The sequence below is a fragment of the Burkholderia sp. B10 genome (assembly GCF_004368385.1).
Lineage (GTDB): Bacteria > Pseudomonadota > Gammaproteobacteria > Burkholderiales > Burkholderiaceae > Burkholderia > Burkholderia vietnamiensis.
In genome coordinates, this window is record NZ_PQMX01000056.1 from 1 (window position 1) to 41,208 (window position 41,208).

The 41,208-nt window shown below is 69.8% G+C and carries 36 protein-coding genes; 15 read left to right on the forward strand and 21 right to left on the reverse strand.

What is annotated here, in order from left to right; genetic code table 11:
• Positions 1-39: 39 nt before the first annotated feature.
• From C3Y15_RS23440 to C3Y15_RS23450, 3 genes are all read right to left on the reverse strand, one after another.
• Positions 40-1,107, reverse strand: coding sequence for an ABC transporter ATP-binding protein (locus C3Y15_RS23440; RefSeq protein WP_059734502.1), 1,068 nt, complete (start codon positions 1,105-1,107; stop codon positions 40-42).
• On the reverse strand, positions 1,100-2,872 hold the full coding sequence (locus C3Y15_RS23445) for an iron ABC transporter permease (protein ID WP_014724978.1): 1,773 nt from the start codon (positions 2,870-2,872) through the stop codon (positions 1,100-1,102). The genes C3Y15_RS23440 and C3Y15_RS23445 overlap by 8 nt, the downstream gene beginning before the upstream one ends.
• 117 nt (positions 2,873-2,989) lie before the next feature.
• Positions 2,990-4,078 (reverse strand): ABC transporter substrate-binding protein, encoded by a 1,089-nt coding sequence (locus C3Y15_RS23450; protein ID WP_011882099.1) that lies wholly within the window; start codon positions 4,076-4,078, stop codon positions 2,990-2,992.
• Positions 4,079-4,309: 231 nt separating this feature from the next.
• Here C3Y15_RS23450 and C3Y15_RS23455 point away from each other — a divergent pair, with 231 nt between their 5' ends.
• Both C3Y15_RS23455 and C3Y15_RS23460 read left to right on the forward strand, forming a co-directional pair.
• Positions 4,310-4,984 (forward strand): response regulator, encoded by a 675-nt coding sequence (locus C3Y15_RS23455; RefSeq protein ID WP_011882100.1) that lies wholly within the window; start codon positions 4,310-4,312, stop codon positions 4,982-4,984.
• Between the two features lie 31 nt (positions 4,985-5,015).
• The gene (locus tag C3Y15_RS23460) at positions 5,016-6,419 is read left to right on the forward strand and encodes a sensor histidine kinase (protein WP_059461081.1); all 1,404 of its coding nucleotides are present in this window, start codon (positions 5,016-5,018) and stop codon (positions 6,417-6,419) included.
• Between the two features lie 144 nt (positions 6,420-6,563).
• Here C3Y15_RS23460 and C3Y15_RS23465 read toward each other — a convergent pair whose 3' ends face one another.
• The 8 genes from C3Y15_RS23465 to C3Y15_RS23500 all read right to left on the reverse strand — a co-directional run bounded on the left by C3Y15_RS23465 (position 6,564) and on the right by C3Y15_RS23500 (position 14,741).
• The gene (locus C3Y15_RS23465; RefSeq protein ID WP_124259683.1) at positions 6,564-7,430 is read right to left on the reverse strand and encodes an MOSC N-terminal beta barrel domain-containing protein; all 867 of its coding nucleotides are present in this window, start codon (positions 7,428-7,430) and stop codon (positions 6,564-6,566) included.
• A gap of 130 nt (positions 7,431-7,560) precedes the next feature.
• The gene (locus C3Y15_RS23470) at positions 7,561-8,517 is read right to left on the reverse strand and encodes an ABC transporter substrate-binding protein (RefSeq protein WP_124259682.1); all 957 of its coding nucleotides are present in this window, start codon (positions 8,515-8,517) and stop codon (positions 7,561-7,563) included.
• Between the two features lie 42 nt (positions 8,518-8,559).
• Positions 8,560-9,753: a cytochrome c gene (locus C3Y15_RS23475; protein WP_124259681.1), complete on the reverse strand. Its 1,194-nt coding sequence runs from the start codon at positions 9,751-9,753 to the stop codon at positions 8,560-8,562.
• 53 nt (positions 9,754-9,806) lie between these two features.
• Positions 9,807-10,631: an ABC transporter ATP-binding protein gene (locus tag C3Y15_RS23480; protein ID WP_034193495.1), complete on the reverse strand. Its 825-nt coding sequence runs from the start codon at positions 10,629-10,631 to the stop codon at positions 9,807-9,809.
• Positions 10,625-11,713, reverse strand: a complete 1,089-nt coding sequence (locus C3Y15_RS23485) for an ABC transporter permease subunit (protein WP_059734493.1) — start codon at positions 11,711-11,713, stop codon at positions 10,625-10,627. The genes C3Y15_RS23480 and C3Y15_RS23485 overlap by 7 nt, the downstream gene beginning before the upstream one ends.
• Positions 11,714-11,717: 4 nt before the next feature.
• Positions 11,718-12,752: an ABC transporter substrate-binding protein gene (locus C3Y15_RS23490; RefSeq protein WP_011882107.1), complete on the reverse strand. Its 1,035-nt coding sequence runs from the start codon at positions 12,750-12,752 to the stop codon at positions 11,718-11,720.
• A gap of 37 nt (positions 12,753-12,789) precedes the next feature.
• A complete protein-coding gene (locus C3Y15_RS23495) occupies positions 12,790-13,635 on the reverse strand; it encodes a class II aldolase/adducin family protein (protein WP_011882108.1) in 846 nt (281 codons plus the stop codon).
• Positions 13,636-13,655: 20 nt separating this feature from the next.
• Complete coding sequence (locus C3Y15_RS23500; RefSeq protein WP_011882109.1) at positions 13,656-14,741, reverse strand: LLM class flavin-dependent oxidoreductase; 1,086 nt, start codon at positions 14,739-14,741, stop codon at positions 13,656-13,658.
• Between the two features lie 353 nt (positions 14,742-15,094).
• Between C3Y15_RS23500 and C3Y15_RS23505 the strand changes: the two genes are divergently transcribed.
• The 5 genes from C3Y15_RS23505 (at position 15,095) to C3Y15_RS23530 (ending at position 22,022) form a co-directional block, all read left to right on the forward strand.
• Positions 15,095-16,429, forward strand: a complete 1,335-nt coding sequence (locus C3Y15_RS23505; protein WP_069246499.1) for an acyl-CoA dehydrogenase family protein — start codon at positions 15,095-15,097, stop codon at positions 16,427-16,429.
• Between the two features lie 309 nt (positions 16,430-16,738).
• Positions 16,739-17,305, forward strand: coding sequence for a cysteine dioxygenase (locus C3Y15_RS23510; RefSeq protein WP_014724967.1), 567 nt, complete (start codon positions 16,739-16,741; stop codon positions 17,303-17,305).
• 94 nt (positions 17,306-17,399) lie between these two features.
• Positions 17,400-19,025 (forward strand): rhodanese-related sulfurtransferase, encoded by a 1,626-nt coding sequence (locus C3Y15_RS23515; protein WP_069246498.1) that lies wholly within the window; start codon positions 17,400-17,402, stop codon positions 19,023-19,025.
• 229 nt (positions 19,026-19,254) lie between these two features.
• Positions 19,255-20,322, forward strand: coding sequence for a phytoene/squalene synthase family protein (locus C3Y15_RS23520; RefSeq protein ID WP_059461074.1), 1,068 nt, complete (start codon positions 19,255-19,257; stop codon positions 20,320-20,322).
• A gap of 503 nt (positions 20,323-20,825) precedes the next feature.
• On the forward strand, positions 20,826-22,022 hold the full coding sequence (locus C3Y15_RS23530) for a porin (protein ID WP_011882114.1): 1,197 nt from the start codon (positions 20,826-20,828) through the stop codon (positions 22,020-22,022).
• A 100-nt stretch (positions 22,023-22,122) separates the two neighbouring features.
• Here the strand turns inward: C3Y15_RS23530 and C3Y15_RS23535 are convergent, their stop codons facing one another.
• From C3Y15_RS23535 to C3Y15_RS23545, 3 genes are all read right to left on the reverse strand, one after another.
• On the reverse strand, positions 22,123-22,548 hold the full coding sequence (locus tag C3Y15_RS23535; RefSeq protein WP_011882115.1) for a cupin domain-containing protein: 426 nt from the start codon (positions 22,546-22,548) through the stop codon (positions 22,123-22,125).
• 10 nt (positions 22,549-22,558) lie between these two features.
• Positions 22,559-22,996, reverse strand: a complete 438-nt coding sequence (locus C3Y15_RS23540; protein WP_045578043.1) for a carboxymuconolactone decarboxylase family protein — start codon at positions 22,994-22,996, stop codon at positions 22,559-22,561.
• A gap of 94 nt (positions 22,997-23,090) precedes the next feature.
• Positions 23,091-24,572: a PLP-dependent aminotransferase family protein gene (locus C3Y15_RS23545; protein WP_060081355.1), complete on the reverse strand. Its 1,482-nt coding sequence runs from the start codon at positions 24,570-24,572 to the stop codon at positions 23,091-23,093.
• Positions 24,573-24,809: 237 nt separating this feature from the next.
• Here C3Y15_RS23545 and C3Y15_RS23550 point away from each other — a divergent pair, with 237 nt between their 5' ends.
• Together C3Y15_RS23550 and C3Y15_RS23555 are read left to right on the forward strand one after the other, a co-directional pair.
• Positions 24,810-25,727: a LysR family transcriptional regulator gene (locus C3Y15_RS23550; protein ID WP_011882118.1), complete on the forward strand. Its 918-nt coding sequence runs from the start codon at positions 24,810-24,812 to the stop codon at positions 25,725-25,727.
• Positions 25,728-25,870: 143 nt separating this feature from the next.
• Complete coding sequence (locus tag C3Y15_RS23555; protein WP_041494144.1) at positions 25,871-26,620, forward strand: SDR family oxidoreductase; 750 nt, start codon at positions 25,871-25,873, stop codon at positions 26,618-26,620.
• A gap of 56 nt (positions 26,621-26,676) precedes the next feature.
• Here C3Y15_RS23555 and C3Y15_RS23560 read toward each other — a convergent pair whose 3' ends face one another.
• Positions 26,677-28,323 carry a glycoside hydrolase family 32 protein gene (locus C3Y15_RS23560; RefSeq protein ID WP_014724962.1) on the reverse strand — a complete coding sequence of 549 codons (1,647 nt, stop codon included), beginning with the start codon at positions 28,321-28,323 and terminating at the stop codon, positions 26,677-26,679.
• A 154-nt stretch (positions 28,324-28,477) separates the two neighbouring features.
• On the reverse strand, positions 28,478-30,058 hold the full coding sequence (locus C3Y15_RS23565; RefSeq protein WP_045578040.1) for a glycoside hydrolase family 68 protein: 1,581 nt from the start codon (positions 30,056-30,058) through the stop codon (positions 28,478-28,480).
• A 182-nt stretch (positions 30,059-30,240) separates the two neighbouring features.
• Here C3Y15_RS23565 and C3Y15_RS23570 point away from each other — a divergent pair, with 182 nt between their 5' ends.
• From C3Y15_RS23570 to C3Y15_RS23590, 5 genes are all read left to right on the forward strand, one after another.
• Positions 30,241-31,254, forward strand: a complete 1,014-nt coding sequence (locus C3Y15_RS23570) for a substrate-binding domain-containing protein (RefSeq protein WP_059463798.1) — start codon at positions 30,241-30,243, stop codon at positions 31,252-31,254.
• 423 nt (positions 31,255-31,677) lie between these two features.
• Positions 31,678-32,364, forward strand: a complete 687-nt coding sequence (locus C3Y15_RS23575; protein ID WP_011882123.1) for a type 1 glutamine amidotransferase domain-containing protein — start codon at positions 31,678-31,680, stop codon at positions 32,362-32,364.
• A 148-nt stretch (positions 32,365-32,512) separates the two neighbouring features.
• Positions 32,513-33,622 carry an NADH:flavin oxidoreductase/NADH oxidase gene (locus C3Y15_RS23580; RefSeq protein WP_124259680.1) on the forward strand — a complete coding sequence of 370 codons (1,110 nt, stop codon included), beginning with the start codon at positions 32,513-32,515 and terminating at the stop codon, positions 33,620-33,622.
• Between the two features lie 139 nt (positions 33,623-33,761).
• Positions 33,762-34,832, forward strand: a complete 1,071-nt coding sequence (locus C3Y15_RS23585; RefSeq protein WP_014724958.1) for an AI-2E family transporter — start codon at positions 33,762-33,764, stop codon at positions 34,830-34,832.
• Between the two features lie 221 nt (positions 34,833-35,053).
• Positions 35,054-35,428, forward strand: a complete 375-nt coding sequence (locus C3Y15_RS23590; RefSeq protein WP_011882126.1) for a hypothetical protein — start codon at positions 35,054-35,056, stop codon at positions 35,426-35,428.
• Positions 35,429-35,488: 60 nt separating this feature from the next.
• Here the strand turns inward: C3Y15_RS23590 and C3Y15_RS23595 are convergent, their stop codons facing one another.
• On the reverse strand, positions 35,489-36,283 hold the full coding sequence (locus C3Y15_RS23595; RefSeq protein ID WP_014724956.1) for an SDR family NAD(P)-dependent oxidoreductase: 795 nt from the start codon (positions 36,281-36,283) through the stop codon (positions 35,489-35,491).
• Between the two features lie 159 nt (positions 36,284-36,442).
• Here C3Y15_RS23595 and C3Y15_RS23600 point away from each other — a divergent pair, with 159 nt between their 5' ends.
• The gene (locus C3Y15_RS23600) at positions 36,443-37,291 is read left to right on the forward strand and encodes an AraC family transcriptional regulator (RefSeq protein WP_011882128.1); all 849 of its coding nucleotides are present in this window, start codon (positions 36,443-36,445) and stop codon (positions 37,289-37,291) included.
• Between the two features lie 81 nt (positions 37,292-37,372).
• Here the strand turns inward: C3Y15_RS23600 and C3Y15_RS23605 are convergent, their stop codons facing one another.
• The 4 genes from C3Y15_RS23605 to C3Y15_RS23620 form a co-directional block, all read right to left on the reverse strand.
• Complete coding sequence (locus C3Y15_RS23605; RefSeq protein ID WP_011882129.1) at positions 37,373-37,969, reverse strand: LysE family translocator; 597 nt, start codon at positions 37,967-37,969, stop codon at positions 37,373-37,375.
• A 94-nt stretch (positions 37,970-38,063) separates the two neighbouring features.
• The gene (locus C3Y15_RS23610) at positions 38,064-39,506 is read right to left on the reverse strand and encodes a heavy metal sensor histidine kinase (RefSeq protein WP_069246497.1); all 1,443 of its coding nucleotides are present in this window, start codon (positions 39,504-39,506) and stop codon (positions 38,064-38,066) included.
• Entirely contained in the window at positions 39,503-40,198 is a 696-nt protein-coding gene (locus tag C3Y15_RS23615; RefSeq protein ID WP_014724953.1) for a heavy metal response regulator transcription factor, read from the reverse strand. The genes C3Y15_RS23610 and C3Y15_RS23615 overlap by 4 nt, the downstream gene beginning before the upstream one ends.
• A gap of 326 nt (positions 40,199-40,524) precedes the next feature.
• A partial coding sequence (locus C3Y15_RS23620; RefSeq protein WP_134206872.1) for a Crp/Fnr family transcriptional regulator occupies positions 40,525-41,208 on the reverse strand: 684 nt, incomplete at its 5' end.

The window sequence follows — 41,208 nt, forward strand, 5'->3', positions numbered from 1 at the left end:
GGTGGGGGATGCGGCGGCGCGCGGGCCGCCGCAGGCGGCTCAGCCCGCCTTCGCGAACGCCCAGCAGTCGTTGGCCGGGAATTCGATCCAGTGCGCGCCCGCCGCGCGCGGTGCGTGGCCGAACGCGCGCAGCCGCATGTCGCCGCGATGGAACAGGTATTCCCAGCGATCGCCGAGATACATCGACGTGACGAGATCGGCCTGCAGCCGGTTCGCGCCGGGGCCGTCGACGACCTGCACGCGTTCGAGCCGGATCACGGCCTGCGCGGGCTGGCCGGGCGCGAACGTGTCGCGCGCGAGCGCCTGCAGCTGCCAGCCGTCGCCGGCCAGCGTCACGCTCTCGCCGTCGACGGCCGCGACGCGCGCATCGATCCGGTTGTTGCTGCCCATGAATTCGGCCGTGTACAGCGAGCGCGGTGCGCCGTACAGCTCGGCCGGCGTGCCTTCCTGCTCGATGCGGCCGTTGCGCAGCAGCAGGATGCGGTCGGACATCGCCATCGCCTCGGTCTGGTCGTGCGTCACGCACAGCGCCGACAGCCCGAGCGACACGATCAGTTCGCGCAGCCACGCCCGCGCTTCCTCGCGCAGCTTCGCGTCGAGGTTCGACAGCGGCTCGTCGAGCAGGATCACCGGCGGGTTGTAGACGAGCGCGCGCGCGATCGCGACGCGCTGCTGCTGGCCGCCCGACAGTTGATGCGGGAAGCGTTCGGCCAGATGACCGAGGCCGAGCTGGTCGAGCGCGGCCTGCACGCGGCGCTTCTGTTCGGCAGCCGCCACGCGGCGCAGCGTGAGCCCGTAGCCGACGTTGTCGGCGACGGTGCGGTGCGGCCACAGCGCGTACGACTGGAACACGAGGCCGAGCGAGCGCTGTTCGACGGGCAGGTCGATGCGCTGTGCGCCGTCGAAGAACACGCGGCCGTCGAGCTGGATGCGCCCGCCGGACGGCTGTTCGAGGCCGGCCACCGCGCGCAGCAGCGTGGTCTTGCCGCTGCCCGACGCGCCGAGCAGGCACACGACTTCGCCGGCCTTCAGTTCGAACGACACGCCGTTGAGGATCGGGTTGGCGCCGTAGCTGAGATGCAGGTCGTCGACGATGAGCTTATCCATGAAGTTTCACTCCGAAGCGCAGGGCCACGCCGAGTCCGGCGCCGACCATCGCGATGTTGATGACAGACAGTGCGGCGACCTGGTCGACGGCGCCGGTCGCCCACAGCGACACGAGCAGCGCGCCGATCACTTCGGTGCCGGGCGACAGCAGGTAGACGGCCGTCGAGTATTCGCGCTCGAAGATCATGAAGATCAGCAGCCACGCGGCGAGCAGCCCGAAGCGCACGAGCGGCAGCGTCACGTCGAGCGACACGCGGCTGCGCGTCGCGCCGACGCTGCGGCCGGCTTCCTCGAGTTCCGGGCCGACCTGCAGCAGCGCGCTCTGGATCAGCCGCATCCCGTACGCGAGCCACACGACGGTGTACGCGATCCAGATGCTCCACATCGAGTTCTTCAGCTCGCGCAGGCCCGGCACGAACAGGAAGATCCACAGGAACGCGAGGCCGGCGAGCAGGCCCGGCACCGCGCGCGGCAGCAGCACGAGGTAGTCGAGCAGCCGGGTCGCCCAGTCGTGGCGGCGATGACCCGCGAACGCGACCAGCGAGTAGAAGCCGACCGCGAGCGCGCCGCCGATCACGCCGATGCCGAGCGTGTTGACGATCGCGCGCACGAGGTTGTCCTGCTCGAACAGTTCGACGAAGTTCGCCAGCGTCAGCACGTCGGCGAGCGGCACGCCTTCGCCCCAGTTGGTCACGAACGCGCGCAGCACGATGCCGGAGATCGGCACGATGACGGTCAGCGCGAGCCACAGCGCGACGATCGCGAGCGCGACCCAGCGCCATGCGCCGAGCGGCAGCACGGTCGAGCGGCCGGCCTTGCCCTTGACGGTGACGAAGCGGTTCGCCGTCTTCAGCAGCCGGCGCTGCAGCAGCACCAGCGGAAACGTGATCGCGACGATGCACACCGCGACCGCGGCCATCAGGTGATACGACGGCACGCCGAGCTTGTTGGTCAGCTTGTACAGGTAGGTCGCGAGCACGAGGTGGCCTTCGGGGTCGCCGAGCACGAGCGGCAGCCCGAACACCTCGAAGCCGAGGAAGAACACCAGCACGCCGGCGAACAGCAGCGCGGGCATCGTCATCGGCAGGCTCACGTCGAGCGCGACGCGGAACGGACGTGCGCCCGTCACGCGTGCGGCTTCCTCGACGTCCGAGCCGAGATTGCGCAGCGCCGCCGACGAGTACAGGTACACGTGCGGCACGTGCGTGAGGCCGACGATCACCGTGATTGCGAGGATCGAGTACACGTTCCACGGCACGTCCTGCACGCCGAACAGCTGCCGGAACCAGACCGAGTAGAAACCGACCGGGCCGGCCGCGACGACGTAGCCGAACGCGAGCACCATCGGCGACACGAACACCGGCGTGAGCAGCAGCGGCTCGAGCCAGCGGCGGCCGGGCAGGTCGGTGCGCACCATCACGAACGCCAGGATGCCGCCGAGCGGGATCGAGATGAACAGCATCCCGCCGGCGATGATGAACGAGTTCTTCACGGCCGACCAGAAATCGGGATCGGCGAAGATGAAGCGGAAGCCCTCGACGCCGAGCGTCTTGTTCGCGTCGAAGAACGGCGCGGTGAGCAGGCTCTGGAACAGGATGAAGCCGAGCGGCAGCGCGACCGCGATGGTCAGCACCGCGACGACGATCCAGCGCAGCATGCCGGCGAGCGGCTGCAGGCCGTTGGCCGGGAGCGCGGGGATCGCGTCGCCGGGGCCGGTGGTGCGCGCAACGGCCGGCGTCGTTGCCCGTGTGCTGGTTGAAAGCATGAGTACACCCCTGCGGCCATCCGGATGGCCGCCTACGGAAAGTCGGTAACGGGAAGCGGCCGGCCCGCGGCATTTTCGGCGGGCGGCCGGGGCTCGGCGGGTCAGCGCATCAGCGGATCAGCGCTTGATCGCCTGCTGCCATTGCTTCAGGAATGCGAGCCGCTTCGACTGGTCGAGATACACGAGCAGGCCGGTGCCGATCTGGATCGGCTTCAGCGAGTCGCCGAGCTCTTTCGTGAGGCTCGCGGCCGACGTTTCGCCGGCGACGTCCGTGCGGATCGCATACAGGTTCGCCTGGTTCGCGATCAGCGTCTGGCCGCGCTTCGACAGCAGATAGTCGACCCACAGCTTCGCGGCGTTCGGGTTCTTCGCCTTCTTCGAGATCGTCGCGAGGCGGCTCACGACCTGCGTGTAGTCCTTCGGAAACACGTAGCCGATCGACTTGTCCTTCTTCGCCTTCGCGTATGCATACGAGCCGATGATGTTGTAGCCGATCAGGTTCTCGCCGGACGAGATGCGCTCCATCATCGCGCCCGTGCTCGACTGCAGTTTCGGGCCGGTCGCGCCGATCGCCTTCACCAGCTCCCACGTGACCTTTTCGTTCACGTGCGCGTCCTGCGTCAGGTAGTTGAAGCCGACGCCGGACTTCTCGATGTCGTAGGTCGTGACCTTGCCCTTGAACTTGTCGGCCTGCGTCGTGAGCAGCCGGATCAGGTCGGCGCGCGTCTTCGGCACTTCGTTCTCGGGGATCAGGCGCTTGTTGTAGACGATCGCGAGCGGCTCGAACGTCGTGCCGTACGCCTGCTTCTGGTATTGCGCCCATTGCGGCACGTGCTGGCTTTCGGGCGAATCGTACGACGCCATCAGGCCGTCGTTGACGAGCTTCACCTGCAGGTCCATCGCGGAGCTCCACAGCACGTCGGCGCTCGTGCTGCTGGCGGCGTTCTCGCTGATGTAGCGGTTGTACAGCTCGGTGCTGTTCATATCGTTGTATTCGACCTTCACGCCGTACAGGCTTTCGAAGTCCTTGATCAGCGGGCGCACGAGGCCCGTGTCGGTGGTCGAGTAGACGATCAGCTTGCCTTCCTTCTTCGCGGCGTCCACGACGCCCTGATAGCTGCCCGGATATCCGGCGGGAACCTGTGCGACGGCGGTGCCCGCGACGAGTGCCAGCGCGGCGGCGAGCGGCTTCGGTGCAAACGGCATGTCTTCCTCCAGTGATGCGTGTGTGGTTCGAGTGACGCGGATGTTAATTGCGCGGCACTTTCATCCTGCTTTCATTTTCTTGAGCGATCGCGTCCGGCGGGTCATGGATTTCCCGGAGACGATGGGGCTGCGGGCGCGGCTGCGCGGGCGCGCAACCGGTATTTGCGCGAAGCGTCGGCGTGGAAAGGATCATGTAATGTAGCGGCCTGTCGCTGACCTTACGGAATCCGAATGCGTGTGCTGCTCGTCGAAGACAACCCGAACCTCGCGCAGTCGCTGCACGACGCGCTGAGCGCCGCGCGCTTCGCGGTCGATCACATGGCGGACGGCGAAGCCGCCGATCACGTGCTGCGCACGCAGGACTACGCGCTGGTGATCCTCGATCTCGGGCTGCCGAAGCTCGACGGGCTCGAGGTGCTGCGCCGCTTGCGCGCGCGTCGCAATCCGGTGCCGGTGCTGATTCTCACGGCGCACGGTTCGGTCGAGGACCGCGTGAAGGGGCTCGATCTCGGCGCCGACGATTATCTGGCCAAGCCGTTCGAACTGACGGAGCTGGAGGCGCGCGCCCGCGCGCTGATCCGGCGCAGCCTCGGCCACGAGCACTCGCGGATCGAATGCGGGCCGCTCGCGTACGACAGCGTCGACCGCAGCTTCCAGCTCGCCGGCGCTGCGCTGTCGCTCACGCCGCGCGAACGCTCGGTGCTGGAGGTGCTGATCCTGCGCAACGGCCGCGCGATCAACAAGGAGACGCTGTCGGAGAAGATCTTCGGGCTCGACGAGTCGGTGAACGCGGACGCGATCGAGATCTACGTGTACCGGCTGCGGAAAAAGCTGGAGAACACCGGCGTCGCGATCGTCACGCTGCGCGGGCTCGGCTACCTGCTCGAAGCGAAGGCCGCCGCATGAGGCGCGCGCCGACGCATCCGCGGGCGGCGGCGTGACGATCCGCCCGAACCTGCGCACGCAGGTCGCGCTGTGGCTGCTGCTGCCGCTGCTCGGCCTGCTCGCGCTCGACTCGTGGCTCACCTACCAGCGCGCGATGAGCGCCGCGCACGTCGCGTTCGACCGCACGCTGTCGTCGTCGCTGAAGTCGATCCGGGAAGGCGTGCGGCTCAACGACGGCGAGATCGAGGTCGACCTGCCGTATCTCGCGCTCGAGATGTTCGAGTCCGGGGACGGCGGCAAGATCTACTACCTGATCCGCGACGATCGCGGCCGCACGATCACCGGCTACCCCGACCTGCCGCTGCCGCCGCGCGGCGGCGCGCTGTTCGTCACGCAGTACTACGACGTCGTGTATCGCGGCGAGCAGTTGCGGATGGCCGCACTGCGCGTGCCCGTCCACGACGTGCCGAGCGCGCAGACGCGCATCGTGTGGGTGATGGTCGGCGAGACGATCGAGGCGCGCCAGGCGCTCGCGCGCGAGATCCTGACCGGGTCGCTGCTGCAGGAAGGGCTGCTGGTCGTGCTGGCGCTCGGGATCGTGTGGCTCGGCGTCGGGCGCGGGCTGCGACCGCTGAACCGGCTGTCGGCGACGGTCGCCGCGCGCAGCGACGGCGATCCGACGCCGCTCGACACGGCCGGCATGCCGAGCGAACTCGCGCCGCTGGTCGAGTCGATCAATCTGTACATCGCGCGCACGCAGCGGATGCAACTGGCGCGGCGGCGTTTCTTCGCGGATGCCGCCCATCAGCTGAAGACGCCGCTCGCCGCCGTGCAGGCGGGTGTCGAACTGGCGCTGCGGCCCGACGAGCAGCCGCGCGCGACTGCGCATCTGCGGCGCGCGAACGGCGCCGTGCGGCAGGCGGCGAAGATCGTCCAGCAATTGCTGTCGCTGTCGCGGCTCGATTCGGACAGCGGCCACGCGGTCGCGCATCAGCCGGTCGCGCTGCACCGGATCGCCCGCAGCGCGACGCTCGACTGGTCGCCGGTCGCGCGTGCGCGCGACATCGACCTCGGCTTCGAGCACGACGCCGACGTCGACGTCGACGTACTCGGTCAGCCGGACCTGCTCGGCGAACTGATCGGCAACCTGATCGACAACGCGATCCGCTACGCGGGCGACCGCGCGGTGATCACCGTGCGCGTGTCGCGCGACGGCGCGCACGCGCGCCTCGACGTGATCGACGACGGGCCGGGCATTCCGGCCGGCGAGCGCGATGCGGTGTTCGAACGTTTTCATCGCGGCAGCACCACGCAGACGATCGAGGGCACCGGGCTCGGGCTGTCGATCGTGCGCGAGATCGCGCGCGTGCATCGAGGCAGCGTGACGCTCGCCGATGCGGACGGCGGGGGATTGATCGTGACGGTGTGGCTGCCGGTGTTGCCGGAGGCGGGGTAGGGACTGGTGGTGGAGGCCGAGCGGCTGAGGCGGCCGGTACGAACGAGCCTCGGAACCGGCGCGTCAGAAGGCGGCGCTACGAACGAACGTTGGCGCCGAGCAGCAGCAAAACCGACGCGCCGCGAGCGACGCGTCCACTTCCCCTCAGTCCCCGAACCCCAGCTGCGCGTCGAGCGCCTGCCCGACTTCGAGCCATGCGCCCGCGCCCGCGACGACGATCGCGTTGATGCCGAACGTCAGCGCACCGTCGAAGTTCGGATTCGCGCGATACGTCTGCATCGTGTCGGTCGGCTCGTGCGGCCATTGCGGGTTCGGCTTGCCGCTCGCCTGGTCGATCGTCGGGATCGGGCAGCGCGTGCACAGCTTCACGAGGCGCAGCCGCACGGGCGTCGCGCCGGCCGCGTCGAGATGCTCGACGAAGTCTTCCTCGTACGCATCGAGGTCCGACACGACGAGGTTCGGGCGGAAGCGGTTCATCGGAATCGCGGGCGCGCCTTTCGCGGCGAGCCGCGCGTTCAGGTCGTCGAGCGACGACTGGCCGATCACGAGCAGCGGATAGCCGTCGGCGAACTGCGTGTGGGTATCGACGTCGCCGGTCCATTTGCGGTTGCAGCCGCGGCGCGCGCCGTCGCCGAAGCGGGCGAGCTTCAACGGCGTACCGACGAATTGCGTGAGCCATGCGGCCGTCTCGGCGCCCGTGTCGATCGCGTCGACGGTGTCGCGCCACACGGTCGCCGCCATCGCGGGCGTGGCGGGCGTCGCATCGCCGTCGAGCGGCGTGCGGATCTCGGGCATGCCCGGCGCGTTCAGCACCAGCGCGTCGTGCTCGAGCGCGGTGCGGATCAGCGCGAGCCGCGGATGCGTGCGCTGCGTGATCATCATCCCGTCGGGTGTGGTGATCAGCCAGTGGCGATCGTACGCGAGGCCCGTCTCCAGCAATTGCGCGCGCGGCAGCGCGATGCCGGCGCAGGATTTGATCGGGTAGACGAACAGTTCTGAAATGGCTGGCATGACGCTGGCTGGCAAACACGGGATGGGCGAATCGCGATTGTGCCAGATCGTGCGCCGGCCGTTTGGACGGTTGCTCGCGTGTTTGCCTGCGCCTGCCTGCCTGCCTGCCTGCGCGCGCGGCGCCGGCCGGTCACGCGAGCGGGAAGCCGCGGTCGAACGTCGCGCGCACGTCGAGCGACTCGCGCAGCAGCCCGGCCTTCAGATAGAAATCGGCGGTGCGCTGCTGCTGCGCGATCACCGCCGCGTCGATCGGTTGCCAGCGCGTGTTGCGCCGCTCGAACTGCAGCTTTGCCGCCGCCGGCGGGATGCCGATGATGCGCGCGAGCGTCGCGGAATACGCGTCGACGTGCCGGTACGACCATGCCTGCGCACGCACCACGCGTTGCACGAAGTCGCGCAGCACGTCGCGCTTCGCCGCGATCGCGGCATCGGTGGCCGCGATGTAGCTGAGGCCCGACCACAGCCCGCGGCCGTTGACGAGCACGCGCGCGCGGCCGCTCGTTTCGGCGAGCGCGGTGTACGGTTCCCACGTCGCCCATGCGTCGATCGATCCGGTGGCGAGCGCAAGCATCGTGTCGGCCGGCGGCAGGAAGCGGAACGACACGGCGTCGGGCGGCAGGCCGGCCGCATCGAGCGCCTTCAGCGTGACGAAATGGCCGATCGAGCCGCGCGTGGTGCCGATGCGCTTGCCCTTCAGATCGGCCGTGTCTTTCAGCGCTGCGTCGGGCCGCACGAGCACCGCGGTGCCGTATGGGTCCGAGCGGTTCGCGCCGATCACCTTGAGGCGCGCGCCCGACGCGAGCGCGAAGATCACCGGCGCGTCGCCGATCGGCCCGCAGTCGACGGCCGCTGCGTTCAGCGCTTCGGCGAGCGGCGCGGCGGCCGGAAACTCGGTCCACGCGATGTCGTAGGCGACGCCGTTCAGCTCGCCGGCCGCTTCGAGCAGCGCGCGCAGCCCGCCTTTCTGGTCGCCGGCGCGCAGCAGCGGCCGCGTGCCCGATTGCGCATGGAGGATGGCCGGCGTGGTGCCGAAGGTGGCGGCGAGTGCGCTGGCCTGCGCGAGGAAGTGGCGTCGGTTCGGATTCATCGTCGGGTCGGTTCGGTTCGGGCGGAGAAACGGTTCGGGGTGTCAATGCGGCAGCCCGGCCTGCACGTCCTGCACGGGCTCGCTGTCCACGCGCAGCAGCAGCGCGGTCAGCGGATCGGCGTTTGCGGCGGCGTCGGACGGGCGCGTGCTCGTCTGCGCGCGGCATAGCAGGTCGTCGGCGGACCAGCCGGCGCTGCCCGGCAATGCGCGGGCGCGTAGCCAGCCGCGCCGGTCGGCGAGCAGCTGCGTGCCGCCGAACGCATCGGGCGGCACGCCCGCGATCGTCGCGAACGCCTGCCATGCGCCGGCCGTCGTCGCGACGCAGTTCGCGCGTGCGCCGGCCGGCGCGTCCGGTGCGGCCGACATACGAGCGTCGTCCCCGGTCAAGATCAGCGTCTGCCAGCGCGGATCCTCGCGAGGCGGCGTGGCGCCCGCGGCGAGCGCGACGATCCGCACGCGCTGGCCATCGCGCCAGCGCGCGAGCGGCTGCGGCGCCGCATCGCCGCAGCGCACGTCGAGCGCCGGCAGCGGGACGGGCACGGGCCACGCGCCCTCGGCGCGCGCACCGCTGCCGGCCGACAGCGCTTTCAGGTAATCGAGCACGGCCCACGTGTCGGCCGGCCCGAGCGTCGCCGCAAAGCCCGGCATCGAGGTCGCGCCGTGCGCGTCGCGGGTGCCGTGGCGCACGCGCCAGTACAGTTCGCCGTCCAGCCGCCGCGCGAGCAGCGCGCCCGCGAAGGTCGGCGGCCAATGCGCGAGCGTCGCCGCGAGCGGTCCCTCGCCGCGGCCGTCCGCACCATGACAGGCCGCGCAATGCTGCCCATACAGGCGCGCGCCGTGCATCACGTTCGCGACGGAAAACGGTTCGGGATTGCGCTGGAAGCTGGTCGGCACGGCGGGCGCGAGCCACAGCGAAGCCGGCGGCCACGGCGCGAAGCAAGCGCCGGCGAGCCCGGCGATCGACGCGGCCGCACGGTACTTGCGGCTCGCGATCGCGACGCAGCCGAGCGCCGCGGCGAACACGGTCGCCGCGACGGCGAACGCAAGCTGCCGCGTGAGGCCGGCGTCGATGCGCAGCGTTTCGAGCGCGACCCGCTGCGCCCACGGCCACGCGGCCTGGCCGTCGGCGTCGCCGGTCAGGCCCAGCGCATGGAGCGTTTGCGCACACGCGAGCTGCGCGCGATACAGCAGTTGCAGGAACCGCAGCGCCCAATCGGCAAACGGCAGCGCGTTCATCCGCGCCGCGCGTGTCGAGGCAAAGCGCCGGTTCGGCGAGCGACGCCGTGCATCTACCAGCTCGCATCGAGTCCGAGATGCCGCAGCGCCTCGTGGCGCAGCTCGGCGAGCCGCGGATCGCCGCGATGGCGCGGATAGGGCAGGTCGACGCGCAGCTCCGCGACGATGCGCGCCGGCCGCGGCCCGAACACGATCACGCGCTGGGCGAGAAACAGCGCCTCCTCGACATCGTGCGTGACGAGCAGCGCCGAGAAGCCGTCGCGTTGCCACAGCGCGGTGAGCTCGGCCTGCATGGTCAGGCGCGTCAGCGAATCGAGCTTGCCGAGCGGCTCGTCGAGGATCAGCAGGCGCGGGTCATTGACGAGCGCGCGCGCCAGCGCGACGCGTTGCGCCATCCCGCCCGACAGCTGATGCGGAAACGCGTTCGAGAATTCCTGCAGCCCGACGCGCGCCAGCGCATCGTCGACGCGATGCTGGGCGCGGCGCGCGACGCCGCGCGCTTCGAGGCCGAGCGCGACGTTGGCGCGCACGCGACGCCACGGGTAGAGCGTCGGGTCCTGGAACACGACGATCCGCGACGGGTCGGGCTGCTCGATCGGCACGCCGTCCTGCGCGATCGTGCCTTGCCGCGCGGCATCGAGCCCGGCGACGAGCCGCAGCAGCGTCGATTTCCCGCAGCCGCTCGGCCCGAGCAGCGCGACGAACTCGCCGGCGGCGACCGACAGCGTGACGTCGTCGAGCACCGGCAGCGGGCCGCCGGGGCCGTCGAACGCATGACTGACGCGGCGGACGTCGATACGTGCACCGCGCGGCGGCGTGGCGTTTCCGGCGACGGGCGCGGTCGCGGCGAGCGGTTCCACAGCGGCGGCGCTTACCATTTGACGGTTCCTTTCTGCCAGGCGAGCACGCGGTCGCGCACGGCGAACAGCAGCGCGATCAGCCCGGAAAACAGCAGCGCCATCACGATCAGCGCCGCATACATGTTCACGTACGATGCCCAGCCCTGCGCCCAGCTCAGATACCAGCCGAGCCCCGACTTGACGCCCATCATCTCGGCCACGACGAGCACCGTGAACGATGCGCTGAGCCCCATGAAGATGCCGACGAACACGTGCGGGAGCGCGGCCGGAATCGCGACCCGCAACACCAGGAAGCGGGCGTTCGCGCCGAGCGTGCGGGCGACGTCGTAGTACTGCCGGTTCACGCTCGCGACGCCCGACCACGTCAGCACCGCGACCGGGAAGCCGGTGGCCAGCGCGATCAGGAACGCGGCGGCCGAATAGCTGGTCGGGAAGAAGTAGAACGTGAGCGGCAGCAGCGCGGTGGCCGGCACCGGCCCGAGCACACGCAGCACCGGATGCACCCAGTAGCCGATGCGGCGCGACCAGCCGATCGACACGCCGACCGCGAACCCGACCGCGACGCCGTACGCGAAGCCGATCGACAGCAGCTTCAGCGTGTTGGCGGCGCTGCCGGCGAGGCGCGGCCAGTCGTCGACGTAGACCTCGATGAGCGCCTGCGGCGGCGCGAAGAACGGCGTCGGCAGCCAGGCGGTTTTCGCGGTCGCGACCTCCCACGCGGCGAGCACGAGCGGCAGCGCGACGAGCCACGGGCCGGCCGGCCGCACGCGGGCGAGCTGCGCGCGCGTGGCCGGCACGCGCTGGCCGAGCGTCGCGGCGAGCAGCAGCAGCGCGGCGATCGCCCATGCGGCGGCGCCGAACGCGTCGGTATACGCCCAGTCGCTGAAACCGGCGATGCGGTTGGGCCACAGCCGCGTCAGCGCGCCGAGCGCGCTCCACGCGAGCGCGGCGGCGACGCCGGTCGGCCAGTTGCGCGCGCGGCGCGCTTCGGCGGCGAGCGTCGCGTCGCAGGCCGTGCAGCCGGCCGCGGACGCGGCGGCCGCGGATGCGCCCGCGATGGACGCGCGGCGTGCGGCGGAGGCGGGTTCGATCGTCGACATCGGCTCACCCCAGCACGTTCGCATAGACCTGCTGCGCGAAGCGCTGCGGGTCGGTGCTTTTCTTCAGCACGTTGATGCGGCGGAAATCGTCCGCATAGAACGCGATTTCCTGCTGCAGGTCGACGTTGGTCGGATGGTGCGTGTAGGTCAGCGTCGCGTACAGCTTGCGCAGGTCGTCGGGGCTGATCTTCGGCGAATACTTCGCGAACACCTTCGCGGCTTCGTTCGGGTTGTCGTGCGTGTATTCGGTGGCCTGCACGATCGAGCGCGCGAGCGCGGCCGCGGCCGGCCGATCGTTGCGCACCAGTTCGCCGCGCGCGCCGATCACGCAGCACACCTTGCGCGCGTATTCGCCGGACAGGTTCGTCGCGAGTTCCGCATACGCGCCGTTGCTGCGCTTTTCGAGCAGGTAGAGGTTCGGGTCGCCGTCGGCGATCGCCTGGATCTCGCCCTTGTCGACGGCGACGCCGAGCAGGTCGGCCGGATACTGGCGCCACGTGATGTCGCGCTCGGGGTCGATGCCGTTCTTCGCGAGCAGGATCGAGAAGAAGTGCTTGCCGGGCGCGGCGAGATCGCTGACGCCGACCGTCTTGCCCTTCAGCGCCTGCAGCGTCGTGACGCCGGCCGCCTTCGCGCCGACGAGCCGCACGCAGCCGCCGTGCGAGCTGCCGATGATCTTCACGTCGAAGCCGGCTTCGAGCGGCTTGAGCCAGCGATGGATCATCCCGACCGCGGCGTCGGCCTTGCCGGTCGCGATCGCTTCGAGCAGCTGGTCGGTCGAGCCGCTGTAGTTGATCAGGTCGACCTTCAGCCCGTTCTTCTCGAAGAAGCCGCGTTCCTGCGCGACGACGATCGGCGTCAGGCAGAACGCGTTCTGGTTCCATGCGAACGTGAGCTTTTTCAGCGGCGCCGCGGACCAGGCCTTGCGGCCCAGCGTGATCGCGGGCGCGGCCAGCGCGACGGCGCCGGCCGCGCGCAGCAGCCGGCGACGCTGGTGGTGGCGGGCGCCGGCCGGCGCGGATGCGGTGGTATCGGTCATTCGTGTGGTCTCCGGTTCCGGTCGTGCGCAAGGGCGCTCAGTCGAGCAGGTCGGGTTCGTCGGCGACGACGCGTTGGAACAGGCTGTCGAACGCGTGCAACGCGCCGTCCGGGCCGCCGATCTGGCCGTGCGTGTGCCGCGCGGTCGCATGATCGATCGGTTGCGGCGTGCCGGCCGCTTCGGCCAGCAACTGCGTATGCGCGGCGTTGTCGAGCGCGATGTACCACCACGCGGCCGCCTCGACGCTCGGGCCGGCCGTCAGGATGCCGTGGTTCTTCAGGATCACGCCCTTGTGCGTGGAGCCGTCGGGCCGCGCGAGCGCATCGGCGATGCGCGCGCCTTCGCTGGTGTCGACGACCATTCCCGTGAAGTCGTTGAACAGCGCGTGGTCCTCGTAGAACACGCACGCGTCCTGCGTGAGCGGATCGAGCGGGCGGCCGAGTGTCGACCACGCCTTGCCGTAGGTCGAATGCGTATGGGCGGCCGCGACGAGATGCGGATGCGCGTCGTGAATCGCCGCGTGGATCGCGAACGCGGCCTTGTTCAGCGGCCGGCTGCCGATCGCGGTTTCGCCGCGCGCGTTGACGAGCAGCAGGTCCGACACCTTGATCTGCGAAAAATGCACGCCGAGCGGATTCACCCAGAAGTGGTCGGGCAGCTCCGGATCACGCGCGGTGATGTGGCCGGCGAGCCCGGCCGCGAAGCCGAAGCGCGCGAACAGGCGGAACGCGGCCGCGAGCCGCTCCTGACGGTGGCGGCGCTCGGCGGCGACGTCGATGCGCGGGGCCGGCGGATCGAACCAGAAGTGCTGGCGCGGCGCCTCGGCGAGCACGAGGCCCGACGCGGTGCGCGTGCGCGACGTGGAAGACAGGACGGCGGACATGGCGGCGGTCTCCGTGCGCGTCAGGCGGCGCGGCGCGCGGCGTCGCGGGCGGCGACGCCGCTGCGCACGCGCGGGATCAGTTCGCGGCCGTAGTCGAGCGCGTCCTCGAGCGGATCGAAGCCGCGGATCAGGAACGTCGTCACGCCGAGGTCGTAGTAGTCGAGCAAGGCGTCGGCGACCTGTTCGGGCGTGCCGACCAGCGCGGTCGAATTCGAGCGCGCGCCGGTGAGTTTCGCGATCTCGGTCCACAGCCGCTTGTCGACGCGCGAGCCGCGCTCGGCCGCCGCGAGCAGACGCCGTGCGCCTTCGCTCTGCTGCGGGTCGCCGGTGCCCAGACCTGCGGCTTCGCGCAGCCGGCGCGTTTCGTCGAGGATGCGGTGGGCGCGCGCCCACGCTTCGTCCTCGGTGGCCGCGAGGATCGGCCGGAACGACACGGAGAAGCGCACCTGCCGGCCGTGTTTCGCGGCTTCGGCGCGCACGCGGGTCGTGAGGTCGCGCACCTGGTCGAGCGATTCGCCCCACAGCGCATAGACGTCCGCGTGCTTGCCGGCGACCGCGAGCGCCGCTTCCGACGCGCCGCCGAAATAGATCGGCACGTGCGGCTTTTGGTGCGGCTTCACTTCCGAGTAGCCCTGCCTGAAGCGATAGTGCGCGCCGTCGTGATCGAACGGCTGCGACTCGGTCCAGATGCGGCGCAGGATGCCGAGATATTCGTCGGTGCGCGCATAGCGTGCGTCGTGGTCGAGGAAATCGCCGTCGCGCTGCTGCTCGCTGTCGGAGCCGCCCGAGATGAAGTGCACGGCGAGGCGGCCGCGGCTGAACTGGTCGAGCGTCGCGATCTCCCGCGCGGCGAGCGTCGGCGCGATGAAGCCGGGACGATGCGCGAGCATGAAGTGAATGCGCTCGGTCGCGGCGGCGGCGAACGCGATCGTCAGCGTCGCGGACGGGCTGGTCGAGTGATGCGGGACGAGAATTCGGTCGAAGCCGGCCGTTTCATGGGCGCGCGCGAAGTCGCGCACGTAGTCGGGGTCGACGGCCGGGCCAGTGGCCGGATGAATTTCCGACTGCTTCTGGCTCTGGATCATGCCGATGAATTCAACGCTCATCTCGGTCTCCGATGCAAGGAAGGCCCGCCGTGCCAGCTGCGGCCGGCGGGGCAGGAATGCAGCGCAGATTACCGTCCGGATCAGGCGCAACGGAAATAACGATTGCCGATTTCAATATCAGATTTGCATGGTTTGGGCGGGCACCATGCTGCGCATACGCTGTGCGCTCCGAATGGATCGACAGGGCGTCTGCCGGCGCTTGTGCGGGCTTGCTGCTGCACGGGCGCAAACGGTCGGCGCGCACGCATGCCGAGCGGCGAAGTCGGCGCGCAGACGGCCGTCGGCGCGGGCACGACGCTCGCGCGTCGATCCAACGCTGCCCCGCTACCCGTCACCGAAGGGAAACCGTACCGATGTCCGCCAGCCTTGCCGCTTCCGCGCCGCTTCCGGCGCAATCGTCACTGCGTCATCTGCCCGCCGACGATGCACGCGTCGCCGCGTTGCTCGAGCGGCTCGCGCCCGAACTCGCCGCCGACGCCGCGCGCAACGACGTCGACGGCCGTTTCCCGCACGAGAACTTCGCGCGGCTGCATCGCGCCGGGCTGATCGCGCAGGTCGTGCCGCGCGAGCATGGCGGCGCGGGCGCGACGCTCGCGCAGGCGAGCCGCATCGTCGCCGCGATCGCGCGCGCCGACCCGGCGACCGCGCTGGTGCTGACGATGACGTATCTGCAGCATCGCGCGCTCGGCCGTGCGGACAGCCGCTGGCCTGCGCGCGTGAGGCGCGCGGTGTTCGACAGCGCCGTCGACGAAGGTGCGCTGATCAACGCGTTGCGGGTCGAGCCGGCGCTCGGCTCGCCGTCGCGCGGCGGGCTGCCGGAGACGATCGCGCGCCGCGACGGCGACGGCTGGCGGCTGTCGGGCCACAAGCTGTACAGCACCGGGATTCCGGCGCTGCGCTGGCTGGCCGTCTGGGCGCGCACCGACGAGCCAGAGCCGCGCGTCGGCGTGTTCCTGGTGCGGCGCGACGGCGACGGGCACGACGACGCGCGGATTCGTGTGATCGAAAGCTGGGATCATCTGGGCCTGCGCGCGTCGGGCAGCCACGAGGTCGTGTTCGACGACGTGTGGCTGCCCGCCGATCATGCGGTCGACGTGCGCGCGCCCGGCGCGTGGGCCGTGTCGGCCGCGAGCCACGCGGACATCGACGCGCAGACCGACCAGCAGGCATGGATGGTCGCGCTGCTCGGCAGTCTCTACGATGCGGTCGCGCGCGCGTCGCGCGACTGGCTGCTCGGGTTCGCGACGACCCGCGCGCCGAGCGGTCTCGGCGCGCCGCTCGCGACGCTGCCGCGCGTGCAGGAGGCCATCGGCGAGATCGAAGGCTGGCTGCACGCGAACCGCGTGCTGCTCGACGAGCACATCGCGCGCACCGATGCGGGCGACGCGCCGACGGTGACGACGAGCGGCCTCGTCAAGCGAACCGTGACGGAGCAGGCGATCCGCGTCGTCGAGCATGCGTTGAAGCTGTCCGGCAACCACGGGTTGAGCCGCCACAATCCGCTCGAACGTCACTATCGCGACGTGCTGTGCGGACGCGTGCATACGCCGCAGGACGATGCGATCGCGGTGGCGGCCGGCCGCGCGGCGCTCGAGGCGGCGGCGGCGGCGCGCAGCGCGCCGAGCGACGGCGCGAGTTCGCGCAGCGCGCCGCACGCTGCGCGGCCGTTCGATCGAGGCGATGCGTAAGGACGGCGATGGGGCATACCGCGCAGGCCGGACCACGCCGTGCGTGCGTCGCCGAACGGGCTCGAGCCGCCACATCGGCGCGCCGGGCGAAGGCGCCGCAGACTTGCGCGGGACTTCGCACGCGATGCGCGATCACTGGCTGCGTGATCCCGAGCCCCGCCGAGGTGCGGCTCGGTCCGGCCCGGCGTTCGGCAACGCACGACCACCACAAAGCATCGATATCGCTGATTTTCACGTTTGTTCTGCATGCACGACCAGGTGCATCATGACGATCGATCAAGCCGGGCATTTTTATTCGAGGAGACCCCGATGAGTACGCTTTCGTTGCAGCACACGCCGCTGCGCCCGTTCGTCGAAGGCCTGGGCGCCTTGCTCGCGTCCGGCGCGAACGAGGCGCGCATCCTCGACGACGGCGGCGCGCTGCTCGCCGCGCTGGTCGCGCGCGACGACTGGCTGCCCGACGCGTTCGCGCAACCCGATCCCGAGCGCTACCGGCAGTACCTGCTGCATCTCGACCCCGACGAACGGTTTTCCGTCGTCAGCTTCGTGTGGGGCCCCGGCCAGGCCACGCCGATCCACAACCACACGGTGTGGGGGCTGATCGGCATGCTGCGCGGCGGCGAGTTTTCGCAGCCGTACCGGCTCGACCCGACCGGCAAGCCGGTGCCGTCGGGCGACGCAGTGCGGCTGCAGCCGGGCGAGGTCGAGGCCGTGTCGCCGCGCATCGGCGACATCCATCGCGTGACCAATGCGTACGCCGATCAGGTGTCGATCAGCATCCACGTCTATGGCGCGAACATCGGCAAGGTCGAGCGCGCCGTGTTCCTGGACGACGGCACCGTGAAGCCGTTCATCTCCGGCTATTCGAACGCATGACCCGCAGCGCGGCGGGCCGCGCCCGGCGCGCCCGGCATCCATCCGACGCCCGCTTCGCTTTTCAACGACTTCAACCGAATCCGACCGAGACACCGTGACGCAATCCGCCGATTCCCTTTCCCGTTTTCCCGTCGCGACGTGCGAAGACGTCCGCGCACGCCTGCTGGCACGCGACGAACTCGCGCTGATCGACGTGCGCGAGGAAGATCCGTACGCACAGGGCCATCCGTTGTGGGCCGCCAACTTGCCGCTGTCGAAGCTCGAACTCGACGCATGGACGCGCATTCCGCGCCGCGACACGCCGATCGTCGTCTTCGGCGAAGCCGGCGGCGAGGATCTCGCGCCGCGCGCCGCCGCGAAGCTCGCGCAGCTCGGCTACACCGACGTGCGCGTGCTCGACGGCGGCCTCGCGGGCTGGCGCGCGGCCGGCGGCGAGCTGTTCATCGACGTCAACGTGCCGAGCAAGGCGTTCGGCGAATGGGTCGAAGCCGAGCGCCACACGCCGTCGCTGTCCGCCGAGGAAGTGCAGGCGCTGATCGACGCGCAGGCCGACGTCGTGATCGTCGATGCGCGCCGCTACGACGAATACCAGACGATGAACATCCCGACCTCGACCAGTGTGCCGGGCGCGGAGCTCGTGCTGCGCGTGCGCGCGCTCGCGCCGAACCCGGCGACTCAGGTCGTGGTGAACTGCGCGGGCCGCACGCGCAGCATCATCGGCACGCAGTCGCTGATCAACGCCGGCCTGCCGAACCCGGTGGCCGCGCTGCGCAACGGCACGATCGGCTGGACGCTCGCGGGACAGACGCTCGAGCATGGCGCCGCGCGGCGCTTCCCGGACGACGTCGAGCCCGCGCAACGCGACGCAGCGCGCCGCGCGGCGCGCGCGGTGGCCGAGCGCGCCGGCGTGCCGCGCATCACGCTCACCGAACTGGCCGCGCTCGACGAGCCGGGCCGCACGCTGTACCGCTTCGACGTGCGCACGCCCGAAGAATACGAAGCCGGCCACTTGCCGGGCTTCCTCGGCACGCCGGGCGGCCAGCTCGTGCAGGAGACCGATCATCACGCGGCCGTGCGCGGCGCGCGGATCGTGCTGGCCGACGACGACGGCGTGCGCGCCGACATGACTGCGTCGTGGCTCGCGCAGATGGGCTGGGACGTGCGCGTGCTCGAACCGGTCGATCCGGCCGCGTTCACCGAGCGCGGCCAGCCGCCGCGCGCCGTGCCGGCCGCGCCGCAGGTGGCCGAGGTGTCGCCGGCGACGCTCGCCGGCTGGCTGCGCGAAGCGGGCGCCGGCGAGATCGCGATCGTCGACGTGACGACCAGCGCCAACTACGTGAAGCGCCACATCCCCGGCGCGTGGTTCGTCGTGCGTGCGCAGCTGCGCGACGCGCTCCGCGCGATCCCGTCTGCGCAGCGCTACGTGTTCACGTGCGGGTCGAGCCTGCTCGCGCGCTTCGCGGCCGACGACGCGCGCGCGTTGCTGCCGGCGTCCGCGCCCATCTCGGTGCTGACGGGCGGCACGGCCGCGTGGATCGACGCGGGGCTGCCGCTCGAGCACGGCGACACGCATCTGGCTTCGCCGCGCGTCGACCGTTACCGGCGGCCGTACGAGGGCACCGACAATGCGAGCGCGGCGATGCAGGCGTATCTCGACTGGGAGTACGGGCTGGTCGAGCAACTGAAGCGCGACGGCACGCACCACTTCCGCGTGATCTGAGCGCGGCGCGGCAAGCGCGGGGCAGGCGAGGCGGGGGGGCCGCGCACGGCGGTCGGTCGGTGCGCCGGCGGCAGCAGTCGCGCCGGATGCACTAAACTTGCGGGACTTTTGCATCGCCGCGTCGGGCCGCGTCTCGCGTGCACGCGGCGGTGCGGCGAATCGCGGGCCGGCGCGGGCGCCCGGCGCCGGTTGGCGGCCGGCGCCCGCGCCGGCCGACCCTGACCGACCCATGACGACTCATACCGAACCCGCCTACCTGCTCGGCGATCTGCTGAAAAACGTTTCCCGCTCCTTCTACCTGACGCTGCGCGTATTGCCCGACGGCATGCGCGAACCCGTCGGCCTCGCCTATCTGCTCGCGCGCGCGGCCGACACCATCGCCGACACCGCGCTGGTCGCGCCCGAGCGGCGCGCGACGCTGCTGAATGGCCTGCGCGACGAGATCGAGCGGCTCGGCGACGGCGCGGCGCTGTCGCGCTCGCTCGACGACGTGACGCGGATGCAGGCCGATTCCCACGAGCACGTGCTGCTCGGCTCGATGGAGCCGATGCTCGCGCTGCTGCGCGCGCAGCCGGACGCGGACCGCGCGGCGATCCGCAAGGTCGTCGCAACGCTCACGTCGGGGATGGAGTTCGACCTGCGCACGTTCCCCGACGAGCAGTCGGGGCAGGTCGCGTCGCTGCCGACGCGCGACGCGCTCGATCGCTACACGTACCTGGTCGCCGGCTGCGTCGGCGAATTCTGGACCGACATGACGGCCGCGCACACGCGCGCCGCGCGCGGCTGGGACTGCGCGGACATGCGCGAGAAGGGCATCCGCTTCGGCAAGGCATTGCAGATGACCAACATCCTGCGCGATTGCCCGAAGGATCTGCGGATCGGCCGCTGCTATCTGCCGGACGACGTGCTGGCCGCGCACGGCGTCGGCGTCGCCGAACTGATGGCGCCGCACGCGTCGGCGCGTGCGCGCGGCGTGCTGGTCGACCTGCTGCGCGTGACGCTCGACCTGTATCGCGACGCATGCCTGTACACGCTCGCGATTCCGCGCCGCTTCGTGCGGCTGCGGCTGGCGTGTCTGTGGCCGATCATGATCGGCCTCGAGACGCTCGAACGCCTCGCCGGCCACGACGCGTGGCTCGATCCGGCCCGGCCGGCGAAAGTGCCGCGCAAGCGCATCTACCGGATCATGGCGGCGTCGCTCGCCCTCGTCGGCTCGAACGCGGCGGTTCGTGCGCGCCTGAACGCGCTCGTCGGCGCGGTCGACGCGCGGCTCGCGCAGACGGGACGCGCGTCCTGACGCGCGCCGAGCCGCGCTGCCGGCAGCAGCGTCGCTCGGCGGCATTCTTCCGCAGCATTCTTCGGCCCGCGCTCGCGGGCCGTTTCCATTCAGCGCGCGTCTCCGTACAAAAACGTTTTCACGATTTCGTTTTCAGAAATGTGGCTGTCATGAATGTCAGCGATCCTGCGCGGCGGTGTGATCAGTCTTCGGGCAGGGTCCGCGCCTCGGCCGGGCACTATGTGCCGAAGGCGTCTGACGACATCGGGCGGTCGCGTTACAGCCGTAAAAATGTAAAGCTAGGGTTTTCACCGGGAAATGCCGGAAAGGCCCGCTGCGTAAGCGTTTTCAGGTGTTAGGTAACCGCTTGGTGAACCACCGCGTTGCGTCGATCATACGATGACCGACCGCACGTGTTGGGAAACGATTGGTAATCCGTCAGAATCGCACCGGCATGTACTCGCACATGTGTCAGTCATAAAACCACACCAGAAAAGAAATCATTCTTTGAGGACGGAGAATCAATGAAAAAGCGCGTCGCTTTCGCCATGACGGCAGCGGGTCTCGCAGCCGCAACCGCAGCCCACGCTCAGAGCAGCGTGACCCTGTACGGTATCGTCGACAACGCCATCGCTTGGCAGAACAATTCGTCGGGAACCGGCGCGACCTCGGGCGGCCACTCGAAGGTGCAGATGGCCACCGGCATCTGGGCAGGCAGCCGCTTCGGCCTGAAGGGCAGCGAAGACCTCGGCGGCGGCACGAAGGCGATTTTCCAACTGGAAGCCGGGTTCAACGCGAACAACGGCTCGTCGCAATGGGCGAACGGCATCTTCACGCGTCAGGCGTGGGTTGGCCTGACCAACCAGACGTACGGTACGCTGACGGCCGGCCGTCAGTACACCGCGTACTACACGCTGCTGTCGCCGTATAGCCCGACGACCTGGCTGACCGGTTACTACGGCGCACACCCGGGCGATATCGACTCGCTCGACACCAGCTACCGCGCGAACAACTCGCTCGTCTACATGTCGCCGAAGTTCTACGGCTTCACGGTCGGCGGTTCGTACTCGCTCGGCGGCGTCGCAGGCAGCTTCAACCGCGGCTCGACCTGGAGCGCGGCGATCCAGTACCTGAACGGCCCGGCAGGCATCGCGGTCGGCTTCCAGAAGGTCAACAACTCGACGCTCGGCGGCGGCGTGTGGGGCGACAACTCGACGGTCACGAGCGGCGGCCAGCCGGCCGTGTCGTCGATCAACAGCGGCTACCAGACGGCGCAAACGCAGCAGCGCCTCGGTGTGACGGCCGGCTACCAGTTCACGCCGGCATGGGACGTGTCCGTGTCGTACACGAACGTCCAGTACGTTCCGGGCGTCGGTTCGGCGTTCCGCAACACGGCGATCTTCAACACGGCAGGCGCCGTGCTGCATTGGAAGGCAGCGCCGCAGTGGGACTTCGCGGCAGGCTACTCGTACACGGCGGCAACGCAGTCGAACGGCATCTCGAGCTCGGCCAAGTACCACCAGGTCACGCTGTCGCAGTACTACAGCCTGTCGAAGCGCACGGGCCTGTACGCAGTCGAGGCTTACCAGCACGCAAGCGGCAACACGCTGAACAAGACTGGCGGCATCCAGGCAGCAACGACGTCGATCGGCGACGGCGTGGGCGCAGGTTCGAAGCAGAACCAGATCGCTGCTGGCGTCGGCATGATCCACCGCTTCTGATGTCGTGCGGCGCGCGAGCGCCGCTCACGGCACGCGGTACGAAACCGGCCTTCGGGCCGGTTTTCTCGTTTACGGCGCGTGCCTTTGCGTGGCGCCCCGATCACTGGTCGATCGGCGACTTCAGCGGCTGATGCTCGCCGGTCAACCCGAACACGACGAGCTGCGCCGGTTCGGTAGCGCTCGCATTGCGCGACACCATGTGGCGCGAGCCGGGCGGCTCGTACCAGCCTTCGCCGGCGCGATAACGGCGCAGCGGGCCGTCGTTCACCTGCGACAGCACTTCGCCTTTCGACACGACCGCGAACACCGAGCCGAGATGCTTGTGGGCGGCGGATGCCTGACCGGGCGCGTAGTCGACGGTCGCGACCACCGCGAGTCGGCCCGGCGCTTCGGGCACCGGCTGCTGCAGGATGGCGTGCACGTTGTCGCCGCCGTCGTGCGCCTGCGCGGCGGCCGGCAGCGCGACGCCCAGCGCGAGCGCGGCGCCGACGAGCGCGCGGCGCAACGTCATGCTCGTTTGCGTCATGGTCGGCTCCTCACTCGGGCATCTTGCGGAACGCGATCGCGAAGCGGTTCCACGAATTGATCGTGGCGATCAGCATCGACAGGTCGAACAGTTCTTCATCGGTGAAGTGCGGCCGGACGGCTTCCCACACCGAATCGGGCACGTGGCTGCCGGCGACGAGTGTCAACGCTTCGGTCCATTCGAGCGCTGCGCGTTCGCGCTCGGTGAAGAACGGCGTCTCGCGCCACGTGACGACGGTCGCGAGGCGGCGATCGGTTTCGCCGCCCTTGCGGGCATCGCTCGTGTGCATGTCGACGCAGAACGCGCAGCCGTTGATCTGCGACGCGCGCAGGCGGACGAGCTCGGCGAGCGGCTTTTCGATCGAGCACTTCCCGAGGAATTCCTCGGCGTTGCGCATCACCTTGATCGCGTTCGGGCTGGCGGTATAGAAGTTCAGGCGGGGTTGCATCACGGGTCCTCGTTCGGTTGGTGCGCACGGCGGCGCGACAGGACCCACTTTAAGCGTGCCACTGGCCCGCTTGAATGACCAATTCCGGGAAAAGTCAGGTGACCACCGGCATCGCACCGGCACCCCCGGATTTCAGCAGCACGGCGAGCCGGGCGAGCGCGGTGTCGATGCGCAGCACGTCGATTCCGCCGTATCCGAACAGCAGCCCGGCGCGTGCGCCCGCGCCGACGTGGAAGCCCGAGATTCCGTACAGCCCGATGCCTTCTGCGCGGGCCGCCCGGATCAGCGCCGCTTCGTCGAGCCCCGGTTTCAGCGGCGCGGCCACGTGGATGCCGGCGGTCGGCACGATCGCGTCGAACCAGCGCGCCAGCTCGCCATGCAGGTGCGCGAGCAGCATCTTGCGGCGCGCGTCGTAGTGCTTCTGCACGCGCCGCAGATGCCGCGCGAAATCGCCTTCGAGCATGAAGCGGGCGAGCGCCGCCTGCGTCAGCGTGCAGCTGTGCCAGCCGACGATCTGCCGCGCCTTCGCAAGCGCGCCGCGCAGCGCGCGCGGCGCGATCGCATAGCCGATCCGCAGTTCGGGAAAGATCGTTTTGGAGAACGTGCCGACGTACACGACGAGGCCGGTACGGTCGAGGCTCTTCAACGATTCCACCGGCCGGCCCTCGAAGCGGAATTCGCCGTCGTAGTCGTCTTCGACGATCACCGCGCGGCGGCGCTGCGCCCATTCGAGCAGCGCGATGCGCCGCTCGAGCGTCATCGGCATCCCGAGCGGGAACTGGTGCGACGGCGTCACGTAGACGAGCCGTGCGTCGTCGGGCAGTTGCTCGATCACGAGGCCGTGCGCGTCGACCGGCACGCCCGCCACCGTGGCGCCGAGTGACGCGAACGCCGCGCGCGCGGGCGGATAGCCGGGATTCTCGACGGCGACCACGTCGCCGGGCCGCAGCATCACGCGCGCGACGAGGTCGAGCGCCTGTTGTGCGCCCTGGGTGACCAGCACGTCGTCCCAGCCGCACGCGACCGCGCGGCTGAACCCGACGTAGCGGGCGATCGCGCCGCGCAGCTGCGCGTCGCCGGCAGGGTCGTGGTACTGGCCGGGGCCGCGCGCCTGCTGGCGCAACGCGTGATGCAGGCAGCGCCGCCACGCGTCGAACGGGAACAGCGCCTTGTCGGTCACGCCGCCGCGGAAGTCGAACGCGGGCGAGTCCTGCGGCGCCGGCATGGCGAGCGTGTCGGGCAGTTCGTCCCACAGCGCCAGTGCGCTGACGGCGGCGGGCGGCGGCGTGCCGTCGACCAGCGACGCGGCCGCCGCGGCCGCATGCGGCACGCGCGCGAGGCCGTCGGCGACGAACGTGCCGTCGCCCGCGCGCGCGGTCAGATAACCCTCGGCGACGAGGCGCTCGAACGCGTCGAGCGTCGTCTTGCGCGATACGCCGAGCTGCTTCGCGAGATCGCGGGTGGACGGCAGCCGCGCGCCGCCTTCCAGCCGCCCGTCGACGATCGCGGTGCGCAATTGCCGGAAGATTTGCCCGGTCAGGTCGTGCCGGCCTTCGATGCGGATCGCGATGTCCATTGCAGTGGTTACCTCGACGTAGCGGAATGGGGTGTCGGTCAGCATACCGGAACAGCGGCGGCAGAGCGGCGTGAGCGGATCGCGGGCGGGCCGGTGGGCGGATGAGCCATTGCGGCGCGGAGAGGCGGCGGCCGCCCTGCGGTGGATCCCTCCGGTGGATGCCTGCGGTCGATCCGATTGGACCGCCGCTCGCCGCTGCCTTAGGATCGACTCCATTACCGCGACCGGAGTGCCCTCATGCTGTCCGAAGACGAACTCGCGTTGCTCGATGCGATCCGGGCGACCGGTAGCCTGTCGCGCGCCGCCGCGCGGCTCGGCAAGGCGCCGTCGACGATCTCGCACGCGGCGCGGCAGCTCGAAACCCGCTTCGACGCGCTGTTGTTCGACCGGCGCGGCTACCGGCTGCAGCTCACGCCGGCCGGTCAGCTGCTGACCGACGAGGCGGCGCGCCTCGCGCTCGACGTCGCGCGGCTCACGCAGCGCGTGCGGCAGGTCGCGAGCGGCTGGGAGGACCGGCTGTGGATCGTCAGCGACGAGGTGCTCGAGTTCGATACGCTGCTGCCGGTCGTACGCGCGTTCGATGCGCTCGAGTCGGGCGTGTCGCTGCGCTTCACGCACGAGGTGCTCGGCGGCACGTGGGAGGCGCTGCGCGACGGCCGCGCCGATCTGGTCATCGGTGCGACCAACGAGCCGCCCGCCATCCCCGGCTTCAAATGGTTCGAACTCGGGGCGATGGAATGGGTGTTCGCGGTCGCGCCGCGCCATCCGCTCGCATCGGTGGCCGGGCCGCTCAGCCGCGATGCGATCGGCGCCCATCGCGCGGTCGTGGTCGCCGATTCGTCGCGCCGGGCCGTCGGCCGCGCGTACGGGCTGCTCGGCGGCCAGTCGCTGCTCGCGGTGCCGTCGATGCGCGCGAAGATCCTCGCGCAGCGCGACGCGCTCGGCGTCGGCTGGCTGCCGCGCCGACGCGCCGCGACGCTGCTGGCGCGCGGCGAGCTGCTCGAGAAGGAGACCGCCGATCCGCGCGAACCGAACGTGCTGTACGTCGCGTGGCGCGGCGACCGCGACGGCCGCGCGCTGCAATGGTGGCTGGAACGGCTGCGCGAGCCGCGGCTCGCGCAGCGGTTGCTCGACGGAATCGACGTGACCGGGTGAGGGCGCGGCGCGCGGCGCAAAGCGCGGCTCCATCGACTCGTTCGACGTTTTCGAACGTGTTCGTCGTGCCGCTCGTACGGCACGGCCGGGCGACGCGCGCATCCTGTGTTCACGGTCAACTCACCGGTTCACAGGAGAACATCATGCAACGTTTCGAAGGAAAGACGGTACTCGTCACGGGCGGCAACAGCGGCATCGGCCTGGCGGCCGCACGGGCATTCGCGGCCGAAGGCGCGCGCGTCGTCATCACCGGCCGCGACGAGCACACGCTCGAAGCGGCCCGCGCGACGCTCGGGCACGGCGCGCTCGCGATCCGCAACGAAGTCGGCAGCGTCGCGTCGGCGCGCGCGCTGGCCGACGCGCTCGGCGCGGCCGGCGTGCGGCTCGATGCGGTATTCGTCAACGCGGGCGTCGCCAAACTCGCGCCGTTCGCGGACACCGACGAGGCGCTGTGGGACCTCGTGTTCGGCACCAACGTGAAGGGCGCGTACTTCCAGATCCAGGCGCTCGTCCCGCTGTTGAATCGCGGCGCGTCGATCGTGATCAACGGCTCGATCAACGCGCATATCGGCATGCCGGGCTCGTCGGTGTATGCGGCGAGCAAGGCTGCGGTCAATTCGTTGGCGAAGACGCTGTCGACGGAGTTGCTGCCGAACGGCGTGCGCGTGAACGTGGTGAGCCCGGGGCCGGTCCAGACGCCGCTGTACGGCAAGCTCGGGCTCGACGCGGCGACGCTCGACGAGACCGCCGACAAGATCAAGGGGCTCGTGCCCCTCGGCCGGTTCGGCACGCCTGACGAAATCGCTTCGACCGTGCTGCATCTGAGCGCGCCCGAATCGGCGTTCATCGTGGGCGCGGAGATCATCGCGTCGGGCGGGATGGGCTTGCTCTGAGCGCGTGGCCGGCGCAGCGGCATGCGTGCCGCTGTGCCGGCCGGGCGTTCGTGTCGCTAGCGCGCAGAAGCCACGCAGTCGCCTTCGCCGGCCCGGTCGCGCGCGCCGAGCGGCGTCACCGTCAGTCCCGAGAACGTCGCAGTGCCCCGTTCGGCGAATACCGAAACACGGTCCGCGTCGGCGGGCGGGAAGACCACGTCCGTCAGCACCGTGCGGCCGCCGTTGGCAAACACTTCGACGGACCCGCGGTCGACGATGATGTCGAGTCGCAGCAAGCCGTTCTCGAGCGGCAAGGCGACGATGTGCTGGCGGCTGAAAGTGGCGGCGAAGTCCGGTGTGCCGGAGCGTGAGCGGTCGAGCGTCAGCGTGCGCGCGGCGGTGTCGTACACGATGCGCGTGCCGATCGCGCCGTCCGCCGACGCCCGCACGACGACGCCTGCGCGGGCCGCCTGCCCAGGTGCGATCGTCACATCGATGCGTTGTGCGACGCCGCGGGTGGCCGGCGGCAATGCACGCGCGGCCGAATCGACTTCCAGCGTGCCCACGTGCACCGCGGGGCGCCGGTCGGCCCATGCGGTGAATGCAGCGGCCGGCGTGACGACGAGCGTCGGCTCCCCATCGATCGCCTTGAGTGCGAGTTCGCGCGGCAACGTCATCGCGCCGCGCCACGGCGCGGTCGGCGATTTCGCCGCGTAGTCCCAGTTGCTCATCCACGCGATCGCGAGCGGGCGGCGGCCCGGCGCACCGGAAAACGTCCCGGCCGCGTAGAAGTCGGCGCCGTGATCGACCCAGCGGAATTGCGCAGGGTCGGAGCCGGCCGGCGCGACACGGTCGGGAACGAACGTGCGGCCGTCGAACTCGCCGACGAAGTACATCGCGCCGGAGCCGCCGGCAATCGACCACGGATTGACGTTGACGATCATCACCCACTTGATGTGCCGCGGATCGTCATCGACGGGTAGCGGCACGAGATCGGGCATCTCCCACAGTGCGCCGGTATGCGGCACGCCCGGCAACGTGAAGTCGCTGAGGAACGACCAATGGATCAGGTCGTCGGAACGGTAGAGCTTGACCACCTGCGCGTCCGCGACCACCGTCGTCATCAGCCAGTAGCGCCCCGGCGCGTACCACGAGACCTTCGGGTCGCGGAACGCCTTCGATTCCGGATCGAGCGTCAGTACCGGATTGTGCGCGTACGGTTGCCAGCTTGCGCCGTGGTCGAGGCTGTACGCGATCGACTGCGCCTGGGTGCCCGGCGGGTGCCCCGAACCTTCCTTGTAGACGCTCGTGTACACCGCGATCAGCGGCGTATCGCCCGGCGTGCCGAGGCCGGAAGTGTTGTGCGGGTCCGCGACGATCGAGCCGGAGAAGATTTCCTCGGTCGCGTTCGCGTGCATGGCCACCGGCTGCTCGTGCCAGTGGACGAGGTCGGTGCTGGTCGCATGGCCCCACGACATGTTGCCCCAGTCGGCGCCCAGCGGGTTGTACTGGTAGAACAGGTGATAGCGGCCGTTCTCGTAGACGAGGCCGTTGGGGTCGTTCATCCAGTTGCGTTGCGGCGTGTAATGGAACGCGGGCCGCCATTGCGGCGTGCCGTCGGCGGGCGTTGCGGTGCAGGCGGCGCTCGCCGCCTGTACGCCGGCCGAGCAGGCGAGCAGGAGTCCGGCGAGCCGGAGGAAAAAGCAGGGGAAAGTCGATGTCATGCGAGAGGCCGGGCGTCGTCGTGCGGGGCGGGAGAGAAGCGCGCACGCTGCCGGCGCCGGCTGCATGCGCGTGATGGGGAACGGAAGGCGAGGCGCACGCGCGACACGCGCGACGTGCGCCTCCGCAGCAGGCGGCGTGTGCCGCCTGAGCCCGTTACGGCCGCGTGCCGGGGCCGCCGTCGTTGTGGCCGGCGCCCGTCGCCGGCAGATTCGACGGAATCTCGCCGTATCCGCCGAGGCCGCCGCGGCCGTAGCTGCGGTCGACCGCCGTCGACGTGCCGTTGATGTTCACCTTCACGGTCGGCGCGAGCGTGCCGCCGCGGCGCGGGCCGATCGCGTCGATGAACGACTCGACGAGCCCGCCCGGCATCACGTAGTGCGAATACGACTGGAATTCGCGCGGATTCTGATTCGGGTCCTGCGCATACGGGGCGCCGGCCGGTGCGGAGAAGTCGGTCGGGTTGCCGAGCACGAGGCCGCTGCCGCCGTTCAGCGGCTGGAAGTCGCTGCGGATGCCGTTGCCGACGAAGCCGTAGACGCCGTCGGGGCCGTCGACGCCCGCGGCCATCGTGGTGCGGTGGCTGATCGTGAACAGGTAGTACTTGCCGTCCTTCAGATAGATCTGCGGGCGCTCCGTCTGGTCGTCGACGCAGTTCGCCGACAGGATCGGCGGCAGGAACTTCCACTCGGTGAGTTGCGGGTCGGTGGCCACCGCAAGACCGACGTTGGCCTTTTGATACACTGCGCCCGCGTTCATCACGGCGTTGAGGTCCTCACGGTACGGATCGTTCGGCGCGTAGCCGAGATCGGCTTCCGTGCAGGTGCGTGCGCCGCGGGGGCCGCCGGTATTGCCTTCGAACACCATGTAGGTCTTGCCGGGGTGTGCGGGATCGGTGAACACGAACGGGTCGCGGAACGAGAAGTAGGTGTTCTGCTGGCCGGTCTGGTAGTAGTTGCCGTCGGGCTGCAGCAGCGCCTTGTGGTCGTCGAAGCCGGTGAACCACACATGCTTGTCGTCGGCATGGATATGGCCGTCGGCACGCGTGATGATCGCCTGCGGCGGCGTGATGTCGGCGCCGCCCGGTGCCGAGCGGTTGAACGACGTCGCGGTGTAGTACAGGCTGACGTTGTCGCCATGCGTGAGGCGCGCGGAGCCCGACCATTCGGCGTTGTTGGTCATCGGCGACGTGCCGAACACCTTCACGCTCGCCCCGTCCGGGAACAGATGCCCGCCCCAGATCCAGCCGCCGTTCGCCGGCCGCAGCGCTGCCGGCACGCCCGCGCGGCGATAGAAGAAGCCGATGCGCGCATGCACGTGGCGGTCGTCGAAGGTATAGCCGGCGTGCGGGTCGGCGGTCAGCGAGAAGATGACTTCCCAGCCCTTGTAGCTGAGCTGGTTCGCGCGCAGGTCCGCCAGCGGCCAGGTGTCCCACACCCAGACGTCCGAATTGATCAGCGGGAAATCCTGCGGGATGGCGGGCATCGTCAACGCCTGCGGCAGCGAGTTCCGGTCGGCGCCGGACGTGTGCGACTGTGCGACGATCTGACGGATGTCCGCACGGGTCCAGCGCATCGTGAAGTTGCTCTCGGGGTCATGCGCCTGCTGGGTATGAGGCGTGGGCGCGGGTGCGCCGGAGGTCTGCGCTTGCGCAGCGCCCGCGAAGGCGGCCAGTGCGGCGCCGGCGAACAGCAAACGTTTGGCCGCGGTCGCGCGGCAAAAGGGAAAGCGTGTCATGGCGGTGAGTTGTCCCGTTGACGGTAAAGGTGAACGAATGACGGCGGCATCGATGTCCAAACCGGTTTGGATACTATTTCAAACCGGTTTGGTCGTCAAAAGATAATTTTTTGACGGTATTAATTGCTGTCCGGAAATAATTGCCGCGCCGCTGGTGGGGCGCGACTCGAGCGAGGAGCAACGTGAAGGTGAATCTGAAGGCGCTGTCGGATGCGCTCGGGCTGTCGCGCACGACGGTCAGCCGTGCGCTGAACGGCTATGACGACGTGAGCGAGGCGACCCGCGAGCGTGTGATGAGGGCTGCGCGCGAACTCGGCTATGTGGCCGACCCGACCGCACGCCGGCTCGCGACGGGGCGGGCCGACACCATCGGCATCGTTTATCCGTTCGGCGCGGGCGATCTGGGCGACCCGCGTTTCGGCGAAGTGGTGGCGGGCGTGACCGAGCGGCTCGCGGAACGCAATCTCGATTTCATCATCGCGGCCGCGCGGCCGAACGCGGAACTGGACACCTATCGGCGCCTCGTCGAAGGCAAACTGGTCGACGGCTTGATCGTTGCGCGCACGCTGGTCGACGATCCGCGGCTCGCTTACCTGCGGTCGAGCGCGTTTCCGTACGTCGCCTACGGCCGCACCCGCGCCAGCGAGCCCTATGCGTGGTTCGATTTCGACAACGAGGCGGGCGCGCGCGACGCCGTGCGGCGGCTCATCGGCCTCGGTCATCGCCGCATCGCGATGATCAGCGCGCCGCTGGCGCTCAATTTCGCGATGCAGCGCCGTGCCGGTTATCTCGCGGCGCTGCGCGAGGCGGGCATCGAGCCGGATCCGGTATGGCAAATCGAATGCGCGTTTACGCGCGACGGCGGACGCGAAGGCGTCGAGGCGCTTCTCGCCGCATCCGAACCGCCGACGGCGCTGCTCGTCGACAACAACATCGCCGGCTGCGGGGCGTTTCGCGCGCTGGTCGAACGCGGCCTGCGCCTCGGCCACGACATGTCGTTGATCGTCTACGACGGCGTGCCGCCCGATGTCGCGCTTCCGCATCGCGTGACCGCGGTGGTGCAGCCGACCGGCCATACGACCGGGCGTGCGCTTGCCGAGTTGATGCTCGGGCTGCTTGCCGATGGCGTGCACGGGCAGCGGCTGGAGCACCCGGTGCTCGAGATCGGCGACACCGACGGGCCGCCGCCAGGCTGAGCGGTGCGGCGACGCGGCGGTGCGAGGCGAGGGCGAGCCGCCGGTCGTCGGCCCGGTGGAGTTCGCCAGCTCCACAAAAGCCATGACGTCGACAGGGTGTAGTCGACGCGACTAGACGACCGGTCTAATTCGCGACTATCATCCCGTCTCGACAGTGCAACGAGACAGCCGCCATACAGGCCTGTGCGCCGAAGTCCTGTCGATCTGGGCGGAACTTCCGTCTTTTTTATGCCTTTCAACTAGACGACTGGTCTAATAGCCAGGCAAACATATTCTGCGTGGACGGGCACGTTGCCGCGCGGCGACGGCCTAACCGGCAGGCGCCAAGTCGTCGCCGGCAGCGACAAGCGGCACGCGCCATGCGCGACATCGACCGCCGCCGCGACGCGGCCCGATCCACCCGATTCGAAGGAGTATCCGATCATGAAGATTCTGGTTGTCCTGACCTCGCACGACACGCTCGGCGACACCGGCAAGAAAACCGGCTTCTGGCTCGAGGAGCTGGCCGCGCCGTACTACGCGTTCAAGGATGCGGGCGTCGAGCTGACGCTCGCGTCGCCGAAGGGCGGCCAGCCGCCGCTCGACCCGAAGAGCAGCGATCCGTCCGCGCAGACGGACGCGACGCGCCGCTTCGACGCCGATCCGGCCGCCAAGGCCGAACTGGCGGCCACGCGCAAGCTGACCGACGTGTCGGTCGACGACTACGACGCGGTGTTCTACCCGGGCGGCCACGGCCCGCTGTGGGATCTCGCCGAGGATCTGCATTCGATCGGCCTGATCGAGCGCGCCCTGTCGGCCGGCAAACCGGTCGCGGCCGTCTGCCACGCGCCGGGCGTGTTGCGCCACGTGAAGGACCCGGCCACCGGCGAGTCGGTCGTGCGCGGCAAGCGCGTGACCGGCTTCACCAACAGCGAGGAAGCGGCCGTCGAGCTGACGGAAGTGGTGCCGTTCCTCGTCGAGGACATGCTGAAGACCAACGGCGCGCAGTTCGAGCGCAGCGCCGACTGGGCGCCGCACGTCGTCACCGACGGGCTGCTGATCACCGGGCAGAACCCCGCGTCGTCGGCGCCCGCGGCCGAGGCGCTGCTCGCGAAGCTCGGCCGCCAGTAAGCGCGTACCCGGCGCGGCGATTGTCGCGCCGGCTCAATTTGCGCCGGCGCGCTTGGTTCGCGCGCCGGTCGCCCCAAAACGTTCCGCCGTGCGCCTCGCACGGCGGCTCACCCCGTCGTTTTGCCTGACCAACACAAAGGAGTGGTGGATGTCTGCCCTGTTCGAACCGTTCAAACTCAAGGATGTCACGCTGCGCAACCGTATTGCGGTGCCGCCGATGTGCCAGTACGTCGCCGAGGAAGGCGTCGTGAACGACTGGCATCACGTTCATCTGGCCGGCATCGCGCGCGGCGGCGCCGGTCTCGTGATCGCGGAAGCGACGGCCGTGGCGCCGGAAGGCCGCATCACGCCGGGATGCGCCGGGTTGTGGACCGATGCGCAGGCCGAAGCATTCGCGCCGTCGGTCGCGGCGATCAAGGCGGCCGGCGCGGTTCCCGGCATCCAGATCGCGCATGCGGGCCGCAAGGCGAGCGCGAACCGTCCGTGGGAAGGCGACGACCACATCGCGGAAGGCGAGCCGCGCGGCTGGCAGACCATCGCGCCGTCGGCGATCCCGTTCGGCGCGCATTTGCCGAAGATGCCGCGCGCGATGACGCACGACGACATCGCGCGCGTGCAGGCCGATTTCGTCGCGTCGGCGCAGCGCGCCCGCGACCTCGGCTTCGAATGGCTCGAACTGCATTTCGCGCACGGCTATCTCGGCCAGAGCTTCTTCTCGGTTCACTCGAACCAGCGCGACGACGAGTACGGCGGTTCGGCCGAAAACCGCGGCCGCTTCCTCGTCGACACGCTGAAAGCCGTCCGCCGGGTATGGCCCGAGCATCTGCCGCTGACCGCGCGTCTCGGCGTGATCGAATACGACGGCCGCGATGAAGAGACGCTCGCCGAATCGATCGCGCTCGTGCAGCGGATGAAGCAGGAAGGGCTCGACATGCTGAGCGTGTCGGTCGGCTTCTCGACGCCGGATGCGCAGATTCCGTGGGGGCCGGCGTTCCTCGCGCCGATCGCGCAACGCGTGCGCCGCGAGACCGGCCTGCCGGTGTCGTCCGCGTGGGGCATCGACACGCCGCAGCTCGCGAATCGCGTCGTGGCCGAGCAGCAGCTCGACCTCGTGATGGTCGGCCGCGCCCATCTGGCCGATCCGCACTGGCCGTACTATGCGGCCAAGCAGCTCGGCGTCGAGCGTCCGTCGTGGACGCTGCCCGCGCCGTACGCGCATTGGCTCGAACGCTACCGCGTCGCCGACAAGGTGGCCTGAGCCAGAGCGCGAGCACGCGCCGTGCATTTGACAATGCTTGGCAAGGCGCGTGCCTCGCGTCGCGACATCGATGGATAGAATGGCGGTTCGTGCAGGCATGCGGCCTGCGCGAACCGCCATTCCTACTTTCCGAGGTGCCATGACCGCACAGGTCCCGCCGTCAAACGACATCGCCGCGCGGCCGCGCGCACAGCAGATCGCCCGCGTCGTGCTGTATGCGGCGCTGCTGGTGCTCGCGTTGTGGGTGATCCGCGATTTTCTTCCCGCCATCGCGTGGGCCTGCGTGATCGCGATCGCGCTGTGGCCGCTGTTGAAGCGCTTCGAATCGAACCGCTGGTTTCGCGACCGGCCGACGCTGATCGCGACCGTCGTCACCGCGGGCGTTTCGCTGCTGGTCGTGCTGCCGGTCGCGATCGCGCTCGGCCAGGCGATTGCGCAGGCGCACGACCTGCGCATCTGGCTGCACTCGATCCAGGACAACGGCATCGCGCTGCCCGACGTGGTGAGCCGCTTGCCCTACGGCTCCACGCAGATCGCCGACTGGTGGCAGGCCAATCTCGGTCACCCGCTGCACGCGGGCACGGCGATGCATGGCGCGAACGGCGAGAAGGTCATCGCGTTCGGGCGGCAATTCGGCACGAAGCTCGCACACGCGCTGTTCGAATTCGGCTTCATGCTGGTCACGCTGTTCGTCATCATGCGCGCCGGCCACCAGCTGTCGGGCGCGTTGCTGCTGGGCGCGCGGCGTGCGTTCGGACGCGGCGGCGCCGCGCTGATCGAGCGGATGGTCGCGGCCGTGTACGGCACCGTGACGGGGCTCGTCGTCGTCGGGCTCGGCGAAGGCGCGATTCTCGGCGTCGCGTACGCGCTGGCCGGGCTGCCGCATGCGGCGCTGCTCGGCTTCGTGACGGCCGTGGCGGCGATGCTGCCGTTTTGCGCGCCGATCGTGTTCTGCGGCTCCGCGCTGTGGTTGTTCGTGCAGGGCGCGACGGCATGGGCGATCGTCGTGCTGGCGCTCGGCATCGTCGTCGTGTTCGTCGCCGAGCATTTCGTGCGGCCGGTGCTGATCGGCAACTCGACGCGGCTACCGTTCCTGCTGGTGCTGTTCGGCATCCTCGGCGGCGCCGAGACGTTCGGGCTGATCGGACTGTTCGTCGGCCCCGCGCTGATGACCGTGCTGACGATGCTGTGGTCCGAGTGGGTCGCATGACGATGGACGCGCCGGCCGGCGCGTCGGCGCGCTGCGCTCGCGCGGGCGCATGTGCAGGCCGCGTGGCGGCGCAACGATGCATGACGATTCGCTCGCGTGCCGTGCGGCGTCGGCCGGCGCGCCGGCCACCTGTCTGTAGATTTCTTTTCGATCCGGACCCAAAGGTCGAGTAGCATGGGGCTTTCGATCACGCCGGCATGGCGCAGCAGGTTTCCCCGAGCATGCGATTGATTCCGTTGTCCCGTCCCGCCGCGACGCTGTCCCTGGCCGCCAGTTGCCTGATGCTGCATGGCTGCGCGTGGTTCGACTCGTGGCTGCCGTTCTCGTATTCACGCACGCCGTTGCCGCGCGCCGCATCGCGGCACGGCGCGACCCGCGCCGACGTCGTGCGCGCTGCCGGCAACCCGCGCAGCGTGTGGATGGTCCGCAACGGCAGCGGCGTCTGCTACAACTACTTCATCGAACACGGCAACGAACACCGGCCTTATTTCGTCGTGTTCGACAAGGCCGGCGCGGTCACGCGATCCGGCTTCGACACCTGCATGGATGCCGACCGCAAGGGCATGCTCCAGTCGCACAAGGCCGCCGCGCGCTAGTACGACGGCAAGGCAGACGGCAAGGCGCAAGGCCCGCCGTCGTGCGCTGTCACACTGCCGTCACGCGATCGTGTCTACCACGCCGCCGTCGACGCGCAACGCGGCGCCCGTCGTCGCCGACGCCTGCGGCGAGCAAACGTACACAACCAGATTCGCGACTTCCTCTGTGGTCGCCGGCCGCTGAATGATCGAGCTGGCGCGCTGGCTGCGCACGAAATCGACCGCGACGTCGTCGATGCTGCGGCCGGTTTCGTCGGCGGTCTGCTTCAGCAACGCGCGCACGCCTTCCGACATCGTCGGGCCGGGCAGCACCGAATTGACCGTCACGTTGGTGCCGGCCGCGAGCTTCGCGAGCCCGCGCGCGATCGCCAGCTGCGCGGTTTTCGTGAAGCCGTAATGAATCATGTCGACCGGAATGTTCAAGCCCGATTCCGACGAAATGAACACGATGCGCCCCGTGTTGCGCGCGAGCATCCCCTTCAGGTAGTGCCGCGCGAGGCGCACGCCCGACATCACGTTCATCTCGAAGTAGTGCGACCACTCGTCGTCCGCGATGTCGAAGAAGGGCTTCAGCCCGTAGATGCCGGCATTGTTGACGAGGATGTCGGCGTCCGGCGTGTGCTGCGTGACACGTGCGACGCCTGCGGCGTCGGACAGATCGGCGGCGACGCCGTCGAATTGCGCGCCGGGCACCGTGGCGCGCAACTGCGCGAGGGCGGCTTCGACCGACTCGTCGCTGCGCCCGTTGACGATCACGCGCGCGCCCGCACGTGCGAGCCCCTCGGCGATTGCCAGCCCGATGCCGGCGGTGGAAGCGGTGACGACCGCGGTCTTGCCTGTCAGATCGATGTGCATGAGCGTACCGGTGAAAGAAGGAAGGGAGCCGCCGCGTGCGCCGCGGCGGGTGGAACCCAAAGCTTAGGCGATTCGGCGGCAACGCGTCCGTTCGCTGTTGCGTCGCGCCGCGCAGTCTTGTACGGTGTGCGTTTGCCGTCCGAACCGGGAGCCTGTCGCGTGAGCCGTTCCGCCCGTCCTGCCGCCGTGCCGTCGCCGTTCTGGCGCGACACCGCATTGCCGTTCATCGAGGCGCGCAGCGTCGACGACGGCCGGTCGATCTGCTATGCGAAGCACACGCACGACACGTTTTCGCTCGGCGCGATCGTCGGCGGCACGAGCACCTATCTGAACGGCGCGCGCAAGGAACACGTGGGGCGCGGCGTGCTCGTGATCGTCGATCCCGAGCAGGTGCATGCGTGCAATCCCGACGGCGCCGATCCGTGGGCATACCGGATGGTCTACGTGGACGTGCCGTGGCTCGCGCGTCTGCAGCATTCGCTGGGACGCAGCCCGAACTGCGATTTCCACGGCTTCGCCGCGAAGGCGACGCAGCGGCGCGACCTGTTCGCGCAGTTCGGCGGCTTCTATCGCACGCTGGTCGCGGCCGAGGTCGATCCGCTCGGCAAGGAAAGCGCGGCGGTCGAGTTCTTCACCGCGCTGCATCGCGCGCTCGACCGCGCGTTGCCGGCCGGTCGCCGGCCGGGCGCCGACAACGCCAAGCTCGCGCGCGCGGCCGACTACATCGCCGCGCATTGCCGTCAGGCCGTCACGCTCGATGCGATCTGCGCGGCCGCCGGCCTGTCGCCGTCCTATCTGATCCGCGCGTTCAACGCCCGTTACGGGATGACGCCGCACGCATTCCTGATCGACCGGCGCGTGCAGTACGGCCGCGCGGAGCTGCGGCGCGGCCGGTCGATCGCCGACGTCGCGCTCGATGCCGGCTTCGCGGATCAGGCGCATTTCCAGCGCGCGTTCCGCCGCATCGCGGCCGCGACGCCGGGCCAGTATCGAAGCGCGGCGAGTTGAGGCGCGTGCTGCGGCACTCGTCGTCGACGGGCGGCCGCGCCCGCCGCACCCGCCGCGACGGCATGCAACGAAGCGCTGCCGCTACACGTCGAGCAGATACAGCGCGCTGCCGGCGAGCAGCAGCGCCATCGCACGGTTGAACAGCCGCATCCGGCGCGCGTTCGCGAGCCGTTCCCGCAGCGCGGCGCCCGCATACGCCCAGCATGCGATCGACGCAAAACAGATCACCAGATACAGCGCCGCGAACTGCCACACCTGTGCGCGGTCGCCGTCGGCCGCATAGGCGCCCATCGCCGCCACACAGGCGAGCCACGCCTTCGGGTTGAGCCACTGCATCGCGGCGCCTGCGGCCGCCGACGGGCCAGCCGCGTCCGCTGCATGCGGGTCGGCCGGCAGCCGGCCGTCGTCGAGCGCGAGCCGCAACGCGAGGTAAAGCAGGAACGCGATACCCGACCACTGGATCGCCGTGGTCAGCATCGGCCAGCGCGCGAGCGCGGCGTGCATGCCGAGGCCGATCAGCAGGAACAGCGCGACGAAACCGAGCGTCGCGCCGGCCGCATAGCGCAGGCTCGCGCCAAGACCGTGGCGTGCGCCCGCGCTGAGCGCGACGATGTTGACGGGACCGGGTGTGATCGACGACGCCAGCGCGAACGCGGCCATCGAAACCAGCATGCTCATCAGGTGTCTCCATGCGACAGGTTGAAAGTCGCATCGAGACTACGGGCGCCGCGTCGGCCCGTATTGAAGAAAACTGCCCTCGGCGCGCGGACCGTCAGCGCAGCGCGCGCGATGCCTGCGCCAGCACGGGCGGCCCGTCGGCCTCGACACCGCGCGCGGGAGCGCGGCCGTCCGCATGTATCGCCACGGAGAAGCCGAACGTGTTGACGCCGCCCGAGCAGGTGACGAACACGCCGCCGCCGTGCATCTCCGCGACGGCCTTGACGATCGACAGCCCGAGCCCGTGGTTCTCCTTGCTGTTCGCGCGCGCTTCCTCGAGCCGGTAGAAACGCTCGAACACGTGCGCGCGCTGCTCGCGGTCGATCGGCTCGCCGGGGTTCGCGACCGACACGTCGACGAGCGTGTCGCGGCGCGCGATCGTGACGGTCAGCGTCGCACCGGGCGCCGAATGCTGGATCGCGTTGATCAGCAGGTTCGTCATCGCGCGGCGGAACAGCGACGGATCGACGGCCGCGCGCGCATCGCCGTGCAGCTGCACGCGCAATTGCGCCTCGTCGAGCGGAATTTCGAGGAAGTCGAGCATGCGCCGCACTTCGTCGGCGAGCGACACGTGCTTCAGGTCGGTCGCGCGTTCGCCGCGATCGCTGCGCGACAGGAACAGCATGTCGTTGATGATCACGCGCAGCCGTTCGAACTCTTCGAGGTTCGACTGCAGCGTCTGGCGCATCCGGTCGACCGAGCGGTCGCGGCTCGTCAGCGCGACCTGGGTCTGGCCGATCAGGATGCTGATCGGCGTGCGCAGCTCGTGCGCGACGTCCGCGTTGAACGCTTCGAGCCGCGCGTAGGTCTGCTGGATGCGTTCCAGCGCGCCGTTGAACGACGCGGCTAGCTCGCGCAGCTCGGTCGGCAGCGCGTCGGTGTGCAGCCGCTGGCGGCGGTTCGTCGCGCTCACGCTCGCCGCGTCCTGCGACAGCCGGTCGAGCGGCGCGAGCCCGAAGCGCGCGACCGCGCGGCCCAGCAGCAGCGTGACGGCGCTGGCGATCGCGATCAGCGCCGCGAGCGTCCACGCGAAGCGGCGCAGCATCCGCTGCGTGCGTTCGCACGACGACGCGACGATCAGCTTCAGGTCCGGGCGCTCGCCGCTGCCGGCGATCGGGATGGTCTTCGTCATCACGTCGTAGCTGCTGTGGTTCAGCGCGTACTGCTGGAACGCGCCGAGCGGCGAGCCGACGGGCACGCCGTCGACCGGGCGGCCGAAGCGGAAGTCGGCGTCGGGGCTGTCGATCTGGTAGCGCGTCGATCCGTCGGGCGGTTCGAGGTCGGCGAGCTTGTCCTGCATCAGCCGGCCGCGCATCGCCGTGGTCGCATGCGACACGATCATCTGCGCGACCTTCGCGCGCGTGTCGATCGTCGCGCGCAGCTCGGCGAACAGCTGGCGTTCCATCACCGCGAACAGCCCGCAGCCGACCAGCGAGAACACGAGCAGCGACACGATGCCGAACATCGCCGCCAGCCGCAGCGTGATCGAGCGCTTCATGCGTGCCTCTCGCTGTCGCCGTCGTCGCGCGCCTCGAGCACGTAGCCCATGCCGCGGATCGTATGCAGCAGCTTGTCCGCGAACGGGCCGTCGAGCTTCGCGCGCAGCCGCTTGATCGCCGTCTCGACGACGTTCGCGTTGCTGTCGAAGTTCACGTCCCACACCAGCTCGGCGATGGTCGTCTTCGACAGCACGTCGCCGCTGCGCCGCGCGAGCACGCCGAGCAGCTGGAATTCCTGGGCGGTCAGGTCCAGGCGCGTGCCGTCGCGCGTCGCGCGGCGGCCGATCAGGTCGACGCGCAGATCGCCGATCGAGATCAGCGTCGATTCCTGCACGCGCGCGCGGCGCGTGAGCGCGCGCAGCCGTTCGATCAGCTCGAGGAACGAGAACGGCTTGGTCAGATAGTCGTCGGCGCCGCCGCGCAGCCCGCGCACGCGATCGTCGACGCGGTCGCGGGCGGTCAGCATGATCACGGGCGTCTGCTTCTGCCCGCGCAACGCGCGCAGCACGCCGAAGCCGTCGAGCTTCGGCAGCATCACGTCGAGCACGACCACGTCGTAGTCGAACTCCACGGCCTTCCACGCGCCGTCTTCGCCGTCGAGCGCGGTGTCGACGACCCAGCCTTCCTCGGTCAGGCCGCTCTTCAGGTATTCGACGACCTTCGGTTCGTCTTCGACGATCAGGACTTTCATGGACAGGTTCGCGTAACGGATTGAGGGCCGGCGTGCGGGCCGGGCTGCGGGAACGGCTGCACGGCCGCGGTGCCGGGCCGCGACGGCGGCGCGATGCGTGCGATTTCGGTCGCGCTCGGTGCCGCGATGCTGCATGGCTAGCCGCTGCAACGACCGTGCGGCGGCGCCTTGCGCGCGCGTGCCGCGAGCCGCAAATCGACGCGCGGACTTCGAATGATAGGTGACGGCGCGCAACGCGTTACTGGCGCGAAACTGGCGGAATTGTCAGGATCGCGCGCGGCGGCGTGCGCCGATTCGTCGGGTTCGTCGCACCGAATGCGCGCCGCTCAGATCTGCTCCATGCCGACCCGCGCGAGCGCCGCCAGATCGACGACTTCGATCTGGTTGTAGGCGAGCCGCAGCACGCCGCGTTTTTCGAGCTGCTGCAACGCCTGGTTGATCCGCTGCCGCGACACGCCGACGAGCATCCCCAGTTCCTCCTGCGAAATCGCGAGCGACGGGCCGGTGTCCGGGTACAGCGCGGCGTTGAACAGCTGGGCAAGCGACTGCGCGACCCGCGCGTCGACGTCGAGCAGCCGGCTGTTCTGGATCGACGCGATGAACTCGCCCATCCGGTTGTTCAGCTGATGAATGACGAAGCGCGTGAACGGCAGGCTGGTGTCGAGCAGCGCGTGGAACGTGTCGACCGGCACCATCAGCACGGTCGAGCGCTGGACCGCGACGACCTCGTACTTGCGCAGCTCGCGCTTGATCACGCTGCCTTCGCCGAACCAGCCGCCCGACGGCACGCCGGAGAACGTGCAGCCGCGCCCCGAGGCGTTGAAGATCGCCAGCTTCAGCAACCCGCGATGCACGCCGATCCAGTACTCGGACGGCGCGAGCCGCTGCGCGATCACGTCGCCGGCCTCGTGCCGCTCGGCGTGCGACTGCGCGAGCACGAGCGCCTGGTGCTCGGGCGCCAGCGCGCGGAACCATGCACACTGGCCGAACATCGTGGCGAGGTCGGGGAG

What these genes read in the sequence shown, in the direction of transcription:
- C3Y15_RS23560 (WP_014724962.1), bottom strand. Translation starts at nt 28,323, where the DNA reads ATGACATCGACTTTCCCCTGCTTTTTCCTCCGGCTCGCCGGACTCCTG.
- C3Y15_RS23550 (WP_011882118.1), top strand. Translation starts at nt 24,810, where the DNA reads ATGCTGTCCGAAGACGAACTCGCGTTGCTCGATGCGATCCGGGCGACC.
- C3Y15_RS23455 (WP_011882100.1), top strand. Translation starts at nt 4,310, where the DNA reads ATGCGTGTGCTGCTCGTCGAAGACAACCCGAACCTCGCGCAGTCGCTG.
- C3Y15_RS23590 (WP_011882126.1), top strand. Translation starts at nt 35,054, where the DNA reads ATGCGATTGATTCCGTTGTCCCGTCCCGCCGCGACGCTGTCCCTGGCC.
- C3Y15_RS23445 (WP_014724978.1), bottom strand. Translation starts at nt 2,872, where the DNA reads ATGCTTTCAACCAGCACACGGGCAACGACGCCGGCCGTTGCGCGCACC.
- C3Y15_RS23450 (WP_011882099.1), bottom strand. Translation starts at nt 4,078, where the DNA reads ATGCCGTTTGCACCGAAGCCGCTCGCCGCCGCGCTGGCACTCGTCGCG.
- C3Y15_RS23610 (WP_069246497.1), bottom strand. Translation starts at nt 39,506, where the DNA reads ATGAAGCGCTCGATCACGCTGCGGCTGGCGGCGATGTTCGGCATCGTG.
- C3Y15_RS23470 (WP_124259682.1), bottom strand. Translation starts at nt 8,517, where the DNA reads ATGAATCCGAACCGACGCCACTTCCTCGCGCAGGCCAGCGCACTCGCC.
- C3Y15_RS23545 (WP_060081355.1), bottom strand. Translation starts at nt 24,572, where the DNA reads ATGGACATCGCGATCCGCATCGAAGGCCGGCACGACCTGACCGGGCAA.
- C3Y15_RS23440 (WP_059734502.1), bottom strand. Translation starts at nt 1,107, where the DNA reads ATGGATAAGCTCATCGTCGACGACCTGCATCTCAGCTACGGCGCCAAC.
- C3Y15_RS23465 (WP_124259683.1), bottom strand. Translation starts at nt 7,430, where the DNA reads ATGCCAGCCATTTCAGAACTGTTCGTCTACCCGATCAAATCCTGCGCC.
- C3Y15_RS23615 (WP_014724953.1), bottom strand. Translation starts at nt 40,198, where the DNA reads ATGAAAGTCCTGATCGTCGAAGACGAACCGAAGGTCGTCGAATACCTG.
- C3Y15_RS23530 (WP_011882114.1), top strand. Translation starts at nt 20,826, where the DNA reads ATGAAAAAGCGCGTCGCTTTCGCCATGACGGCAGCGGGTCTCGCAGCC.
- C3Y15_RS23565 (WP_045578040.1), bottom strand. Translation starts at nt 30,058, where the DNA reads ATGACACGCTTTCCCTTTTGCCGCGCGACCGCGGCCAAACGTTTGCTG.
- C3Y15_RS23485 (WP_059734493.1), bottom strand. Translation starts at nt 11,713, where the DNA reads ATGTCGACGATCGAACCCGCCTCCGCCGCACGCCGCGCGTCCATCGCG.
- C3Y15_RS23595 (WP_014724956.1), bottom strand. Translation starts at nt 36,283, where the DNA reads ATGCACATCGATCTGACAGGCAAGACCGCGGTCGTCACCGCTTCCACC.
- C3Y15_RS23500 (WP_011882109.1), bottom strand. Translation starts at nt 14,741, where the DNA reads ATGAGCGTTGAATTCATCGGCATGATCCAGAGCCAGAAGCAGTCGGAA.
- C3Y15_RS23585 (WP_014724958.1), top strand. Translation starts at nt 33,762, where the DNA reads ATGACCGCACAGGTCCCGCCGTCAAACGACATCGCCGCGCGGCCGCGC.
- C3Y15_RS23490 (WP_011882107.1), bottom strand. Translation starts at nt 12,752, where the DNA reads ATGACCGATACCACCGCATCCGCGCCGGCCGGCGCCCGCCACCACCAG.
- C3Y15_RS23520 (WP_059461074.1), top strand. Translation starts at nt 19,255, where the DNA reads ATGACGACTCATACCGAACCCGCCTACCTGCTCGGCGATCTGCTGAAA.
- C3Y15_RS23605 (WP_011882129.1), bottom strand. Translation starts at nt 37,969, where the DNA reads ATGAGCATGCTGGTTTCGATGGCCGCGTTCGCGCTGGCGTCGTCGATC.
- C3Y15_RS23540 (WP_045578043.1), bottom strand. Translation starts at nt 22,996, where the DNA reads ATGCAACCCCGCCTGAACTTCTATACCGCCAGCCCGAACGCGATCAAG.
- C3Y15_RS23480 (WP_034193495.1), bottom strand. Translation starts at nt 10,631, where the DNA reads ATGGTAAGCGCCGCCGCTGTGGAACCGCTCGCCGCGACCGCGCCCGTC.
- C3Y15_RS23555 (WP_041494144.1), top strand. Translation starts at nt 25,871, where the DNA reads ATGCAACGTTTCGAAGGAAAGACGGTACTCGTCACGGGCGGCAACAGC.
- C3Y15_RS23495 (WP_011882108.1), bottom strand. Translation starts at nt 13,635, where the DNA reads ATGTCCGCCGTCCTGTCTTCCACGTCGCGCACGCGCACCGCGTCGGGC.
- C3Y15_RS23580 (WP_124259680.1), top strand. Translation starts at nt 32,513, where the DNA reads ATGTCTGCCCTGTTCGAACCGTTCAAACTCAAGGATGTCACGCTGCGC.
- C3Y15_RS23505 (WP_069246499.1), top strand. Translation starts at nt 15,095, where the DNA reads ATGTCCGCCAGCCTTGCCGCTTCCGCGCCGCTTCCGGCGCAATCGTCA.
- C3Y15_RS23575 (WP_011882123.1), top strand. Translation starts at nt 31,678, where the DNA reads ATGAAGATTCTGGTTGTCCTGACCTCGCACGACACGCTCGGCGACACC.
- C3Y15_RS23535 (WP_011882115.1), bottom strand. Translation starts at nt 22,548, where the DNA reads ATGACGCAAACGAGCATGACGTTGCGCCGCGCGCTCGTCGGCGCCGCG.
- C3Y15_RS23510 (WP_014724967.1), top strand. Translation starts at nt 16,739, where the DNA reads ATGAGTACGCTTTCGTTGCAGCACACGCCGCTGCGCCCGTTCGTCGAA.
- C3Y15_RS23475 (WP_124259681.1), bottom strand. Translation starts at nt 9,753, where the DNA reads ATGAACGCGCTGCCGTTTGCCGATTGGGCGCTGCGGTTCCTGCAACTG.